Annotated in this window: 47 protein-coding genes and 1 pseudogene (1 of these 48 running past the window's edge); 20 read left to right on the top strand and 28 right to left on the bottom strand. The window is 72.7% G+C overall.

Annotated elements, in window-relative coordinates; genetic code table 11:
- The first annotated feature begins 25 nt into the window (after positions 1-25).
- On the top strand, positions 26-448 hold the full coding sequence (locus E0L36_RS11320; RefSeq protein WP_180928900.1) for an endonuclease VII domain-containing protein: 423 nt from the start codon (positions 26-28) through the stop codon (positions 446-448).
- Between the two features lie 270 nt (positions 449-718).
- On the opposite strand, the gene E0L36_RS11315 is transcribed toward E0L36_RS11320, so the two are convergent.
- The 5 genes from E0L36_RS11315 to E0L36_RS11295 all read right to left on the bottom strand — a co-directional run bounded on the left by E0L36_RS11315 (position 719) and on the right by E0L36_RS11295 (position 4,981).
- On the bottom strand, positions 719-1,618 hold the full coding sequence (locus E0L36_RS11315) for a hypothetical protein (protein ID WP_180928899.1): 900 nt from the start codon (positions 1,616-1,618) through the stop codon (positions 719-721).
- Positions 1,619-1,692: 74 nt separating this feature from the next.
- A complete protein-coding gene (locus tag E0L36_RS11310) occupies positions 1,693-1,905 on the bottom strand; it encodes a hypothetical protein (RefSeq protein ID WP_180928898.1) in 213 nt (70 codons plus the stop codon).
- A gap of 270 nt (positions 1,906-2,175) precedes the next feature.
- Positions 2,176-2,676, bottom strand: coding sequence for an HNH endonuclease signature motif containing protein (locus tag E0L36_RS28490; RefSeq protein WP_180928897.1), 501 nt, complete (start codon positions 2,674-2,676; stop codon positions 2,176-2,178).
- A gap of 1,669 nt (positions 2,677-4,345) precedes the next feature.
- Positions 4,346-4,558 carry a hypothetical protein gene (locus tag E0L36_RS11300; RefSeq protein WP_180928896.1) on the bottom strand — a complete coding sequence of 71 codons (213 nt, stop codon included), beginning with the start codon at positions 4,556-4,558 and terminating at the stop codon, positions 4,346-4,348.
- 12 nt (positions 4,559-4,570) lie between these two features.
- Entirely contained in the window at positions 4,571-4,981 is a 411-nt protein-coding gene (locus E0L36_RS11295; protein WP_180928895.1) for a hypothetical protein, read from the bottom strand.
- 262 nt (positions 4,982-5,243) lie between these two features.
- Between E0L36_RS11295 and E0L36_RS11290 the strand changes: the two genes are divergently transcribed.
- The 3 genes and pseudogenes from E0L36_RS11290 to E0L36_RS11280 form a co-directional block, all read left to right on the top strand.
- Positions 5,244-5,765 (top strand): hypothetical protein, encoded by a 522-nt coding sequence (locus E0L36_RS11290; RefSeq protein WP_180928894.1) that lies wholly within the window; start codon positions 5,244-5,246, stop codon positions 5,763-5,765.
- A 40-nt stretch (positions 5,766-5,805) separates the two neighbouring features.
- Positions 5,806-7,374, top strand: coding sequence for a recombinase family protein (locus E0L36_RS11285; protein ID WP_180928893.1), 1,569 nt, complete (start codon positions 5,806-5,808; stop codon positions 7,372-7,374).
- 27 nt (positions 7,375-7,401) lie between these two features.
- Positions 7,402-7,503: pseudogene (locus E0L36_RS11280) on the top strand (NrdH-redoxin); the annotation flags it as partial.
- A gap of 264 nt (positions 7,504-7,767) precedes the next feature.
- On the opposite strand, the gene nudC reads toward E0L36_RS11280, so the two are convergent.
- The 5 genes from nudC to E0L36_RS11255 form a co-directional block, all read right to left on the bottom strand.
- Positions 7,768-8,715 carry an NAD(+) diphosphatase gene (gene nudC, locus E0L36_RS11275; RefSeq protein WP_180928892.1) on the bottom strand — a complete coding sequence of 316 codons (948 nt, stop codon included), beginning with the start codon at positions 8,713-8,715 and terminating at the stop codon, positions 7,768-7,770.
- An 80-nt stretch (positions 8,716-8,795) separates the two neighbouring features.
- A complete protein-coding gene (locus E0L36_RS11270; protein ID WP_180928891.1) occupies positions 8,796-10,211 on the bottom strand; it encodes a M20/M25/M40 family metallo-hydrolase in 1,416 nt (471 codons plus the stop codon).
- A 43-nt stretch (positions 10,212-10,254) separates the two neighbouring features.
- Positions 10,255-13,740: an ATP-dependent DNA helicase gene (locus E0L36_RS11265; RefSeq protein ID WP_180928890.1), complete on the bottom strand. Its 3,486-nt coding sequence runs from the start codon at positions 13,738-13,740 to the stop codon at positions 10,255-10,257.
- A gap of 86 nt (positions 13,741-13,826) precedes the next feature.
- A complete protein-coding gene (locus tag E0L36_RS11260; RefSeq protein WP_374705523.1) occupies positions 13,827-17,507 on the bottom strand; it encodes an ATP-dependent helicase in 3,681 nt (1,226 codons plus the stop codon).
- Positions 17,508-17,708: 201 nt separating this feature from the next.
- Positions 17,709-18,125 (bottom strand): MGMT family protein, encoded by a 417-nt coding sequence (locus E0L36_RS11255; RefSeq protein ID WP_180928888.1) that lies wholly within the window; start codon positions 18,123-18,125, stop codon positions 17,709-17,711.
- Between the two features lie 380 nt (positions 18,126-18,505).
- Between E0L36_RS11255 and E0L36_RS11250 the strand changes: the two genes are divergently transcribed.
- Together E0L36_RS11250 and E0L36_RS11245 are read left to right on the top strand one after the other, a co-directional pair.
- The gene (locus E0L36_RS11250; RefSeq protein WP_180928887.1) at positions 18,506-21,439 is read left to right on the top strand and encodes a lysylphosphatidylglycerol synthase transmembrane domain-containing protein; all 2,934 of its coding nucleotides are present in this window, start codon (positions 18,506-18,508) and stop codon (positions 21,437-21,439) included.
- A gap of 75 nt (positions 21,440-21,514) precedes the next feature.
- The gene (locus tag E0L36_RS11245; protein WP_180928886.1) at positions 21,515-23,155 is read left to right on the top strand and encodes an alpha/beta hydrolase; all 1,641 of its coding nucleotides are present in this window, start codon (positions 21,515-21,517) and stop codon (positions 23,153-23,155) included.
- Between the two features lie 140 nt (positions 23,156-23,295).
- Here E0L36_RS11245 and moeZ read toward each other — a convergent pair whose 3' ends face one another.
- The 4 genes from moeZ to E0L36_RS11225 all read right to left on the bottom strand — a co-directional run bounded on the left by moeZ (position 23,296) and on the right by E0L36_RS11225 (position 29,419).
- Positions 23,296-24,474 (bottom strand): adenylyltransferase/sulfurtransferase MoeZ, encoded by a 1,179-nt coding sequence (gene moeZ / locus E0L36_RS11240; protein WP_180928885.1) that lies wholly within the window; start codon positions 24,472-24,474, stop codon positions 23,296-23,298.
- A gap of 519 nt (positions 24,475-24,993) precedes the next feature.
- On the bottom strand, positions 24,994-25,941 hold the full coding sequence (locus tag E0L36_RS11235) for an NAD(P)-dependent oxidoreductase (protein WP_180928884.1): 948 nt from the start codon (positions 25,939-25,941) through the stop codon (positions 24,994-24,996).
- Positions 25,942-26,846: 905 nt separating this feature from the next.
- A complete protein-coding gene (locus E0L36_RS11230) occupies positions 26,847-28,061 on the bottom strand; it encodes a DUF3152 domain-containing protein (protein WP_219636533.1) in 1,215 nt (404 codons plus the stop codon).
- Between the two features lie 296 nt (positions 28,062-28,357).
- Complete coding sequence (locus E0L36_RS11225; RefSeq protein WP_180928882.1) at positions 28,358-29,419, bottom strand: alpha/beta hydrolase; 1,062 nt, start codon at positions 29,417-29,419, stop codon at positions 28,358-28,360.
- A 126-nt stretch (positions 29,420-29,545) separates the two neighbouring features.
- Between E0L36_RS11225 and E0L36_RS11220 the strand changes: the two genes are divergently transcribed.
- From E0L36_RS11220 to E0L36_RS11205, 4 genes are all read left to right on the top strand, one after another.
- Positions 29,546-29,809, top strand: coding sequence for a hypothetical protein (locus E0L36_RS11220; RefSeq protein WP_180928881.1), 264 nt, complete (start codon positions 29,546-29,548; stop codon positions 29,807-29,809).
- A 236-nt stretch (positions 29,810-30,045) separates the two neighbouring features.
- The gene (locus tag E0L36_RS11215; protein WP_180928880.1) at positions 30,046-30,672 is read left to right on the top strand and encodes a TetR/AcrR family transcriptional regulator; all 627 of its coding nucleotides are present in this window, start codon (positions 30,046-30,048) and stop codon (positions 30,670-30,672) included.
- Between the two features lie 514 nt (positions 30,673-31,186).
- The gene (locus tag E0L36_RS11210; RefSeq protein ID WP_180928879.1) at positions 31,187-31,414 is read left to right on the top strand and encodes a DUF3107 domain-containing protein; all 228 of its coding nucleotides are present in this window, start codon (positions 31,187-31,189) and stop codon (positions 31,412-31,414) included.
- 213 nt (positions 31,415-31,627) lie between these two features.
- The gene (locus E0L36_RS11205; RefSeq protein ID WP_180928878.1) at positions 31,628-31,930 is read left to right on the top strand and encodes a hypothetical protein; all 303 of its coding nucleotides are present in this window, start codon (positions 31,628-31,630) and stop codon (positions 31,928-31,930) included.
- On the opposite strand, the gene E0L36_RS11200 is transcribed toward E0L36_RS11205, so the two are convergent.
- A complete protein-coding gene (locus tag E0L36_RS11200) occupies positions 31,881-32,633 on the bottom strand; it encodes a ferritin-like fold-containing protein (RefSeq protein WP_180928877.1) in 753 nt (250 codons plus the stop codon). The two genes, E0L36_RS11205 and E0L36_RS11200, sit on opposite strands and share 50 nt — an antisense overlap.
- A gap of 524 nt (positions 32,634-33,157) precedes the next feature.
- On the opposite strand from E0L36_RS11200, the gene E0L36_RS11195 reads away from it, so the two are divergent.
- Both E0L36_RS11195 and E0L36_RS11190 read left to right on the top strand, forming a co-directional pair.
- Positions 33,158-34,762 carry a DEAD/DEAH box helicase gene (locus E0L36_RS11195; RefSeq protein WP_258016140.1) on the top strand — a complete coding sequence of 535 codons (1,605 nt, stop codon included), beginning with the start codon at positions 33,158-33,160 and terminating at the stop codon, positions 34,760-34,762.
- Between the two features lie 419 nt (positions 34,763-35,181).
- The gene (locus E0L36_RS11190) at positions 35,182-36,144 is read left to right on the top strand and encodes an alpha/beta fold hydrolase (protein WP_180928876.1); all 963 of its coding nucleotides are present in this window, start codon (positions 35,182-35,184) and stop codon (positions 36,142-36,144) included.
- Here E0L36_RS11190 and E0L36_RS11185 read toward each other — a convergent pair.
- The 3 genes from E0L36_RS11185 to E0L36_RS11175 form a co-directional block, all read right to left on the bottom strand.
- Positions 36,122-36,979, bottom strand: coding sequence for a PHP domain-containing protein (locus tag E0L36_RS11185; protein ID WP_180928875.1), 858 nt, complete (start codon positions 36,977-36,979; stop codon positions 36,122-36,124). The genes E0L36_RS11190 and E0L36_RS11185 overlap by 23 nt on opposite strands.
- A 278-nt stretch (positions 36,980-37,257) precedes the next feature.
- Positions 37,258-37,896 (bottom strand): DUF6758 family protein, encoded by a 639-nt coding sequence (locus E0L36_RS11180; protein WP_180928874.1) that lies wholly within the window; start codon positions 37,894-37,896, stop codon positions 37,258-37,260.
- A 139-nt stretch (positions 37,897-38,035) separates the two neighbouring features.
- A complete protein-coding gene (locus E0L36_RS11175) occupies positions 38,036-38,683 on the bottom strand; it encodes a suppressor of fused domain protein (RefSeq protein WP_180928873.1) in 648 nt (215 codons plus the stop codon).
- An 804-nt stretch (positions 38,684-39,487) separates the two neighbouring features.
- Between E0L36_RS11175 and E0L36_RS11170 the strand changes: the two genes are divergently transcribed.
- Together E0L36_RS11170 and E0L36_RS11165 are read left to right on the top strand one after the other, a co-directional pair.
- Positions 39,488-40,606 carry a magnesium and cobalt transport protein CorA gene (locus E0L36_RS11170; protein WP_180928872.1) on the top strand — a complete coding sequence of 373 codons (1,119 nt, stop codon included), beginning with the start codon at positions 39,488-39,490 and terminating at the stop codon, positions 40,604-40,606.
- Positions 40,607-40,628: 22 nt separating this feature from the next.
- Complete coding sequence (locus E0L36_RS11165) at positions 40,629-41,159, top strand: hypothetical protein (RefSeq protein WP_180928871.1); 531 nt, start codon at positions 40,629-40,631, stop codon at positions 41,157-41,159.
- 95 nt (positions 41,160-41,254) lie between these two features.
- Here the strand turns inward: E0L36_RS11165 and E0L36_RS11160 are convergent, their stop codons facing one another.
- The gene (locus E0L36_RS11160) at positions 41,255-42,016 is read right to left on the bottom strand and encodes a hypothetical protein (RefSeq protein ID WP_308416726.1); all 762 of its coding nucleotides are present in this window, start codon (positions 42,014-42,016) and stop codon (positions 41,255-41,257) included.
- Between the two features lie 170 nt (positions 42,017-42,186).
- Here E0L36_RS11160 and E0L36_RS11155 point away from each other — a divergent pair, with 170 nt between their 5' ends.
- From E0L36_RS11155 to E0L36_RS11145, 3 genes are read left to right on the top strand one after another with little or no spacing between them, the layout of a single operon-like run.
- A complete protein-coding gene (locus tag E0L36_RS11155; protein ID WP_180928870.1) occupies positions 42,187-43,611 on the top strand; it encodes a magnesium transporter MgtE N-terminal domain-containing protein in 1,425 nt (474 codons plus the stop codon).
- Positions 43,604-44,308 carry a DUF1003 domain-containing protein gene (locus E0L36_RS11150; protein ID WP_180928869.1) on the top strand — a complete coding sequence of 235 codons (705 nt, stop codon included), beginning with the start codon at positions 43,604-43,606 and terminating at the stop codon, positions 44,306-44,308. Before E0L36_RS11155 ends, E0L36_RS11150 begins: the two co-directional genes overlap by 8 nt.
- A gap of 56 nt (positions 44,309-44,364) precedes the next feature.
- Positions 44,365-45,519, top strand: coding sequence for an Mrp/NBP35 family ATP-binding protein (locus tag E0L36_RS11145; RefSeq protein WP_180928868.1), 1,155 nt, complete (start codon positions 44,365-44,367; stop codon positions 45,517-45,519).
- Positions 45,520-45,968: 449 nt separating this feature from the next.
- Here E0L36_RS11145 and E0L36_RS11140 read toward each other — a convergent pair whose 3' ends face one another.
- From E0L36_RS11140 to sigE, 5 genes are all read right to left on the bottom strand, one after another.
- Entirely contained in the window at positions 45,969-46,622 is a 654-nt protein-coding gene (locus E0L36_RS11140) for a hypothetical protein (RefSeq protein ID WP_180928867.1), read from the bottom strand.
- 354 nt (positions 46,623-46,976) lie between these two features.
- The gene (locus E0L36_RS11135; protein WP_180928866.1) at positions 46,977-47,501 is read right to left on the bottom strand and encodes a sec-independent translocase; all 525 of its coding nucleotides are present in this window, start codon (positions 47,499-47,501) and stop codon (positions 46,977-46,979) included.
- Between the two features lie 82 nt (positions 47,502-47,583).
- On the bottom strand, positions 47,584-49,161 hold the full coding sequence (locus E0L36_RS11130; RefSeq protein WP_374705522.1) for a S1C family serine protease: 1,578 nt from the start codon (positions 49,159-49,161) through the stop codon (positions 47,584-47,586).
- 693 nt (positions 49,162-49,854) lie between these two features.
- Entirely contained in the window at positions 49,855-50,940 is a 1,086-nt protein-coding gene (locus E0L36_RS11125) for an anti-sigma factor (protein ID WP_374705521.1), read from the bottom strand.
- On the bottom strand, positions 50,937-51,713 hold the full coding sequence (gene sigE, locus E0L36_RS11120) for an RNA polymerase sigma factor SigE (protein ID WP_180928864.1): 777 nt from the start codon (positions 51,711-51,713) through the stop codon (positions 50,937-50,939). Before sigE ends, E0L36_RS11125 begins: the two co-directional genes overlap by 4 nt.
- A gap of 209 nt (positions 51,714-51,922) precedes the next feature.
- Here sigE and E0L36_RS11115 point away from each other — a divergent pair, with 209 nt between their 5' ends.
- Positions 51,923-52,621: an O-methyltransferase gene (locus tag E0L36_RS11115; RefSeq protein WP_180929930.1), complete on the top strand. Its 699-nt coding sequence runs from the start codon at positions 51,923-51,925 to the stop codon at positions 52,619-52,621.
- A gap of 196 nt (positions 52,622-52,817) precedes the next feature.
- Here the strand turns inward: E0L36_RS11115 and E0L36_RS11110 are convergent, their stop codons facing one another.
- The gene (locus E0L36_RS11110; RefSeq protein WP_016907584.1) at positions 52,818-52,985 is read right to left on the bottom strand and encodes a DUF3117 domain-containing protein; all 168 of its coding nucleotides are present in this window, start codon (positions 52,983-52,985) and stop codon (positions 52,818-52,820) included.
- 311 nt (positions 52,986-53,296) lie between these two features.
- On the opposite strand from E0L36_RS11110, the gene E0L36_RS11105 reads away from it, so the two are divergent.
- Entirely contained in the window at positions 53,297-54,085 is a 789-nt protein-coding gene (locus tag E0L36_RS11105; protein WP_180928863.1) for an enoyl-CoA hydratase-related protein, read from the top strand.
- Here E0L36_RS11105 and E0L36_RS11100 read toward each other — a convergent pair.
- Positions 54,072-54,671: a DNA-3-methyladenine glycosylase I gene (locus tag E0L36_RS11100; RefSeq protein WP_308416725.1), complete on the bottom strand. Its 600-nt coding sequence runs from the start codon at positions 54,669-54,671 to the stop codon at positions 54,072-54,074. The two genes, E0L36_RS11105 and E0L36_RS11100, sit on opposite strands and share 14 nt — an antisense overlap.
- Positions 54,668-55,165, bottom strand: coding sequence for a DivIVA domain-containing protein (locus E0L36_RS11095; RefSeq protein WP_180928862.1), 498 nt, complete (start codon positions 55,163-55,165; stop codon positions 54,668-54,670). The genes E0L36_RS11100 and E0L36_RS11095 overlap by 4 nt, the downstream gene beginning before the upstream one ends.
- Positions 55,166-55,469: 304 nt before the next feature.
- On the opposite strand from E0L36_RS11095, the gene folP reads away from it, so the two are divergent.
- On the top strand, positions 55,470-56,339 hold the full coding sequence (gene folP / locus E0L36_RS11090; RefSeq protein WP_180928861.1) for a dihydropteroate synthase: 870 nt from the start codon (positions 55,470-55,472) through the stop codon (positions 56,337-56,339).
- 167 nt (positions 56,340-56,506) lie between these two features.
- Here the strand turns inward: folP and E0L36_RS11085 are convergent, their stop codons facing one another.
- Positions 56,507-56,600 carry the end of a TIGR00730 family Rossman fold protein gene (locus E0L36_RS11085; protein WP_180928860.1) on the bottom strand. 674 nt of this gene lie beyond the right edge of the window, so only the last 94 of its 768 coding nucleotides appear in the window; its start codon lies beyond the right edge, outside the window — the gene reads right to left on this strand; its stop codon occupies positions 56,507-56,509.

Below are 56,600 nucleotides of genomic sequence, written 5' to 3'. Positions count from 1 at the left end.
CGAGAGGAACGGTGTAAGGGCGGGAATGCTGGAGATCAAGGGCACGGCCAAGTGTGCCTGTTGTGGGGGAATGAATGAGCGAAGGTTTGTGGTCAGTGGGAACGAGACCGTATGGGCCTTCAGATGCGATAGCCCGAAGTGCAATGAGGATCAACAGGAGATAGCCAAGAGGGTTCGCAAGTACGGACTCTCCTATGACGAGTACGCGGAAATACACCTGTACCAGCGGGGGAGGTGCCCAATCTGCACCGAACCTATCGGCAAGTTCCGTCCCGGAATCGTCATAGACCACGATCACACATGCTGCCCCGGACGGAAGTCGTGTGGACGTTGCGTCAGAGGCATCCTCCACCACCAATGCAACATCGCACTAGGAATGCTGCGAGACGACCCAGACAACGCAGAGAGGGCAGCCGACTATCTGAGGGAAGAGTTCCCCTGGCAGTAAGCACCTGAGACGAGAAAAAGGCCCCTAGACAATCTCCCTTTCGGAGACCAGCCAGGGGCTTTCTCTTATGCAGTCGATATCCAGTTAGAGGCAGAGCCAGCGCTAGCCCCACCCAACATGGTTGGGCAGCTCCCCACACAGAGCCTTTCGCTCAAACGAGAGGCAGCCACCTAACCAACTTCCTTCATAGCTTCGGGTATCACCCGCAGAGCAGAAGCAGGGCATAGACCTTCCGCCGTAACCCTGCCGCCACATCAACCCGAAAGCTCATTAAAAGGTCTTCCCACGGTTCTTGGGGAAGTTCGGGTGACGCTCTCCCTCAAGGTCATCCTTGAGAACGAACGTGGTCCGAGTGTGCCGGGCACCCTCTGTGCCAACACAGGAAACGCGACGGCCACCAGTATTCACCCGAAGACCACACGCCGGGCATTCATGAGTCCCGGCATTCCGGGTGACCTCCAGGCCGACTTCCTCGGCAAGAGGATTCTCCGGGTTGTAAACCATGTGCTCAAACTCGGGAAGCATGAGAGCGCCTTCCCACTGGTTGTAGAGACCCAGGGCACGCATTGACTCTACGGTGATACGACCATCACCGGTGGCCTGCCATCCACCAAGTCCGTCACGAGTTCCGGAGCCAAAGCCAATACCACTAACGGAACTCTTGCGACCACCAGTCACGGCCCAACAGAATCGGTTGACCGCCGATCCCATTTCAGCACGCGCAGACTGAGCCTTTCGCATAGCCTCCGCGTACTCCGTCTCAGCCTTGCTAGCCTGAGTGAAAGCCTGGTCCACCAGCTCCCCGAGCATCGGGCGCATGGTCGCAATAAGTTCCTTGTCGGCCTCTGCAATCAGCTCTTCCAGGGCCTTAATCCGAGGATGGTACTCGGCAGCCTTCTCCTGGAACGGGATCAGGTACTCGTCAAGAGACTTGAAATCCTTACCGGCCTTAAGCGCTTCCTTCATCTCACGGGCCCACTGGGCCTCTGCATACTCCAGTGCGGGAGTGAACCAACCAGGGTTCGCATGGTTGTAGTGATTTCGCTTACGCGGTTCATAGTCGGCGTTCTCGGCCTTGAACTGGGCAAGCTGTCGAACCAGGTCGTCACGACGCTTGAGTACCTTCTGAGCGTCACTGGGAAGATTGAATCCCTGGGGGATCTCGAACATGAAAACTCCTTCAATAGGAAGGGCCCTCGCAGTGGAGGGCCCCTAAGTCAGTCTCGGTTGTCTAGGTTGGGATCTCAGATAAGACCAAGCATCTGAGAGAACTGCCCATTAGCGTGAGCCTCGTTGATTTCGGCCGGGCTCATTTCCAGAAGGTCATCACGGGTGAGCTGTGGCAGGGTGGCAGGCTCCTGGGACTCAATGTTCGGCACCTGGGCACGGGCCATCTCTCCGGCCTTACGCGCGTACTCAATTGGGTCAAGGTCAGCAGGGATATCGAAAGCAGTCATTAGCGATTCTCCTTCGCATAGGCGAGTAGTTCAAAGAGGTAATCCAACGAAGCCTGGGGCATTTGATCGCTGGGGTTCTCACGGCTATCAAAGAAAACGTTGATTACAAACAGGCGTCGAGACAGGCCGGGATGTGTGCGTTCACTGAGAACACCATCCTGGACGTACTTATGTACCTTCCTCATCCAAGAGCAAGCCTTACAGCAGTGGGAACCAGTAGTCCGACTGAACTGGCATCCCTTACGGGGACAACGGCCGCTATGAGCACGGTTACTTGGCATTGGGTTCCTTCCGCCTAGCTCGATACGCACGAGTACGGACACGGGCACTCTCACGCATACATATGCGGCATTCCCGGTCGCCTCGGGAACGCCTGTAGGTGTTCTCTTCGTTGTACTCGTGTCCGGCAGGGCAATGCGTCTTTGCAAGCTGCTTAGCGGCGTAGGTCTTCCCCGCCTCACCACGAGAGGTATTCACCTGCTGAGTCACGGCCTCAAGATGCCTGGGGTTAACACAAGTTGTATGGCAACATCCACGAGCCTTCACATGATCAATCACAAGGCCATCCGGAATGGGACCAACAAAGAACATGTAAGACAGTCGGTGGGCTAGAACCAGCTTTCCCTGGTAGTAAATCAACCCGTACCCGTTCTCAGGCTTGTTCGTGGTGGCCTGCCAGCACCAGCAATCAGACTCGGGGTCGTGCTCTATCTTGCTGAGCAAACGGCGCAGGGCCTTCACGTCATAGTCGTCATCAAGTTCTACTCGCATAATCCGTCCTCCAGAACGGTTCCCGAAAACAAAGAAGGCCGCCCAACCTGGACGACCTAGGTTCTATTGGTTTGTCAGATGGCTTCGTTGGCAGCGAAGGGCATCAGCTCTCGCTTCTCTGAGAAGCGGCGGTAATACGCCCTCCATTCACCCGCTGTCTGAGGCTTAGGACGTTCACCAGTACGGCGGTAGCAACGTGCTGCAATCCGGTCGCCGATCACTTCGCAACTCTTGGAGCAGAACAGCGAACCGGTCCGCCTTTCGTTGGGCTTATCGCACCGTGCGCACATTGAGACCACATTCATGGCGGACCTTCCTTCCGTAGTTCACTCGATTTTTTGGGCACAAAGGAATGAACCCAGCCGGTAAGGGCTGGGTCCAGACACACCGAGACGATTCAGAGGAGCGAATCGATTCGTGACTCGTGAGTCCCGAAGTGAGACCAAGTAGGTAAGAAGCGGTTTAAACCCTTCTTGCTCTCATAAAAGAGGTGAGGTCCGCACTCGGGGGTGCGAGGCAGGGAACTGCCGAAAGTGTGGGCCAAGTCACCTGGCCGGCTCAGGGGTTGAGCCCACGTCAGGAGCCACCCGAAAAGCCTGGATGCGTACACCGGATCAGGGGGCCGAGAAACGGCCCAGAGGCCGCTAGGACGGCCCAGGAGGATCAGCGGGTACGGAGAAGACCCGAGACGGCATCAGGGCCGCCCCACGGCCACACAGAGGCGGGCCCGTGAATCAACTGAACTTACTGAACTAACTACCCCGGCCCTCTGAGGCCGGACAGGTGTCCACAGGACCAGAAGCCACAGACGCCGTTCTGACGGCCTCTCGTGACCGCAGACGACCGGACCACCCAACAAGGCGTCAGACGGCCACACAGGGACTCTCAGAGGGCAACGGGCAGCCCACGGCGGCGGGGGACAACTGGCACCAGGTACGAACCCCTGGTGTGGACAACCAGTTGTCCCGTGTCACTGCCAGCCCCAAGGCTGGCTAGTTCCACTGTCCGGACTGTCGTCCTCTCTGCCTTCGCTGTGTTCAGTCCTCTACCTGGTGAAGGAAAAAGACAAGGGGCCCCGTAGGGCCCCTGACTCTCTACCAAAAATTTCCTTCTTCATCAGGAACAGGGTTAGGTATTACTAGGTCCTTACTAGGACTCTTACTAGGTAGTCCCCCGATGTTCAGGGCAGCCAAAGTAGTGTTCTTCGGGGTAGTCGTAGTAGTGATGTTCGGGGTAGTCACTACCTGAACTTCGGGGCAGTCAGTTGGGGTGGTGGTCTTTGCACTTACGAGGTTCCCCCGGTTCCCTCGCTTGGTGCGGGGCTTCGCAGTGCACCGATCAGAAGGCTTATCCCGCCCCGCACAGCACGACGGAAGAACGATCCGGAAGCGCCAGGGGCGTGCACGGGGAGCGTCTTCAACGATGAGCCAGCCTGCCGTCACAGCTTCATTGACCCAGTCGTCAACGTCGCTTCCTCGGGTCTTGCCCATGTGGTGAGCAACGGTCGTCTTACTCATGTTGATACCGCCGAACCCCTTGTTCCGGCGGAACGAGTCATCATCCCAGTCGGAAAACTCCATCATCACTGCCAGCATCGCGCCGGTACGGGAGTTGATTGCCTTACACCCGTGAACTCGAAGCCGAAACCACCGAGCCTCCGTGGCACTGCTCACGCTTCCTCATCCTCCATTCGCTCACTGTGGATATTCGTAATGGCGAGATCCAACAACTTCTCTGCCTGCTCCTGGGTCATCTCAAGTGCCCCAGTGCACATGTCGATAGCGTCGGCTGCCTTCATCCGCCCCAGGTCCACTGTCAGGGCGAGATGGAAGACAACATCACCGGCCAGTTCTTCCAGGGCCTTCGCAGTCTCGTCAGTCATTTCCCAATCTCCTTAGATGTACTGCCAGTCACCATTGGGGAGGGCTTCAATCCCGATTGCCATAAGCCGTTCGGGATGGCTCCACCTGATCGGCTCCCCAGTTCGCTTGTGGAGGCACCCTTCACCGGGATTGGCCAGGCAACCCGTGCAGCCATTCGCCTTGGCCTTATCGTTGGCCGCTTCCTTGTCTCGCAGCTTGCTAATCCGACGCCGGTCTATCTGAGTCAGTGCGCGGAGGACTTCTACGGCGTCCATCTGCTCTACGAGTGGTGCAAGGAGTTCCGCCAGGTGCTTTTGGTTGGCCTGTACGGGGCGGCACCCGTGGCCGCATCCACATGCCCATTCGACGTAGATGAATGCTTGTACCGCATTCGCAGTCATGATGGGTTCTTCACATACGTTGCTGTAGTTGCTGTAACGCATCTCGTCTAACGCTCCTGATCTGTCCGACCCGTGTCGGCCTGACAACTTCAAGATTGCCCCGAAGTTCGGGGTAGAGCAAACCCAGACGTGCCATTTCTGGGTACATGAGTAAACCTGAATAAACTTCTGACCTGGGGTTCCTCCGAGCCGGCCACCCCCTGCTTGTGGAACGGGTCACATGGTTTATTCAGCCCAGCACCACCAGGCACACCACTCATGCAGAGTTGACAGACCTAGGTGACTTCGGTCTACCTTGGGTCGCATGACAGACGAGGGATTCGAGATCAGACAGCGTGTGGGGTCCTGGGTGCTCGCGGCCTGGTGGCCAACCGGTCACTACCAGGGCGGGCCACAGCGGCTCGCCATCGAGCCAGCACCCGACGCAGACCCGAGGGACAAGGCGCGTGGGGTTACCACAACCGTTCTCCGAAGGATGGAGCCAGAGCTAAGCCGGATCGCGGAGAAGGCGCAGGAGCTACACGAAAGCGCCCACGGCATCGCTCTGAAACTAGACCAGGGGGCAGAAGCAGTAAGGGCTGTGCTGGCTTCTGAGGGCATCTCGGACCGGTACTTGGCCCTGTTGTCCGCCCTCTACGTGAGTGCGTCTGAGGCAGGCACTCCGGCCCCCGTTCGCTGGCTGGCTGAGGCGTTGGAAAAGAACTTGAACACCATCAAGGACCACATGAAGCGCGCACGCCGAGACGGATTCCTGGAGACAACCGCCGACAGGAAGGCCGGGGGCGTGGTTACCGAGAAGGCCAGGCAAGTTCTGGAGTCGGAGTAGCTGCGAATCCACGAAAAGAAGGGGAGTTAGACCGATAGGCATGTTGAACCGAGCATTGGGCGTGGTGCGCCTCTCCGTGGCCAACACGGGCCAGACCGGAGACGACACTCAAAAGAAACTCATAGGCAAGCGTGTGGACGCTGACAGCCTGGAACTCGTGGGATGGGCAGTGGACATCGACGTGTCCGCCTCCCTCTCTCCCTGGCTCCGTCCCTCGCTCGGAGACTGGCTAAACAACAGGCGAGACCAATTCGATGTTCTCTATGTGAAGAGCATGGACCGAATAGTTCGATCGGTTCGGGACCTGTGCGACATCATCGACTGGTGCACCAAGCACGGGAAGTCTCTGATCTGTGTTGAACAGAGCTTTGATCTCACCAGCGAAATGGGCCAGGCCGTCGCCAAGATCCTGGCTGTGGTCGCTGAGATTGAACTGAACATCATCAAGAGCCGTGTCCGGGCCTCTCGTGAGGCTATGCGGAAGGCTGGCCGTTGGCCTGGTGGGCTCGTCCCGTTCGGTCGTGTGGCGGCCAAGGATGGCGACGGCTACACGCTGGCCATCTGCCCCGAGTATGGGCCGGTGTTGCTGGAAATGATCCGGCTGTTCATGGCGTGCAAGTCGTTCTCCGTCGTTGCTGACTGGCTGAACACCGGTGGCGTTCCCACAGTCCAGGACATTGCTCGTATGCGTGCAGCCAAGGGCGAGTCCACTACCCGGCTCAACGAGGAGAAGGCCAAGGCACGGGGCACCAAGTGGAACCCGACCAGTGTTCAGGCCGTACTCACTTCCCGGAGCCTGTTGGGCGAGTACGTACGGGCAGACGGCACAGTCGTACGAAACGAGGACGGCACGCCCGTCATGCGCTCTGAGCCCGTGCTGACCGACTCGGAATGGCTGGCTCTCCAAGAGGTTGTGACCCTGGTGAAGTACACCAAGGGTCCGTCCGAGACCTCCCCGGTGCGCGGCATCCTGTTCTGCGACGGCTCCGACTATGAGCACCCGCTCTACTGGGCCAAGGGCGGGAAGAAGAACAACAAGCGCCCCCGCATCCGGTGCCAGGGAAGCAAGCCCAAGGGACGCAAGCCGTGCCCCGGCCACAGCTTCATGGCTGAGGAACTGTACGAACTCATAGGAGCCACGCTCAAACTCCAGCTTGGCTCTCTGCCAGTCCGGGAGCGTCGGACCGTTCAGGACGACTCCAGGGCCGTACAGGTGGCCGTGTTGGACGCCCAGCTTGAACAGCTCACCAAGGAACTCCAGGCAGGCAAGCTGACCGCTGCCGAGTACGGCCAGCACATGGCCAAGGTGGCTACGGAGCGGGAAGCGATCACCAGCCAGCCTGCGGCCAGGCCACGGGAACAGTGGGTGGAGACCGGCCAGACCTACGCGGAGTGGTGGGACTCCTCCACCCGAGAGGAACGGCGAGAGAAGCTGCTCACGTGGGGGGTGAAGGTCTTCGCTGGCCCCTCTGGGGTGAGGTTCGAGTACGGGGAGAACTTCCCGGCCGCACCGTTCCAGGTCGCCCAGGTGGGCTTCGGCAACCCGCCCGCTGAGGCGGTGTCCATCTCGGATTTCCTCTCGGGGGCTGAGGTAGCACTAGCCGCATGACCTGGAGAAACGATGGAGGCAAAACCCAAAACCGTCCCGACGCTGCGGGTGGTGCCGTCCGGCGGGGGTGACGAGGTGGTGCTGACCAACCCGAGCCTCGCACAGGTCAAGCAGGCGCTCGCGGTCTGAGGCGAGCCCGGGACACCGCCCCCGCGCGGCCTTCGGTGGCCGTGCGGGGGCTTTCCGCTGTCGTGGGGGCTTCGCCGCCGGGGCGCTGAGGCCCGGACGCCGGGTCTTCCGCACCCCGGGGACCGCGGGCCCGGCCCGGGCGGACCCCACGAGGAGAGGCCCCAAGCGAGGCCGCGAGGAGGGGGCGGGATCACGGGCCCGGCGTGTGGCGGTGAGGGGCCCGGCCCAGCCTGGGCGGGTCCGGGCCGGGAGACGGTCGGCGGGTCAGGAGCGCGGGTCGGGCAGCGGGGCGCCGTACCACCGCTCGACGAGCCGCGAGGCGATGGAGATACCCGAAGGGGGCAGCACCTCGCCGGAGTTGATGGCGAGGCGGAGGTCCTCGCGGGAGAACCAGCGGGCGTCCTCGATCTCGTCGCCGTCCACCTGGATCCGGGGGGAGGTGGCGTGCGCCATGAATCCCAGCATCAGGCTGGAGGGGAAGGGCCAGGGCTGGCTGCCGACGTAGTCGACCGAGCCGACTGTCACTCCGGCTTCCTCGGCGACCTCGCGCACCACGGCCGCCTCCAGGGACTCGCCGGGCTCGACGAACCCCGCGAGGGTGGAGAACCGGCCCTCGGGCCAGTGCACCTGGCGGCCGAGGAGGGCCCGGTCCTGGTCGTCGGTGACCAGCATGATCACGGCGGGGTCGGTGCGCGGGTAGTGCTCGGCCCCGCAGGGCGGGCAGCGGCGGACGTGTCCGGCGGCGGCGATCACCGTGCGTTCGCCGCAGCGGGAGCAGAAGCGGTGGGTGCGTTGCCAGTTCTCCAGGCCGATGGCGTGGGTGAGCAGTTCGCAGTCCCGTTCGGAGAGCAGCACCCCGGCCTCGCGGAGTCCGGCGGGGCGCGCCACGTCGTCCATCCGGCCGGGCAGGCTGTCCTTCTGGAGCGCGAAGTAGCGCACCCCGTCGTCGTCGACGCCGAGGAAGTAGCGGTGGGCTTCGGTGATCGGTGCCTCGAAGGAGGGCATCATCACCAGCTCGGTCCGTCCGTCGCCGGTGTCCTCGATGAGGGCCTTGCCCTCGGAGACCACGAAGACCCGCGTGGTCGGGTGGCTCCAGGCCGCCGCCAGCCAGGCTTCGTCGAGCCGCTGGTTCGCCGCGCGGTCGATGCCGCCGGTGCCGGTCAGCGTGATCGGGCAGTCCGGCGCGCTCGTTCGGTCAGGCGTGGTCGTCACGTCGTTCTCCTGCTCCCCCCGATGTCGGAGCCCCGTCGGAAGTGCGGGGCACGGGCTGCTCGTTGGTGGCGGGTTTCCGGTCAGTTGTGGCGTCGGGGCCACTCGCGGGCGAGTTCCTCCCAGAGGTAGGCGGCGGTCTCGGCGCCCTTCATCAGCAGGTCGGGCTCCACCTTCTCGTTGGGCGCGTGCCAGCCGTCGGACGGGATGGACACTCCGAGGAACAGGACCGGGGCGTCGAGGGCGTCCCGCAGGTCGGCCGCGGGACCGGAGCCGCCCTCCCGGGTGTAGCGAACGGGCTGTTCGAAGGCGCGCCCCATGGAGCCCGCGAGGGCGCGCAGCGCGGGGTGGTCGAGCGGGGTCAGGCAGGGGCGGGTGGAGCCGGAGAAGGTGATCCGGTGCCGGATGCCGGGTGGCAGGGTACGCGCCGTCCAGTCGCGCAGGGACTGTTCGATGCGGGCGGCGTCCTGGCCGGCGACGGTGCGGAAGGAGAGCTTCAGCAGGGCGCTGGCGGGGATGATGGTTTTCCCACCGGGGCCCTGGTAGCCGCTGGCGATGCCGTTGACCTCGGCGGTGGGGCGAGCCCACACGCGTTCCAGGGTGGTGTGGCCGCGCTCTCCGTGGGTGGCGTGCGAGTGCGCGCCGCGCAGCCAGGCGTCCTCGTCGAAGGGGAGTCCGGCCAGGAGAGTCCGTTCTTCGGGGGTCAGCTCGACGACGTCGTCGTAGAACCCCGGGAGGGTGACGCGATGGTCCGCGTCGTGCAGGGCGGCGGCGAGGCGGGCGGCCTCGGTGGCCGGGTTGGGCACCGCGCCGCCGAAGGAGCCGGAGTGTATGTCCTGGTCGGGGCCGTGCAGCTGGATCTCGCACTCGACGAGGCCGCGCATTCCGGTGCAGACGGTGGGGGTGTCGGGGCCCCACATTCCGGTGTCCGAGACGATGACGGCGTCGCAGGCGAGGCGGTCGGCGTGGTGGCGCAGCAGTGCGGGGAAGTGGGGGGAGCCCGCTTCCTCCTCGCCCTCGATGAGCAGTTTGAGGTGGGTGGCGGGGCGGCCGCGGCCGGTGGTGGCGAGGTGGGCGCGCAGGCCGAGGGTGTGGAAGAGGACCTGTCCCTTGTCGTCGGCGGCGCCGCGCGCGTACAGGCGTCCGTCGCGGAGGGTGGGTTCGAAGGGGTCGGTGTGCCAGCCGTCGGCGGGGGCGGCGGGCTGCACGTCGTGGTGGCCGTAGATGAGCACGGTGGGGGCCGCGGGGTCGTCGGCGGGCCATTCGGCGAAGACGGCGGGGGCGCCGTCGGTCTCCCAGACCTCGGTGGTGGGGAAGCCGGTGTCGCGCAGGGTGGCGGCGAGCCAGTCGGCGCTGCGGCGTACGTCGGGGGCGCGTTCCGGGTCGATGGAGACGGACGGGATGCGCAGCCAGGCGGAGAGGTCTTCGAGGAAGGCGGATCGGTGCTCGGCGACGTAGGCCCGGACGGCGTTGTCCGGCGCTACCACGGTGGTGCTCATGGGAGGAAAGCCTATCGGGCCACGGGCGGGGGGTGTGCCGCGGTCAGTGGCCCAGGAGCAGCGCTTCGAGGGCGGCGCGGTCGGGTAGTTCGGCTGGTTCCTCCAGGCGGCCCTCGCGGACGTGCAGGAAGACGGCGCGGACGGCGGTGAGGGGGACGCCGCGCTGTTCGGCCCAGGCGAGGCGGTAGATGGCGAGCTGGAGCGGGTCGACGCGGCCGCTGCGGCCGGTCTTCCAGTCGACGACCTCGTAGCGGGTGGGGCCGTCGGTCTCGGTGCGGTACACGGCGTCGATACGGCCGCGGACGACGCGTCCGGCGAGGTGGAGCTGGAAGGGCGCTTCGACGCGGAGGGGGGCGCGGTGGGCGTAGGGGGTGCGTTCGAAGGCGGCCTTCAGTTCGGCCAGCTCGTCGGTGACGCCGCCGCCGTCCGTGCCGGGGGTGCCGTCCGGGGCGGCGGTGGTCGTGGGGGTGGTGGGGGTGGTGACGGGGGGAGTGTTGGTGTCCAGCGGGTCGGGTCCGGGGGCCGTCTCGGGGTCGGTGTGCCGGGTGTCCTCGTCGGGGCCCGGGGGTTCGGGGATGAGCAGGGGGAGCCGCAGTTCCTCGAACCGGGCTTCCACCCAGCTGTGGAACCGGCTGCCGCGGCGTGCGGACTCGGGTCGCGGTGGGCGGGGCATGGGGCGGGCGAGTTCGCGGGCGAAGGCGTCCGGGTCCTCGGCCATGCGCATCAGCTGGGTGGCGGTGAGGGTCGCGGGCAGGGGTACGTCGCGGACGGTGGCCCGGGAGCGGCGCAGTTCCTCGGTGAGCGCGTCGAGGTCGTTGTCCCAGGAGGCGGTGAGGCGCCGCTCCTCGGGCGTGAGCTGGTTCTCGGGCGGGGGTGGGCCGTCGGGGGTGCCGGGCGGTTCCGGTTCGGCGGCCTCGGGCGTCTCGTGCGGGGCGGCCGCGTCGCTGAGGGTGGTGTCGGGGGTGGTGTCGGGGGTGGTGTCGGGGGTGGTGTCGGGGGTGGGGGGCGCGGGTGGGTGTGCCAGGTGCCGCCGGGTGCGTGCGGCGGCGGCGCGGCGGCGGTCGAGGGCGTCGGGGTCGAGCGGGAGGGGCCAGGCGTGTTCCGCGCGGGCGGTCGTCAGCGCGGGGTTGGCGGCGTCCTTCTCGGGGGGTTCCGCCCAGTGTTCGACCTCGCCGTACGCGGGGTGCTGGGCGCAGTGGTTCCGCAGGGCGTCCAGGAACGTGGAGGGGCCGCGCGGCTTCTTCTGGCTGGGGCCCCACCAGTGGCCGGAGCCGAGGAGGAGGGTGCGGGGGCGGGTGAAGGTGACGTAGCCCAGGCGGAGTTCCTCGGTGGCCTGGTGCGCGCGGAGCGCGGTGTCGTACGCGGTGAGGCCGGGCGAGGTCCAGTCGGGCGCCGGGGGCAGGGTGGCGGCGTCGCCCCGGAGGGGGTGCGGGAGGACCTTCGGCTGGCTGAGCCAGGACTCGCGGGCCTGTTCGCTGGGGAACTGCTTGGCGACGAGTCCGGGTACCGCGACCACGTCCCACTCCAGGCCCTTGGCCTTGTGGGCGGTGAGGACCTTGATGGTGTCGTCTCCGCCGGGCAGGGAGCTGTCGAGGCCCTTGTCGTAGCGTTCGGCGGCGCGCAGGAAGGCGAGGAACGCGAGGAGGGTGGCGTCGGCGTCGGTGGCGGCGAAGCGGGCGGCGGTGTCCAGGAAGGTGCCGAGGGTCTCGCGGCGGCGGGCGGCGAGGGCTCGTGGTGAGGCGGCCAGTTCCACCTCCAGCCCGGTGACGGAGAGGACGCGGTGCAGGACGTCCATCAGCGGGTCGCTCAGCGAACGGCGCAGTTCGCGTATCTCGGCGGCGAGGCGGGCGAAGCGGCGCCGCGCCTCGGGGGAGAACGGCAGGTCGTCCTCGTGTCCGTCGGTTTCCAGGAAGGTGTCGAGGGCGTCGGCGAGGGAGCTGATCTCGGCGGGGTCGACGCCTTCGACGGCGGCGGTGAGCCGCCGGTCGGGGTCGTCGCCGTGGGGGTCGTGCTGGTGGCGGACGAGGAGTCGCGCGCGCCGCCCGAGGAGGGCGAGGTCTCGGGGGCCGACGCGCCAGCGGGGTCCGGTGAGCAGCCGGACGAGGGCGGCGTTGGCGGTGGGGTCCTGGAGGACCTGGCAGGTGGCGACGAGGTCGGCTATCTCCGGGAGGTGGAGCAGTCCGGAGACTCCGACGACCTCGACGGGGAGGTCCCGGGCGACGAGCGCGGCCTGGATCGCGGGGAAGTCGGTGGCGCCGCGGCACAGCACGGCGATCTCGCCGGGGGGTGTGCCGGTGTGGACGAGGTGGGCGAGGGAGTCGGCGAGCCAGTCGAGTTCCTCGCGGTGGGTGTCGAGGAGGGCGCAGCGAACGCGTCCGTCGTGTTCGGCGCCGGGGGCGGGGCGGAGCGCTTCGACGCCCTCGTGGCGGTTGCGCAGGTCCTCGGCGAGGGTGTTGGCGAGGTGGAGGAGGCGGCCTCCGCTGCGCCGGTTCTCGCTGAGCGCGCGGCGGGGGGCGGGGTCGCCGTCGGCCTGGGGGAAGTGGTGGGGGAAGTCGTCGAGGTTGGCGACGGAGGCGCCGCGCCAGCCGTAGATGGCCTGGCAGGGGTCGCCGACGGCGGTGACGGTGTGGCCGGTGCCGTGTCCGAAGAGCCCGGCGAGCAGGACGCGTTGGGCGACGGAGGTGTCCTGGTACTCGTCGAGGAGGACGACGGGGTACTGGGCGCGGAGGATCCGGCCGACCTCCGGTACGTCGCGGGCGAGGGTGGCGGCCAGCGCGATCTGGTCGGCGAAGTCGAGGAGGTCGCGCTCGCGTTTCCGGGCGCGGTACTCCTCGACGAGGGTGAGGAGTTCGGCGCGGCCGAGGACGGTGGTGGGGACGCGGCGCAGCTGGGCGTTGCTGAGGCGGGCGTGTCGCAGGCTCTCGTGGAGGGCGGTGTCGTGGGCGCGGAGCGCGTCGGGGGTGACGAGGTGTTCGGCGAGTTCGGCGTCGAGTGCGAGGACGTCCTCGACGAGGGCGGCGACGCTGCTTGTGAGGGCTTCGAAGGGGCCGGTCGCGGAGCCGGTGACGGAGGCGGCGAGCTGGAAGCGGGAGGCGTCGGCGAGGAGGCGGGAGGTGGGTTCGACGCCGATGCGCAGTCCGTGTTCGCTGAGCAGGCGTCCGGCGAAGGCGTGGTAGGTGGAGATGGCCGGTTCGCCCTGGGCCTGTTCCGCGGGGTGGCCGCCGGGTGGTGGGGGGGTGGGTTCGGTGGCGGTGACTCCGGCGCGGGCCAGGGCTTTCCGTACGCGGTCGGTGAGTTCGCCGGCGGCCTTGTTGGTGAAGGTGAGGCCGAGGACCTGTTCTGGGGGGACCTCTCCGGTGCCGACGAGCCAGACGACGCGGGCGGCCATCACGGTCGTCTTTCCCGAGCCCGCTCCGGCGACGATCGCCTGGGGGCCGCGTGGGGCGGCGGCGCAGGCGAGCTGCTCGGGGGTGAAGGGGATGCCGAGCAGCTCTCTGAGCTGCCGGGGGTCGGTGAGGTGTGCGGCCACTCGGGGAACGGTAACGCCTGGCGCGGACACCGCGCTCGCCCCTCCCCTGGCGGGCCGGGGGCGGCGGTGCCGGGCCGGGTGGCGCGTCACTCGACGGTGTGGCGTCCTTCGGGCAGCGCGGAGCAGGAGCCGCGGAAGGCGCAGTGCGCGCAGTGGGTGCCGGGGCTGGGGGTGAACCGCTCCTCCAGTACCCGTCCGGCGGCCGTGGCCAGCAGGGTGCTCACCCAGTCTTCCGGGGGGTCCGTGTCGCGCTCCGCCGTGGTGGGCCCCTCGTCCGTCCCGGCGGGTTCGGGTGTGGGGGGTGGGTCCTGCCGCTGGACGGTGGGGAGCGCGTCGCCGCCGTCGCGCTGGGCGGCGCCGAGCCGCAGGTGGACGAGTTCGGCGCCGCCGGGCACGGGCCGCTGTCCGTCGAAGAGGTCGTCGGCGGCTCCCTCGCGGACGGCGAGCTGGTAGACGGCGAGCTGGGGGTGGCGCTCGACCTCGCCACGGGTGGGTTTGCCGCGGCCGGTCTTGAAGTCCACGACGTAGGCCCGGCCGTCGCCGTCGCCCTCGACGCGGTCCATGCTGCCGCGGACGCGCACCGCGTACGGTCCGGCGTCCAGCGTGACGTCGAAGCCGTGCTCGCTGCCGACCGGGGCGCGTCCGGCGTCGCGTTCCTGGACGTGCCAGCGCAGGAACCGTTCTAGTGCCGCGCGGGCCTGTTCCTTCTCCTGCCGGGACTTCCAGGGGGCGTCGAAGGCGAGCCCGTCCCAGACGGAGTCCAGCCGCTCCATCAGGACGGGCAGGTCGGCCGGGGTTCCTCCCACGGCGACCTCGTCGGCCAGGACGTGCAGCACGTTGCCGAAGCCCTGCGCGGCGGTGGCGGGCCGGTCCGCCTGCACCTCGCGGCCGAGGAACCACTGGAGGGAGCAGACGTTGACGAGCTGGTCGAGGGCGCTGCCGGAGAGCGCGACGGGCTCCCGTGGGTCGCGTAGGGGTACGGCGGACCGGGTGGGTTCCAGCAGGCCCCACCAGCGGTCCGGGTGCGCGGCGGGTACCAGGGCGTGGCCCTCGTCGTCGCGGAGGGCGGCGAGCCGGGCGAGCCGCTGGGCCGCGGCGTCCCGCAGGGCGGGCGAGGCGTCGGGGTCGACGGTGGTGGCGCGGAGTTCCGCGACGAGCGCGGCCACCGACAGGGGGCGGCGGGGGCGGCTCTGCACGGCGCGCGGTTCCACTCCGAGTTCGTCGAGGAAGCGGGAGGGCTGGTCGCCGTCGTCGGCGGGGGCGCGTACGGCGGTGACGACCAGACGTTCGCGGGCGCGGGTCGCGGCGACGTAGAACAGGCGGCGTTCCTCGGTCAGCAGGGCGCCGGTGGGCAGGGGTTCGGCGAGGCCGTCCCGGCCGATGCGGTCGGCTTCCAGCAGCGAGCCCCGGCGGCGCAGGTCGGGCCAGAGGCCCTCCTGCACCCCGGTGACCACGACGAGCCGCCATTCCAGGCCCTTGGCGCGGTGTGCCGTCATCAGCCGGACGGCGTCCGGCCGGACGGCGCGTCCCGCGAGGGTGTCGGCCGCGATGTCCTGTGCCTCGACGTCCGCCAGGAAGTTCAGCGCGCCCCGGCCGCCGACCCGGGCCTCGGCGCGGGCGGCGGCGGCGAAGAGCGCGCAGACCGCGTCGAGGTCGCGGTCGGCGTTGCGGCCCGCGGCGCCGCCGCGCAGCGCGGCCCGCTCCAGCCGGGCGGGCCACGGGGTGCCGTCCCACAGCTGCCACAGGGCCTCCTCGGCGGTGCCGCCGCCCGCGAGTCCCTCGCGGGCCTTGCGCAGAAGCTGGCCGAGTCGCTGCGCTCCGCGCGCGTACGAGGGGTCGTGGGCGACGAGCCGTTCGGGTTCGGCGAGCGCCTCGGCGAGCAGGTCTCCGGAGGGGCGGGGGACGCGGGCGCCCGCGGCGCGTTCCTCCTCGCGCAGGGCCCGGCCGAGTCGCCGCAGGTCGGCGGCGTCCATCCCGCCTAGTGGGGAGGAGAGCAGGGCCAGCGCCGTCTCGGTGTCCAGCCCGGCGCCCGCCGCCGGGCTCGGTCCGGTCTCCCCTGCCGGGTCGCCCCCGTCGCCCGCGCCGGGGGTGTCGGACGTGCCGGGGGCCTCGGGGACGCTGGGGACGCCGTCCGGCTCCGCGCTCTCGGCCGTGGCTGGAACCGGGCGGGTGCCCGCGCCGGGGTCCGGTGGCTCGTCGGTGTCCTGGTTCGCCGCCGGACCGGGGGCGGTGGCCGGTGTGGCGGACCGGGCGCTGTCGGCCAGCGCGCCGTGGGCGGCCGCGCGGAGCGCGCTGAGCAGGGGGGCCACGGCGGGTTCGAGGCGCAGCGGCACCTCGTCCCCGTCGGTGTCGAGGGGGACTCCGGCGGTGGTGAGGGCGCGGCGGACGGACGGGATGCTGCGGCCGCCGGCCCGTACCAGGACGGCCATCTCCCTCCACGGGACGCCCTCTTCGAGGTGGGCCCGGCGCAACAGGTCGGCGACGGTGTCGAGTTCACCTCCGACGGTGGGGCTGGTGAGCACCTCCACCCGGCCGCCGTCCCGTTCCGGGCGCAGCGCGCGGTGGGCGCGGACCGCTTCGGCGGGGAGGCGGGTGAGTGGCATGCGGCGGGTGAGTTCGCGGGTGGCGGTGAGCAGCGCGGCGGCGGAGCGGCGGTTGGTGCGCAGCACGGTGACGGGCGCGGGCTCGCCGGTGGGCTGCCGGAAGGTGTCCGGGAAGGTGAGGATGCCGTTCACGTCGGCTCCCCGGAAGGTGTAGATCGACTGGTCGGGGTCGCCGAAGGCGACGAGGGTGCCGCCGTTCCCGGCGAGGGCGTGCAGCAGCCGCACCTGGGCGGGGTCGGTGTCCTGGTACTCGTCGACGTAGACGGCGTCGTAGGACTGCCGGAGGCGGGTGGCGACCTCGTCGCGCTCGACGTGGAGGACGGCGCGGTGTACCAGTTCGGCGTAGTCGAGCACGCCGTGTGCGTCGAGCACGTCGAGGTACTCGGCGAGGAAGTCGGCGGCGGCGCCCCAGTCGGGGCGGCGGGTGCGGCGCGCGAAGTCGCCGAGCGCCTCCGGGCTGAGGCCGATCTCGCGGCAGCGGGCGAGTACCGCGCGGACCTCGTCGGCGAAGCCGCGGGTGGTGAGGCAGGCGCGGAGTTCGTCGGGCCAGCGGACGCGGTCGCGGCCCGCGTGTTCGAGGTCTATCTGGCCTTCGAGGAGTTCGCGGATGTAGAGGTCCTGCTCGGGGCCGGTGAGCAGGCGGACGGGGTCGGCGAGGGGGTCGGCGTCCCGCTGGGCGCGGAGCAGCGCGTAGCAGTAGGCGTGGAAGGTGGTGGCCTGCGGAGCGCGCGCGACGGCGGGGGCGGGGGGCCGCGGGCCGGGTGGGGCGTCGGGATCCGGCCGTTCCGGCCGTGCCGGTTCTCCCGGCCACCGTCCGGCGGCACACTCCGGTGGGGTGCCGTCCGCCGCCAGCCGGGCGGCCATCCCGTCGCGTAGCGCGACGGCCGCCTTCCGGCTGAAGGTGAGGACCAGGATCCGTTCGGGGTCGACGCCGGCGTGGACCCTGCGGGCGACGGCCTCGACGAGGGTCGTGGTCTTGCCGGTTCCCGGTCCGGCCAGCACGAGAAGAGGGCCTTTCGCGTGGTCAACCACAGTGCGTTGTGCTGCGTCCATGGCAGGGAGATCGACCGGCCCCGGGCGACCGCGCACCAGCCGGTACGCGCCGGGGCCCACGGTGGTGGGCGGCTGGTGCGCCGCGGAGGGCAAGGGGGAACTCACGTGCATCGCCTACAGGAAGGTCTGTGCCGGGAGGTACAGACGCTACGCCAGCCGGCGCACGGGGCACAGGGCCCCCGCTGGGGTCCGGTGGGAGGGCGTCGGGGAGCGGGGTGGGAGGGTCGGGTCACTCCGGTTACTCCCAACGCCCGGTCCGGTTCATCCCGGCCCGGGCCGTGGCGGAAGGTGGATGCTGTGAGCGGCCGTCGGTCATTGCGGTGCGTCGCCGGACGGGTCCCAGCGGGCCCCGCGCAGGTCGACGCGGGGGAGGTGTCCCTGGGTGGCCGGGCCGGTGGCGCGCAGCGGGGTGCCCTCCTCCCGGTAGTGGTCCAGGGCCCGCAGTTCCAGGCCGGGCAGCAGCGTCCCGTTCGCGCGGATCACCCGCCACCAGGGTGCCGCGCCGCCGTAGAGCGCCATGACGCGTCCCACCTGGCGGGGGCCGCCGCGGGGGGTGGTGCCGTGGTCGTGGTCCTCCTCGCGGAGCCAGGCGGCGACGTCCCCGTAGGTGAGGACCCGGCCGGGCGGGATGCGCTCGGCGAGGTCCAGCACGCGTTCGGCGTACTCCGGGAGTTCGGGCGGAACGGCTGGTTCCGGGGACTGCCGGGGGTCACCGGTGGGTTCTGTCACCTTCGCTGCTCCTGTGGGTCCTGTGGGTCCTGTGGGTCTCGTCGGCCCGGCGGGGCTCGTGGATCCCGCTGGGCTTGTCGGCCCCGCGGTTCGTGCTGGTTCCGCCGGGCTCGGCGGTCCCGGAGGTCGCCGGGGGGCTCCGGCCGCTCCGCCGGTCGGCCGCTCCGCTCCCCCCGGGCACGACGCTCCGGACGCCTCCGCCGGATCCCGGTGCCGTCCCCGGGCCGGGTTCCGGCCGCCCTGGGCGGTCCGTGGTGCACCGCGCGCCGCCATGCTGCCGCATCCGGTGCGCGTACCGCGGCCGGGGGCACCCGGGCGTTCCGCCCCCTCATGTCCCCGTACGTGGACCCCTCGTGCCACCATCTTCCCGGCGGTGACGAGTGATACGAGACCAGGACGAGCAGGAATCCGAGCAGCGGCAGGGTACGCGGGCTCCCGACGGGGCGCGCCCGGCCGCTCCCGGCGCTGCCGACACGTCCGCGGCCCCCGCCGGTCCCGCGTCCGGGAACGGCGGCGCGCCGGACACCGCCGGACAGCCCTCCGGGGAGGCCGCCCCCGCCGGTTCCGGAGGCGCGGCGCGTTCCGGGGGCCCGGTGGCCGCTGAGGGCCCCGGGGACGTCCGCGCTGAGGGCTCCGGGGGCGCGGCGGGGCCCGAGCGGGAGGTGGCGCTCGACGGCGACTCCCCCGTCGAACGGGTGGAGAGCGACGAGCCGCTGCTCTCCGCGCGGGTGCACCGCCCGTCGGACCTGCTGCGCATGGGTCTGGGCCTGCTGGCCATCGCCGCGGTGCTGATCATCGCGAACTACGCGCACGGGACGACGGCCGGGCTGGAGGAGGACATCGACAAGGGCGCCCGCCAGGCGCCCACCCTCCTCGTCAAGCTGGCCGGGCTCGGCTCCTCGATCGCGGTACTGCTGGTACCGGTGGCGTTCGCCATCGAGCGGCTGATCAAACGGGACGGGCTGCGCATCGCGGACGGCGTTCTGGCGGCGGTGCTGGCGCACGGCGCGGCACTCGCCACCGACCTGTGGGTGGCGCGGGCGGCCCCGGACTCGGTGCGGGAGGCCCTGGTCACCGCGAGCGACTCGGGCGCGACCACCCCGGTGCACAGCTATCTCGCGCCGGTCATCGCCTACATGACGGCGGTGGGCATGGCCCGCCGCCCGCACTGGCGGGTGCTGCTGTGGGCGGTGCTGCTGCTCAACGCCTTCGCGGTGCTGATCTCGGACTACACCACCGCCTTCTCGATCATCGTCACGATGCTGATCGGCTGGACCGTGGCCTACGGGACGCTGTACGCGGTGGGCACCCCGAACGTCCGGCCCACCGGGCAGACGCTCCTGGCCGGGCTGCGGCGGGTCGGCTTCCGGCCGGTCAGCGCGCTGCGCGTGGAGGACCCGCCCGAGCAGGAGGCGCGGGACCACAACGACCGGGGCCGCCGCTACCGGGTGACGCTGGAGGACGGGCCCCCGCTGGAGGTCACCGTCGTCGACCGGGAGCAGCAGGCGCACGGCTTCTTCTACCGGGTCTGGCGCCAGCTGGCGCTGCGCGGGATCACCCAGCGGCGGAGTCTCCAGTCGCTGCGGCAGGCGCTGGAGCAGGAGGCGCTGCTGGCGTACGCGGCGATCGCGGCGGGCGCTAACGCGCCCCGGCTGATCGCCACCTCGGAGCTGGGCCCGGACGCGGTGATGCTGGTCTACGAGTACCGGGGTGGCCGCAGCCTGGACGCGCTCCCGGACGACGAGATCACCGACGAGCTGATGCGCACCTCCTGGCACCAGGTCAGGGCGCTCCAGTCGCGGCGGATCGCGCACCGGCGGCTGGTCGGGGACGCGCTGCTGGTGGACCACACCGGAGCGGTGCTGCTGACCGACCTGCGCGGCGGGGAGATCGCCGCGGGCGACGTGGTGCTGCGGATGGACATCGCGCAGCTGCTCACCACGTTCGGCCTGCGGGTGGGCGCGGAGCGCGCGGTCTCGGCGGCGGTGGACGTGCTGGGGCCGGACGCGGTCGCGGACAGCCTGCCGCTGCTCCAGCCGATCGCGCTGAGCCGCAGCACCCGGCACACCCTGCGGCGGCTGTCCAAGGAGCGGGCCCAGCGGGAGCGCGAGGCGGTGCTGGAGGCGTCGCGGGCGAACAAGGAGGCGAAGGAGGCGGCGGCCCGGCACGACGGTGACCCGGCGGGTACCGAGCCGGTGTACGCGGAGCGCTCCGTGGACGCGGAGGGGCACGCGGTCCAAGGTGTGCGCCGTTCGCTGCGGACGAAGCACGCCGAGAAGAAGGCGATCGACGAGGCGCTGGAGGACGCGCGGGAGGAGGATCTGCTGGCGCAGATCCGCGGGCAGGTGCTGCTGATCCGGCCGCAGGCGCCGATAGAGCCCGCCCGGCTGGAGCGCATCCGCCCGCGGACGCTGGTCAGTTTTATCGCGGGCACGCTGGCGGCGTACTTCCTGCTGACCCAGCTGAGCCAGGTCCAGTTCGACCAGGTGATCGGGAAGGCGAACTGGGCGTGGGTCGGCGGGGCGCTGGCGTTCTCCTGCATGACGTACGTGTTCGCCGCGGTCTCGCTGCTCGGTTTCGTCCCGGAGAAGGTGCCCTTCCCCCGTACCGTCGCGGCGCAGGTGGCGGCCTCGTTCGTGAAGCTCGTGGCGCCCGCCGCGATCGGCGGTGTGGCGCTGAACGCGCGCTATCTCCAGCGCTCGGGGGTGCGGCCGGGGCACGCGGTGGCGAGTGTGGGCGCCTCCCAGCTGTTCGGGCTGGGCAGTCACGTCCTGCTGCTGCTCCTCTTCGGGTACATCACGGGCACCGAGCAGGGCCCCACCCTCTCGCCGTCCCGCACGGTCATCGCCGGGCTGCTGACGGCGGCCGTACTGGTGCTGATCGTCACGGCGGTGCCCGCGCTGCGGCGGTTCGTCTCCGACCGGGTGCGGTCGCTCTTCGCGGGGGTGGTCCCCCGGATGCTCGACGTGGTGCAGCGGCCGCAGAAGCTGCTGGCGGGCGTGCTCGGCATGCTGATGCTCACGCTGGCGTTCGTGATGTGCCTGGACGCCTGTGTGCGGGCCTTCGGTCACGAGACGAGCTACGCCAACCTCGCGGTCGTGTTCCTCACCGCGAACGCGCTGGGGTCGGCGGCGCCGACGCCGGGCGGGCTGGGCGCGGTGGAGGCGGCGCTGATCGCCGCGCTGATCGCCTTCGGGGTGCCGAAGGAGGTCGCGACCCCGGCCGTGCTGCTGTTCCGGCTGCTGACGCTGTGGCTGCCGGTGCTGCCGGGCTGGCTGACCTTCACCCACCTCACCCGCAAGGGCGCCCTGTAGCCGGACCGGCCGCCGGTGCACCCGCCGTGCGGGACCGGACGCCACCGGACGGACACGAGACACGAGGAGCCACAGATGCCGATCCGCGGGGGACGCCACACCGCCACCCGGTTCGCCGTGCTGCTGACCGCCGTCGCGCTGCTCGCCACCGGCTGCTCCGGGGACTCCGGCGAGGGCGGCGGGGCGGCCCGGAAGGACGAGAAGGGCGGCGACAGCGGGAACGGCGGGAACGCCTCGGGGCCGGGCGGCCACTGGCCGGGTCCGGGCGCCGACGGCGACCGGCGGATCGCCTGGCGGTCCTGCCCGGCGCCGAGCAGCAAGCAGTTCGCGGGGGGACGGCGGCCGGCGAAGCTGGCGGACGGCACCTCCTGGCAGTGCGGCACCCTACGCGTCCCGCTGGACCACTCCCAGCCGAAGGGCGCGACGATCGGGCTGGCCGTCATCCGCGCCCAGGCGCCCGCGAAGGTGCGGGGCACCGACGCGCACCAGGGCTCCCTGGTCTTCAACTTCGGTGGCCCGGGCGGCTCCGGCGCCGCCACGCTGCCGCTGGCCGCCGACTCCTTCGAGGCGCTGCGCGCCGGTTACGACCTCGTCAGTTTCGACCCGCGGGGCGTCGGCGAGAGTTCCGGCCTGCGCTGTCTGGACGACCGGGCCATGGACCGCCAGGCCACCGTGGACGCCAGCCCGGACAGCGCGGCGGAGGAGCGCGCGCTGCTGCGTTCCGCCCAGCGCCGCGCCGCGGCCTGTGAGAAGCGGGCGGGCGCCCGGCTGCCGCACCTCACCACCGAGAACACCGCGCGCGACATGGACGCGCTGCGCGGCGCGCTCGGCGAGGAGAGGCTGCACTACTTCGGCATGTCCTACGGCACCAAGCTGGGCGCGGTCTACGCCGGGCTGTTCCCGAAGCGGGTGGGCCGCGTGGTGCTGGACGCGCCCGTCGATCCGGGCAACTCGGTGCGGGCGTCGGCGCTCGGCCAGGCCAAGGGCTTCCAGCTGGCCTGGGAGAACTTCCTGCGCGACTGCGGCGGACGGGACTCCTGCCCCGTCCCCGCCGAACCCGGCCCGGGCTCCGCGCGGCTCGCCACGCTGCTGCGGGAGGCGGACACGAAGCCGCTGCCGACCGCGAGCGGGCGGAAGCTCACCGAGGAGCACCTGCTCACCGGCGTCGCCGCCGCCCTCTACTCGCAGAAGACCTGGTCGCTGCTGCGGACGGCGCTGCGGCAGGCCGGGGACGGGCGCGGTGACCTGCTGCTGGCGCTGGCCGACAGCTACACGGGACGGGACCAGAAGGGCCGCTACACCTCGCAGCGCGACGCGAACCTCGCGATCTCCTGCGCGGACAGCGCGTCTCGCGCCTCGGTACGGGAGGTACGTGCCTGGGAGCCGGAGTTCCGGAAGGCGTCGCGGGTGTTCGGACCGCAGCTCGTCTGGGGGCTGACCGGCTGCGAGGGCTGGCCGGCGCGCGGCGAGCGGGACACCACCGAGCTGGCGGCGAAGCCCGGAGCCCCGATCGTCGTGCTGGCGACCCGCGGCGATCCGGCCACCCCGTACGAGGGGGCACGCGGCCTCACGAAGCGGCTGGGCGACGGGCGTCTCCTCACCTACGAGGGCGAGGGACACGGCGCCTACGAGGGCGGTGACCGCTGTGTGCGCTCCGCCGTCGACCGGTACCTGCTCCGGGGCCGGGCCCCGGAGGACGGCGAGCGCTGCGGCTGACCGCGCGCGGGAGAGCGTCCCGTGACGGCGCGGCGGCGCGGACAGCGCTCGTGAACGAGGCCGGAACGACGCCCGGGGGCCGCGGCGCTGCCGCGTCGCGGCCCCCGGGGGGCGTGGGCTCGGCGGACCGGGCCGTGGGATCAGTAGACGGGCTTGTCCGGCTCGATCTGGTTCACCCAGCCGATGACTCCGCCGCCGACGTGGACCGCGTCGGCGAACCCGGCGTCCTTCAGCACCGCCAGCACTTCCGCGGAGCGGACACCCGTCTTGCAATGCAAGACGATCTTCCTGTCCTGCGGCAGGTCGCCCAGCGCCTCACCCATCAGGAACTCGTTCTTCGGTACCAGCCGGGCGCCCGGGATGGAGACGATCTCGTACTCGTTGGGCTCCCGGACGTCGATCACCTCAAGGTTCTCGCCCTCGTCCATCCACTGCTTGAGCTGCTTCGGGGTGATGGTCGAGCCGGCCGCGGCCTCCTGGGCCTCCTCCGAGACCACACCGCAGAACGCCTCGTAGTCGATCAGCTCGGTGACCGTCGGGCTCTCGCCGCAGACCGCGCAGTTGGGGTCCTTGCGGACCTTGACCTGCCGGTACGTCATCTCCAGGGCGTCGTAGATCATCAGGCGGCCGACCAGCGGATCACCGATCCCGGCCAGCAGCTTGATGGCCTCCGTCACCTGGATCGACCCGACCGAGGAGCACAGCACGCCGAGCACCCCGCCCTCCGCGCAGCTCGGCACCATGCCGGGCGGCGGGGGCTCCGGGTAGAGGCAGCGGTAGCAGGGGCCGTGCGCGCTCCAGAAGACGGACGCCTGACCGTCGAAGCGGTAGATGGAGCCCCAGACGTACGGCTTGCCCAGCAGCACGCAGGCGTCGTTGACCAGGTAGCGGGTGGCGAAGTTGTCCGTGCCGTCCACGATCAGGTCGTACTGCGCGAACATCTCCATGACGTTCGAGGAGTCCAGCCGCTCCTCGTGCAGGACGACCGTGGTGTGCGGGTTGATGCCCAGCACCGTGTCCCGGGCCGACTCCCCCTTGGGGCGGCCGATGTCCGCCTGCGAGTGGATGATCTGCCGCTGGAGGTTCGACTCGTCGACCTCGTCGAACTCCACGATGCCCAGGGTCCCGACACCGGCCGCCGCCATGTACATCAGGGCGGGTGAGCCGAGCCCGCCCGCGCCCACACACAGCACCTTCGCGTTCTTGAGTCGTTTCTGCCCGTCCATCCCGACGTCCGGGATGATCAGGTGGCGCGAGTACCTGCGGACCTCGTCGACGGTGAGCTCGTCAGCTGGCTCGACCAGGGGTGGCAGTGACACGGAGACTCCGATGGTCGGTGGGACGGAGGGGAGACGCCCCCGCCGAGGCGGGGCCGGTCCACTCGTAACACTGTCATGCCCGGTCTCATTCCGAGACGCCGGTTTCGATACGCGAGACAGCGTCGTCCCAGTACCCGGGCGAGGCCCGAGACCCGACACCGTTCCGCCCACCGTCCGGGCCCACCGGACCACGACTCCACAGCCCCGCGATCCCAGGCCTCCGCCGCCCCGTGGGGCCCACGATCACCCGGCCCCCGCCCGGGACGGGGCCAACGGGCGCCCCGGAACGGCGTCCCGCCCGCTCCCGTCGCCGGGCGACCGGCCGGGACGCCCTCCACCGGCGGCCACGAACCGGACTCGGCGGGGGCCCGGCGTGGACTTCCTCACACCCGCCCCGGGCGCCTTCCCCGGCGGCACCGCCACCCGGCCGGTCCCCGACGGACAGGGATCCCGGGGCCGGGACCCCGCCGCCGTCGCGGGGCGCACGCCGCGTCCCACCGCCGACCGCCGACCCGGCCGTCAGATCCGGCAGGCTGCCTCCATCCAGATGTCCGCGAGCGACTCCTCCAGCCCGATCCGCGGACGCCAGCCCAGCCGGTCGCGGGCCGTGCGCACGTCCGCCTGCTGCCAGCTGCCGCAGCCGTCCGCGTACGGCTGGGCCGGGTGCCCGGCGGTGGCCGGGGGCGGGTGCCCGTCGGTCGCCGTACCGTGCCCGGCGGGCACCCCGACCACCGAACCGGTGTACCCGGCGGCGCGGGCCAGCACCCCCGCCGCGTCCCGGAGCCGCACCGCGCGGCCGGTGCCGATGTTGACCACGCCCTGCGCGGCCGACAGCGAGGCCGCGTGCACGGCCCGCGCGATGTCCCGCACGTCCACCAGATCGCGCTGCACCCCGAGCCCGGCGAGCCGCAGTTCGCCGTCGCCCTGCTGCATCGCCCGGCGCATCAGCTCCGCGAGACGGCCGAGGGGCGAGCCCGCCGGGGTGCCGGGGCCCACGGGTGAGAAGACCCGCAGCACCACCGCGTCCAGCCCCGACTCCACGACGAGTTCGGTCGCGGCGAGCTTGCTCACCCCGTACGGCCCACCGGGGCGCGGCACCGCGTCCTCCCCGGTGGAGGAACCCGCGGGCGCCGGGCCGTACTCCGAGGCGCAGCCCACGTGCACCAGCCGGGCCCCGCAGGCGCTGCGGCGCAGCGACTCGCAGACGGTCGCCGCCGACACGGTGTTGTGGCGGATGAGGTCGCGCGCCCCACCCCGGGTCGCCCCGGCGCAGTTGACGACGACGCCGGGGTGCACCGCGTCCAGGAATCGGGTCAGCGCCCCCGGGCTGCCGTGGGACAGGTCGAAGCGGACGTCCGCCTCGTCACCCCGGCCGAGGGCGGTCAACTGGACGGCGGGATCCGCGAGCAGCCGGTCGGCGACGTACCGGCCGAGGTATCCGCTCGCTCCGAGAAGCAGGACTCTCATCGGGTGACCCGCCCTTCGCTGACGGTGCGGTGAGACGGCTGAGCGCTGGTCATGGAGTGTTGCTCCTTGTCGGTGTCGCACGGCCCGCGGCGGGGCCGGATGTGCACGGCGCGGTCGCCCGGGCCGCGGGGGGCACCGGTTCCGGCGCGGGGTGCCGCGGCTGCGCGTACCGGCCGGCTCCGGGGGGTGGAGGGGTGCCGGGGCGCGCGTCCGCCGGGCCCACCGACCGCGGCGAAACGGTCCTTCTGGCCCCGGCGGTGGTGCGGTACTCCCGTCCGTTCCGGCTGGTCCCGCCTCTCCGCCGCCGCCCGGCCCGGGGGCGCTCCGCGCCCACACCCGCCGTCGCGCCTCGTCAGTGGACAGACGTGCACAGCCGCATCCCGTTCCTCCTCCGGAAAGAGCCACCGACTGACAGGGCTTCGCGGGCGGAGGCCGACGGCTGACAGGAATTCAGTGGCTGACGCGGAAGACGGTATGCGGGGGACCCGCGCATGTGAGGGATGGTTATCCGTCGCACCACCAGAAGGGATGAACTCTCGTGACCTATCGGCCAGTTGTGCGTTGCGTCAGGCGCGGGTGGGACGGCCGCGCGAGGGTGCTGGAACCGTCCGGACCTCTTCCAGACGCCCCGTCAGACCCGATGACCGAAGCGGGCGCACCACGGGAAACGCGGAGACGCGAGGACCACGGGAGCCACGGCGAACCCGGAGACCCCGGAACCCCGGAGGACGGAGCGGGCGGGGAAGCGGGGCGCGTGCCGGAAGCGCGGGCGTCGCGAGAGGCACCCAGCAACACCGAAGCCCGGCGCGGCGCGGGGAGCGCGCGCACCGGGCGGAGACGGGGACGCACCACCCACGGCGCGACCCCGGGCGCCGGGCGGGCGGCCGTGCGGGGTCAGCTACCGGTCAACCCCGGGGGTAGGGCCAGGCGTTGGGACGGCAGGTCGCGCCGTCCGTGGTGAGGAACTTGGTCTGCTGCATCATCACCGGCGCGATCGCGCCCTGTCGCGAGCAGCCGACGTGGCCCCGGCCCAGGCGGTGCCCCACCTCGTGGTTGATGAGCATCTGCCGGTAGGCGTGGATACGGTCGGCGCCGAAGGTCTTGGCGCCGCGCGCCCACCGGTACGCGTTGATCATGATGCGCTCGGTGGCGGCGGAGTCGCAGGAGACGTTGTCCTCCAGGGTGTCCAGCTGGGACTTCCGGCACCACACCGCGGTCGTCTTGGGGCTCGCCAGCGTGATGACGAAGTCCACCTCGCCCGAGGAGACCCGCTCGAAGCTGCGCTCCCCCGCGTGCGCCCAACTGCGGTCGTCGTTCAGGGTCTTGTGCACCGCCTTGGCGAACAGCTCGGCCTCCAGCGGCAGGCCCTTCTCCACGTCGACGCGGTACCGCACCCGGGTGCCGCGCCCCGGGCCGTCGTCGTGACCGCGCACCGTGGCGAAGGCCCCGGAGCCCGCGAAGTCGGGGGCGAGCGGGTACCGCTTGGCCATCTTGTCCGCGTAGGAGAGCGGCTTCGCGTCAGGCTTCGGCGTCTGCGAGGGCGCGCCCCGGCCGTCGCTCCGGGACGCCTGCTCCTGCTCCCCGGCCCGGCCGCTGCCGGAGGGGGACTCCGAACCCCCGTGCCCCCGGTCGCCTCCGGCCACCTGGCCCGCGACCACCACCGCCAGGACGGTGGTGACGGCGGCGGCGGCCACGCCCGTGTAGGTGCGTCCCCTGCCGCCCTTGCCCCCGGGGGGCGGGATCGGTGCCAGCGGGGCCAGCGGCTCGCCGTCGTCCGGCGGGCCCGTCCCCTGGCCGCCGGCCGGGGGACGGCCCGCGCCGCGCTGCCCCGGGACCCGGCCGCCCGGCAGCAGCCCCTTGTGCTCGGGGCGGCCGGACGCCGGGGAGGCGGAGAAGTTCCGCTCGTCGAAGGCGTCGACGTAGTCCTGGCGGGGGCCGCTCCGCTGCGGGCGGGGCGCGGGTGGGCCCTGGCCGGTGCCCCGCGCGCCCCAGCCGCCGCCGGGCTCACGCTGCTGTGGGTGACCGCCACGCGCCGCGGCCGGACCGGGCGCCCCTCCGGGCCACGGGCCACGGGTGCCCCGCGGCGGGGTTCCGGGCCCGCCGGACGGCGGGGCCGCCATCGGCGTACCGGAGGGCGGGGTGACGGCGGGACCGGCGGGTGGGGCGGAGGCCCGCGGCACGCCGTGCGGCGGGGTCACCGCGGGGCCGGGACGGCCGACGCGTGGGACACCGCCGGGCGGGGTCACCGCGGCACGGGGGACGCCGTGGGGTGGGGTACCGACGGGCTGCCCCTGGTGGTGGGGGCGGGGCGCCGGACCGCGTGTACTCGGCCCCTCCGCGCGGGGGGTTTCCTCGGGCGCGGGCGGGTCGGGGGTCTTCCCACTCGCGCCCTTGCCCTTGCGGCTATGGCGTCCCACTAGTCACCTTCCGTGGGGACAGCAGTTGCTGGTGCAGCCTCGCGGCCCGGCGCCCCGTCCGTCAACCGAACGGCTCCGGCGAGGAGTTCCCGCACGGCGGCCGCCACGACCTCGGGGTACTCCATCATCGAGACGTGCCCGGCGTCCGGGAGGGTCAGCATGCGGGAGTCGCGGAAGGCGCGGGCGGCCCGGCGGGCCATCCGGAACGCGACGAGCTGGTCCCGGCCGCCGTAGACGAGGAGGGTCGGTGCGAGCACCCGCTCGGCCTGCCGCCACAGCGAGTGCTGCCCACCGAGAGTGTAGGCGTTGACGATTCCGCGCGCGGAGCGTGACATCGCGTCCCAGAAGTACGGCCGCGCCAGGCACCGCTCGTACTCCCGTACCGCCTCGGCGAACTCCGTGGGCGTGACCCGCGAGGGGTCGCCCCAGCACAGCGCGAACACCTCGCCGGTGCGCCGCCGCGGGCTCCAGTCGTGGGTCAGGCGCAGGAAGAGCCGGGCGGCGCCGGGGACGGCGAGCAGCGCGGTGGGCAGCGCCGTCGGCTGCGGCCGCAGCTCCGGAAGGGCGGGCGAGACCAGCGTCAGGCTGTGCACGAGGTCTGGGCGGGCCGCCGCGACGCGGGTGGTCACCGCGCCGCCCAGGGAGTGCCCGAAGAGGTGAACGGGGCCGCGGTCCCGGGCGTCGAGATAGCGGATGACGGCCCGCGCGTGACCGTTGACCGAGTAGTCGCCGCTGTCCGGAGGCGGGGAGTCGCCGAAGCCGGGGAGGTCGATCGCCTCGCCGTCGACGGTGTCGGTCAGCTCCCGCGCGAGCGCCGTCCAGTTCTGCGCGGAGCCCCCCATCCCGTGTACGTAGAGCGCGGGCGGCAACCCGGGACGGGCGGGAGCGTGGTGCCGCACCTCCAGGGTCAGCCCCGGGAGGGAGTGGCTCCACCGCTCCTCCCCGTGTCCCGGGCCGTCCGGTGCGCCGGGGCCGTCCGGGTCGTCCGGGTTCGGTCCCCGCGGAGCGGGGGCCTGGTGGGGTGCCGCCGGGCGGTACCCGGGTTGCTCAGTGGACGACATGGGGGCAATGTTACGAGAGGATCACGCACGCGTTCACGTGTTCGCCATCACAGCACCACACCGTCACGGCACCACGGCGATCGGCGCGCACGGGCCGCCCGGGATCCGCGCAGAGGGGAGAGAGACATGCCTGCCGAGCACACCGGGCGCACCGAGCCCGTCGATCCGACGGACCCGGAGACCCTGGCCGACCCGTACGAGGACGAGTTCGACCGGTACGAGGAGGAGCCCGATCTGGAGGCGCCCCGGGAGGACACGGCGGAGCAGCACGCCGAGCTGCTGCGGCAGCACGACACCCCGATCACCGGCCGGGGCGTCGGGGAGGCCGACCCGGCGGACGCGGCCGAGCAGGCGCGGGTCGTGGAGGACCCGGAGGAGGAGTACCGCTGACGGCTCCGCCCGTGGGACCACCGGACCGGGTGAGGGGATCACGTGGGATACGGCACGGTCCACGGCGGCCGGTCCGGGAGGGGCCGCGGCCGTTCGTGCCGCGGGCGCCGCGGCCTACCCGTCGCGCCCCCGGGTCGCCCGGCGGCGAAAATCTCCGGCCGCGAGGCCCACACTCCGGTTACTGAAAAGTACGATGGCGGACAGCGCAGACGCGCATCGAATACATGGGAGGCGGCGTGACAGCCATCGAGCAGACCGAGGGGGCGCGCCCGCGCGGCACGCGCCTGCCGCGCCGGGCCCGACGCAACCAGTTGCTGGGCGCGGCCCAGGAGGTCTTCGTGGCGCAGGGGTACCACGCGGCCGCCATGGACGACATCGCCGACCGGGCGGGCGTCAGCAAGCCGGTGCTGTACCAGCACTTTCCGGGGAAGCTCGACCTGTACCTCGCCCTGCTCGACCAGCACTGCGAGGCCCTGCTGGACGCCGTGCGGGCGGCGCTCGCCTCCACGACGGACAACAAGCAGCGGGTCGCCGCGACCATGGACGCCTACTTCGGGTTCGTGCAGGACCAGGGCGGCGCGTTCCGGCTGGTCTTCGAGTCCGACCTGACCAACGAGCCGGCCGTGCGGGAGCGGGTGGACAAGGTCAGCCTGGACTGCGCCGAGGCGGTCAGCGAGGTGATCAGTGAGGACACCAAGCTCCCGGCCGACCAGGCGATGCTGCTGGCGGTGGGGCTGTGCGGGATGGCGCAGATCACCGCGCGCTACTGGCTGAGCGCCGGGCAGCGGGTGCCGCGCGAGGCCGCGGCCAAGTTGATCGCCTCCCTCTCCTGGCGCGGGATCGCGGGTTTCCCGATGCAGTGAGCGCCGTGCGCTCCCGCCGGGGCCCTCGTGGTTCCCCGGTCCCGCGCGGCTCCCCGGCTGGCGTCTCCGCGCCGCCGCCCGGCGTTCGTGCCGTGCCACGTCCGTTCCGTGTCCGCTCGGTGTCCGCTACGTGTCCGTCTCCGCGGCACGTTCGTGCCGTGGCGTCCCCGGGGTGTTCCGGACCGGAGTGACGGGCCGCGGTCGCCGCGCGCGGGCGCCCCACCGGCGGTGCGCCAACGCGCCCCGGCGCACGGCCATGTGCCGCTGGGACTCGTCCCGGCGGGCGCACCGTGGGCGCGCGCCGGTCCCGCGCGGCTCCCCGGTCCTCGCCGTACGGGTCGGGTGGGTTCCGGTACCGGCGGTGCCCGGCCCGTCGGGTGTTCGCTCCGGGCGTGCGGGCGGATCTCCGCGGGGGCCGGGAGCCGGGCTAGTGTTGCCCCGTACAGCGCGGATGGCCGCGCATCCGCCCCGGGCTAGGCCACGGGGTTCCCGAGACCGTCGGAGGGACATAGCCGTGGAGGTCAAGATCGGCGTGCAGCACGCGCCGCGCGAGATCGTCATCGAGAGCAAGCAGACTCCGGACGAGGTCGAGAGCGCGGTCGCGACGGCTCTGGAGGGCGGTTCCGGACCGCTCAGCCTGGTCGACGAGCACGGCCGCAGGATTCTGGTGCCGGCGGATCGCGTCGCGTACGTCGAGATCGGTGAACAGACCACCCGCAAGGTGGGTTTCGGCACTCTCTGAGGACACTCCGCGCGATCCCGGACGCCCGCACGGCGAGACGGACACCGCGCGGAACGCGCCCAACGGCGGCTGCGGCACCGGGCGTCGGGGAACTTCCCCGGCGCCGCGAATCGGTACCGGAGCCGCCGTTTCACGCGCGCCTTCCCCGGGGAGTACCGGAACGACCGTTTTGCGCTTGCCGGTTCCGTGCCGACCGCACCCGAGGAGGTCCCCATGGTCTGGGAGACACTGGGCTCCGCGCTCGTTGGACTCGCCATCGCCTACGCCGCGGCCAGGCGGTTCCCGGGGAGGCTCGGTGACCAGCGTCTGGTGCTGGCCACCGGCCCCGTGGCGGGACTTCTCGGCGGGCTGATCTGCCGGGTGGTGCTCGGCCCCGGCCACCTTCCGGTCGCGCTGCTCGCGGCCGTCGGTGTCGCGGCGGCGATGGTCTCGCTGCTGTTCGGGGACGACTCCCGGCCGGGTGCCGTCAGGCGGCCAGGCCCAGCGCGGCCATCCGCTTCGTATGGCCCTCGGTGATCCGGGAGAACATCTTCCCCACCTCCGCCAGGTCGAAGCCGTCGGCGATCCCGCCGACCAGCATCATGGAGAGCGCGTCACGCTCCGCCACCACCCGCTGCGCCTGGGACAGCGCCTCCCCCATGAGGCGGCGGGCCCAGAGCGCCAGCCGGCCGCCCACCCGCGGGTCGTCCTCGATGGCGGCCCGCACCTTCTCCACCGCGAAGTTCGAGTGCCCCGTGTCGTCGAGCACCGCCAGCACCAGTGCCCGGGTGTCCGAGTCCAGCCGGACGGCGACCTCCCGGTAGAAGTCGGAGGCGATCGAGTCGCCGACATACGCCTTGATCAGCCCCTCCAGCCAGTCCGCCGGGGCGGTCTGGCGGTGGAACTCGTCCAGCGCTCCCGCGAACGGCTCCATCGCCCGGGTGGGGTCCTCGTCGATCCGCGCGAGGCGTTCCCGGAGCCGCTCGAAGTGGTGGAACTCGGCGGAGGCCATGGACGCCAGCTCGGCCTTGTCGGCGAGCGAGGGCGCCAGTTTGGCGTCCTCGGCCAGCCGCTCGAAGGCGGCAAGCTCCCCGTACGCGAGCGCGCCCAGAAGGTCGACGACCGCCGCCCGGTAGGTCGGGTCGGCGGAGGCCTGTGCCCAGTCCTGGGTGGCGGTCCCGGTGGGCGTCGTGCTCTGCCCGGCGTCGTCGGTGCCGGGTGTCTTCTCAGGCGTATCCATACCGCGCACGATAGCCCCCGCCACCAGCCGGGGAGGCGGCCGGAGCGGACCCGGGGCGACCTCATATGGCTCGTACACAACAATCGCCTCGGTACATATGCGCGGATCCGGGGTACAGTGCTATTGGGTCCGCCGCGAGGTGGGCCCCGCTTGAGTACTACGCAGGAACATCTACGCATGAACGCGGATGCCCGGTCGGTGGCCCGATCGGCTCCGGCCTGACAGCCCTCCACGCGGCTCGTGCTCCCCGCACGGATCGCGCCCAGAGGGGCCGCTCGCGCGAGTAGGCGCTTGAGCGAGAGTACGCGGCCCCGCACCGACGGCGGGCCGACCACAGCCGCCGCCTTGGTGCGGTGCGGACCACTCCTCGCTCCCTCTGAGGGGTTCGCCCCCTCGCCGCTGCCGCGCGTCACACAGAAGAGGCAAGCATCCTGTCCACCACGTTTAGAGAACTCGGAATCCTTTCCGAGACGGCCGAGGCGTTGGAAGCCGTCGGCATCACGTCCCCTTTCCCCATCCAGGAGATGACCCTTCCCGTCGCCCTCGCGGGCACGGACGTCATCGGCCAGGCGAAGACCGGTACCGGCAAGACGCTGGGCTTCGGCCTGCCGCTCCTGGAGTCCGTCACCGTCCCGGCGGACGTCGAGGCCGGCCGGGCACGGCCCGAGGACCTGAGTGACGCGCCGCAGGCGCTCGTCGTCGTTCCCACCCGGGAGCTGTGCCAGCAGGTCACCAACGACCTGCTGACGGCCGGGAAGGTGCGGAACGTCCGTGTCCTGGCCATCTACGGCGGCCGGGCCTACGAGCCCCAGGTCGAGGCGCTACGGAAGGGCGTCGACGTGGTCGTCGGCACCCCCGGGCGGCTGCTGGACCTGGCGGGCCAGAAGAAGCTGCGGCTCTCCCAGATCAGGGCGCTGGTGCTGGACGAGGCCGACGAGATGCTGGACCTCGGCTTCCTGCCGGACGTCGAGAAGATCGTGCAGATGCTGCCCGCGCGGCGGCAGACCATGCTGTTCTCGGCGACCATGCCCGGCCAGGTGATCTCGCTGGCCCGGCGGTACATGAGCCAGCCCACACACATCCGCGCGACGGCCCCCGACGACGAGGGCCAGACGGTCGCCAACACGGAGCAGCACGTCTTCCGCGCGCACTCCATGGACAAGCCCGAGATGGTCTCCCGCATCCTCCAGGCCGAGGGCCGCGGGCTGACGATGATCTTCTGCCGCACCAAGCGCACCGCCGCCGACGTGGCCGAGCAACTCGGGCGGCGGGGCTTCGCCTCCGGCGCGGTCCACGGCGACCTGGGCCAGGGCGCCCGGGAGCAGGCGCTGCGCGCCTTCCGGAACGGCAAGGTGGACGTGCTGGTCTGCACCGACGTGGCGGCGCGCGGTATCGACGTCGACGGTGTGACGCATGTCATCAACTACCAGACGCCGGACGACGAGAAGACCTACCTGCACCGCATCGGCCGGACCGGCCGGGCGGGCGCCTCGGGTACCGCCGTCACCCTGGTCGACTGGGACGACATCCCGCGCTGGCAGCTGATCAACAAGGCGCTGGGGCTGGACTTCCACGACCCGGCGGAGACCTACTCCACCTCGCCGCACCTGTACCAGGCGCTGAGTATCCCCGAGGGCACGAAGGGCATACTGCCGCGCGGCGAGCGGACCCGGGCCGGACTGTCGGCCGAGGAGGTCGAGGACCTCGGGGAGACCGGCGGGCGCGGCCACGGCGGCAGGTCGGCGGGCGGCGGCCGGTCGGAGAAGACCGAGCGTCCGGCGCGGACCAGGCCGCAGCGTCAGCGGCGCCGCACCCGGGCCGGGGTGAACGTCACCGAGCGGGACGGCTCGTCGGCCGGGCGGGAGCAGGACGAGCGGGCTTCGGCCAGCGGGCCGGAGGACGCCGCGGCCAAGGCGCCGCACACCCCGCGCCGCCGCCGGCGGCGTTCGCGGGCCGGATCGGCCGCGTCGGCGGGGACCGAGTCGGGCTCCGCGAGCACGGCGTCGGCCAGCGCCTCCGGGGCGAGCGCTCCCGCATCGGCCGGGGAGGCCCCGTCCTCGTCCTCCCGGCCGCGCAGGCGCCGCACCCGGGGCGGGAGGAGCGGCACGTCGGAGTCGGCGGACAGCTGATCCGTGCCGGAGGCACACCACCGGTGTGACCCGGTGGTGTTCACCGCCTCCGGCGTGATCCGCGCCCGGCGGGAGCCACCGGGCACGGCTCCGGGGAGCGCACGCGAGGGAGCGTGCGCTCGTCTCTTTTCGGCCGGGCGGTACGGCGCCCGGCACCCCGGACGGGCCGGGCGGACGCTCCGCCCTCCCCTCCCCCGTGGTCCCTCCACCATGGAGGGCGGTCCCGCGTCGCGGGACCGCGCCCCATGGCTCCGGGCCCCAACTCCCGCCCCCGGCCCGGGTGTACGCCGGTGTTCCGGCGGTCTCCGCCGGAACGGCGCGGCCCCTCGGTGGCGGCCGCGTGGGGGCGGCGGACACCCCGCCCACCTGGCCTGCCGGGGAGTTCTCCCGGCGGCGGCAGGGCGGGTAGCGTCCGGAACATGAGCAAGCCGCCGTTCCTCGACGCGCCGACCGGTCTGCGCGCCTACCGTCTGGGCACCGCCCGCGGGGAGTTCGCCGCGCACGAGCTGGGCACCGCCCGGCGGGGCAGCGTGCTGCTCGTGCCGGGCTTCACCGGCAGCAAGGAGGACTTCATCGCCCTGCTGGCGCCGCTGGCCGAGGCGGGCTACCGGGTGCTGGCGGTGGACGGCCGGGGCCAGTACCAGTCGCCGGGCCCCCGGGACGAGCGCGCCTACGCCCCCGCCGAACTGGCCCTGGACGTACTGGAGATGGCGCGGACGCTGGCCGCTCCGGCGCCGTCCGGTCCCGGTGGGCCGGTCCCGCCGCTCCATCTCGTCGGGCACTCGCTCGGTGGCCTGATCGCCCGGCGCGCGGTGCTGCGGGACCCGGGTCGCTTCGCCTCGCTGACGTTGATGAGCAGTGGGCCCGCCGGGGTCGCGCCGGGTCAGCGGGAGCGGCTGCGGATGCTGCGGGAGGCGCTGCCGACGCTGGACATGCCCGCGATCTGGGAGGCGATGCGTGCCCTCGATCCGCCGGACGCGGAGGACCCGCTGACGCCGCCCGCCATCACCGACTTCCTCCGGGAGCGCTGGCTGGCGACGGTCCCCGAGCAACTCTCCGCCACCGCACAGCAGTTGATGGACGAACCGGACCGGGTGGCGGAACTGGCCACCGCCGGGCCGCCGCTGCACGTCGTCTCAGGGGAGGTGGACGACAATTGGCCGGTGCCCTGGCTGGACGAGATGGCCGTACGGCTGGGGGCGCGGCGCACTACGGTGCCCGGCGCGGGACACTCACCGAACGCCGAGCGCCCCGCCGAGACCGCCGCCGCGCTGCTGGACTTCTGGGCGCGGGACGCGGAGCGGCCCACCGGACGGGGTGCGCCCGCCTCGGCCCGCGCGGCCCGCGCCCGGGGTGGTGTCAGCGAACCGTCAGACCGGTGAGGGGTTCGGCTCCGCTGCTGCGGGCGACGATCTCCGCGTAGACCTCGGGGTCGGTGGTGTTCTCGCCGAGCCGGCAGGTCTTGCGCGTGCCGTGGTAGTCGCTGGACCCGGTGGTCAGGATGCCCAACTCGGTGGCGAGGCCCCGCAGTCGGCGGCGGGTGTCCGCGTCGTGGTCCATGTGGTCCACCTCGACGCCGTCGAGTCCGGCGGCGGCCAGTTCCGCGATCGCGCTCTCCGGCAGGCACCGGCCCCGTTTGGCGGCCAGCGGGTGCGCGAGGACGGCGACCCCGCCAGCCCCCTTGATCAGGCGCAGCGCGTCGAACGGGTCGAGTTCGTGCTTGCCGACGTAGGCGCGGCCGTCGCCCCCGATCCACTCGCTGGTGAAGGCGTCCGAGACGGTCGCGATGACGCCCGCCTCGACCATCGCGGTGGCGATGTGCGGGCGCCCCACCGCGCCGTCCCCCGCGATCTGCGCGACCCGCTCCCAGGTGACGGGCACCTCCAGCTCCCGCAGCCGGCGCACGATGGCCTGGGCGCGGGGGATCCGGTCGTCCCGGACGAGTTCCCGCTCCCGGGCCAGCTCGGGCTCCTCGGGGTCGAAGAGGTAGGCGAGCATGTGCAGGCTCACGCCGCCGAGGCGGCAGGAGAGTTCGGCGCCGGTGACCAGGGTGAGTTCGGGCGGCAGCGCCCTCAGCGCCGCCACGTGCCCGGCGACGGTGTCGTGGTCGGTCAGCGCCACGACGTCGAGTCCCTCGGCCGCCGCCGCGCGTACCAGCTCGGCGGGGGTGTCGGTACCGTCCGAGGCGGTGGAGTGGGTGTGCAGGTCGATGCGCACGACGGGACTCCAACGGGCTGACGGGGCGGCGGACGGAAGGCGCACGGCGGTGCGGGCGCGGTCCAGGATAGCTGTCCCCCGGTCGGCGGTTCCGCATGCGCGGAGTGAGGGGCGCACGGCCGACACGGGGGCGCGCCGTACCGGCCGGGAACCCGTGGAGTACGGCGTCGTCGCAGGTCAGAGCGTGCGGCGCACAGGCTGGGCGGGTGCGCCGGGACCGCCCGGTCGCCCTTCCGCGCCCGGACCGGCGGTGTGGCGGTGCCCGTTGGGAGGGGGCCTCAGCCGAGCAGGCGGGGCGAGAGCGCGCCGCAGGGCAGCAGGTCGACCTCGGCGCCCGCGTCTCGCAGGTCGGTCAGCACGAGTTCGTCGTAGAGCAGCAGTCCGGACATCTCCGGCCAGACGATCGCCCACAGCCAGAGCCCGCAGGCCTCCCCCGCGAACACCGCGCGGTCGTCCGGGGACCCGGCGACGTGCCAGAGCGGGGTGGGTCGCCCGGCGGCCAGCACCTTGACGTTCGGCGGCCGCCCGCCGCAGATCTGCGGCCCCGGGTCGGGGCCGGGGATGCCGGCGTACCTGGCTCCGAGACCGACGCCCAACTCCTCGGCCACCAGGAGCAGTTCACCCGTCCCCCCGAGGGGGCTCGGACCGGAGCAGGCGACGGCGGTGGCTCGGCCACCGCTGCGGTCGTCGCCCGCGCTGGCGACGCCGGTGAACAGCCAGCCGACCGGCAGCGGCCAGAGCATCCACACGGGCACCCTGGTCCGGCCGACGGCCACGGCGAGCGCCTCGACGCTGGGCGGGATGACCGGCTGGAGCGGATGCACCGTGCCGTGCAGATCGCACTGCCAGGAGTCGGCGAAAAGGCCGGGCGCCCGGACCCGGCCACCGCACTTCGGGCAACTGGGTTCGCCCCTCATGAGGATCCACGGTGCTACCCGGCTCCCCTCGCGTCAAGGACGATCACCCGCGCGGAGGTTGGGCGCATCGGAGCGCGGGGTGGAGCGGCGGAGGCGACCCGGGGCACCGCGGCGCCCCCACCTTCGGCGGAGGCGTCAGTCAGCCGAGGGGGACGGAGGCGCGCAGCGGGTCGCGCAGGTCCGTACCGTGCCGCAACCAGCGCTCCTCCAGCGCGGCGGCGCCGTGCACCCGCTTCCACGCCGCCTCGTTGGGCGTCATGGGCAGCAGTGGCATGAACCGCACCGGCTCCCGCGGCTCGGGCAGCTCCACGTCGGCGACGAGCCCGCCGGGCTCCGCCACCAGCACGGAGGTGTACGGGGCGCCCGGCCACAGCGGTTCGCCCAGGTCCAGCGAGGCGCCGGGGGCCACCACCACGCCCTCGACCTGCGGGCTGGCGGCCAGCACGGCGAGCGGCCGGAGCGCCTTGTCGGTGTCGGCGAGCCCGGCGCGCACCGAGAGGACGAGTTCGGCGCGTGGGCCGCGCTCGGGGTCGGCCAGCGCGGCTGCGGGGTCGGTCATCGGGGCGGCCGACATCCCGAGCGTCACGTACCGCACCACCACCCGTCCGGGTTCCGGTTCCCGTTCCGGTTCGTTCTCCCGCTCCGGTTCCCGTTCGGGTTCGACGTGGTCGAGGAAGCGGAGCACCTCGACGCGGTCGGCGCCGAGGAAGGTCACGGCGGCCCGGGCGTCCGGCTCGCCGAGCGCCTCGCGCAGCCGCCGTTCGACAAGGGGGAGGACGTCAGCCATGGCGCGAGCATAGGCGCGAGCACGGGTGGGCGGGACGTCCGCCCGGTCGAGCAGGTCAGGCCGGTGCGGTGAACGCGGCACGGGCGCGGCACGGGAGCGGGACGGGAGCGGGGAGGGGGATTCGGGTCGACAGGTCGATGGGTCGATCTTCGCCGGTTGGCCGCTGGCCGGTCGCCAGGTCGACGGGTCGCCGCTGGTCGTCCGGGGGCGCGCGGTCCGGCGTCCGGCCGGGCGCGGTGCGGCAGTTCACGGGCTGGCCGGAAAGCACACCGTGGGGCGTACCGGGTGCTACCGTTGACGACTGGTCAGCGTTCGTGGCAGGCATCCCTCGCAGGGACCGAACGGAGGAGGTGGGGCTGGCATGGATCCGAGTCGACCGTGCAGTACCAGTCGCTCTTCCGTATCGACGACGCGGCACCGCCGCTGAGACTCCGCCGCCGTTCTCCCGACAGTCCGTCGCACGACGGCTGAACTCCGCCCGGTCGGCACCGGGTTCGTGTTCCGTGGAAATCCCGCGGCGCACGCGCTCGTGGAAGCCCGGGTTCCAGGACTCCACCGCGCCCCACCCGTCCGGCCGGTGCTCTCCGCGGGATTCGGGGTCCGGTGACTCGGCCCGGGGGTTCGGGACTCCCGGTGCGCGCACGGAAGAGCGGGCTGGTCATCCGATCTGTCAACCAGCTCTCGTCGTCCCCGGCCCTCGCGCGGTGCCCGCTTTGCGGACCTCCTGCTGACAGCGTGGAGTAGGTCCCCATTCCGGGCAGCGCTGCGCCCGCCGCGGACGGCATGGCATACCGGGAGGTACCCATGTCGATGATCAAGGAACTGCGCGCGGTGGTGCGGCCCTCGCTCCGCAAGCGCCCGCACCTCAGCGAGCACGGCGCGTCCCCCGCGTACGACAGCGCCATCGTGGACTGCGCCGTCTACCGCGGCGGGCGCCGCGTCGGCGACCAGCTCACGCCCGTGCAGGCGCTGCGCGCGGTGCGCACCGAACCGGGAGCGGGGTTCGTCTGGATCGGGCTGCACGAGCCGACGGAGCGCGAGTTCTCCGGCATCGCCCAGGAGTTCGGGCTGCACCCGCTCGCCGTGGAGGACGCGGTCCACGCCCACCAGCGCCCCAAGCTGGAGCGGTACGACGAGAGCCTGTTCACCGTCCTGAAGACGCTGCACTACGTCGAGTCCGCCGAGGCGTACTCCGCCGGGCGTGGGGAGACGGGCGTGGTGGAGACCGGCGAGGTGATGTGCTTCACCGGGCCCGACTACATCATCACGGTGCGGCACGGTGGGCAGGGCTCGCTGCGCGCGCTCCGGCACCGGCTGGAGGACGACCCGGAGCTGCTGGCGAAGGGCCCGTCCGCGGTGCTGCACGCCATCGCGGACCAGACGGTCGACGGCTACCTCGCGGTGGCCGACGCCATGCAGGACGACATCGACGACGTCGAGATCCAGGTCTTCTCGGAGTCCGCGGGCAACGGCAAGCGCGGGGCGGACGCCGGGCGGATCTACCAGCTCAAGCGGGAGGTCCTGGAGTTCAAGCGGGCCGTCGCCCCGCTGCTGCGTCCGCTGCACCTGCTGAGCGAGCGGCCCATGCGGCTGGTCGACTCGGACGTGCAGAAGTACTTCCGGGACGTCGCCGACCACCTCGACCGGGTCAACGAGCAGGTGCTCGGCTTCGACGACCTGCTCAACTCGATCCTCCAGGCGAACCTCGCGCAGGCCACGGTGGCGCAGAACGAGGACATGCGGAAGATCACCTCCTGGGCCGCGATCTTCGCGGTGCCGACGATGATCGCCGGGATCTACGGCATGAACTTCGACTACATGCCGGAGTTGCAGTGGAAGTACGGCTACCCGGCCGTCATGGGACTGATCGTCGGCATCTGCTACTCGATCCACCGTGGGTTCAAGCGGAACGGCTGGCTGTGAGACCCGGCGATAGCCTGCCTCCATGACGCAGACACCGCTCGATCGGGCCCTCGTCGAGGAAGCCGCCAGGAAGTCGGGGTTCGTCTGGGTACGCGGCCCGGTGGGCCCGCCCCGCGCGCTGTGGCACGTCTGGCACGCGGGCGCGGTGCACCTGGTGGGTGGCGGCCCGGTGGAACAGCCGCTGGACGGCCTCGGACTGACCGACGGCGGCGGCGCGACGGTCACCGTGCGCGGCAAGGAGAAGGGGGCCCGGCTGGTGGTGTGGCCCGCCCGTGTGACGGAACTCGCCCCGGAGGGCGAGGAGTGGCGCGCGGCCGTCGCGGAGCTGCGCGGCAAGCGGCTGAACGCGCGGGACGCCGGGACGATCGCGGAGCGCTGGGCGCGGGAGTGCCGGGTGCTGCGGCTGGAGCCCGCGGGGGAGCCGAGTCAGCGGCCGGGGTCGATGCCGGACGCCTCGCTCGCCGCCGCCCCGCTGCCCAGCGAGGCGACCACCCGGCGCCCCACTCCGAAGCCGCTCCCCCGGCTGCTGTTCCGGCGCCGAAGCCGTGGCTGAGCCGCGTCGCGCACGCGCCCGGCGGGCATCCCGGCGCCCGGCCCCGGGTCCGCGACGGCTCCCGGTCCGCGACGGCCGCGGGGCGGCCGGGGCGGTCAGTCGGCCGTGATCTGCTTCCCGTAGTCGACGGTGTGTTCCTTCTTCGGCGCGCGCAGGGTGAACTTCTTGTTCCAGTCGGTGAGTTCGACCTTGCCCCGGCCCCCGGCCCGCTCGACCTGGAGGGGATAGGGGGTGCCGTTCAGCGAGACGTGCACGCTGCCGCCGCTGGCCCCCTCCCCCGCGGTCACCCGCAGCGTCTCCAGACCGCCGACCTCGCCTCGCTCGTCCGCGGCCCGCTTGCCGTCCATCGCCAGCAGGCCGTCCAGCAGGACGCGCTTATCGGTGAAGCCGCGCAGTTGTTTGTAGGCCGGGTCGCCGCGCGGGACCTTGACGTACTTGCCGTCCAGCTTGCCGGCGGCGCGGAGGTCGGCCTCGGTGGGCTTCGCGCCGCTCTTCGCCTGCCGGGCCCAGAAGTCGCCGCCCGCCTTCAGGTACAGGTCCTGCCCGACCCGGAGCAGCTCGAAGGTGCCGCCGCCCTTGGTGGACACCTGGCCCATGCCGCCGTTCCCCGTCAGCCGCATCTCCAGCCGGTGGGTGCCCCCCTTGCTCTCGACGTTGCCGGTCAGGCGCACCGCGCTGGCGGACTCCGCGGCCTTGCGGGCCTTCATCTCGGCCTTGGCCGGGGACAGCTTCCCGAGCCCGTTGGTGCCCTCGTCCGGGTCCTCCTCCTGCCCGCACCCGGTGAGCAGGGCGGTGAGGCCCAGGCACACGGTCCCCGCCAGTGTCGCGGTCCGACCCGCGCGAGCCCTTCCAGTCACGTCGACTTCCTCCTGAGCTAGGGGCAGGCCCGCACCCTACCCGTGGGGGCTCGGTCCGGTGGAAGGTAACCGTCCGGCCCAGCTCACGGGGCGCTCCCCGAGGCCGGCAGGCTAGCCTGAACCCGGCATACGTGACATTCCCCCCAGACTGCCGTGTGAGGGAGGCGCTGATGGCGGCCGGAGCGCTCCGGGTCTTCGTCTCCCACCTCTCGGGCGTCGCGGTGTTCGACCCCGCGGGCGACCAGGTCGGGCGGGTCCGGGACGTCGTCGCGCTGCTCAGCGGTGAGCCCCGGCCGCCCAGCGTGCTGGGGCTGGTCGTCGAAGTCGTCAGCAGGCGGCGGGTGTTCGTGCCGATGACGCGGGTGACCGGCATCGAGTCCGGCCAGGTCATCATCACCGGCGTCCTCAACATGCGCCGCTTCGAGCAGCGGTCGGCCGAGACGCTGGTGCTCGGCGAGCTGCTGGACCGGAACGTCACGCTGATCGAGACCGGGGAGCGCGTCACCGTGCTGGACGTGCGGCTCCAGCAGCTCCCGGCCCGCCGCGACTGGCAGATCGACAAGGTCTTCGTCCGCCGGGGCCGCCCGGGCGGACTCCGGCGGCGCGGCGAGACGCTGACCGTCGAGTGGTCGGCCGTCACCGGCTTCGCCCGGGAGGAGCGGGACCAGGGGGCGACCCACCTGCTGGCCGCCTTCGAGCAGCTGCGCCCCGCCGACCTCGCGAACGTGCTGCACCACCTCTCCGCCAAGCGCCGGGCCGAGGTCGCCGCCGCGCTCCACGACGACCAGCTGGCCAGCGTGCTGGAGGAGCTGCCCGAGGACGACCAGATCGAGATCCTCGGCCAGCTCCAGGACGAGCGGGCCGCCGGGGTGCTGGAGGCGATGGCCCCGGACGACGCGGCCGACCTGCTCTCCGAGCTGCCCGAGCCCGACATGGAGCGGCTGCTGGAGATGATGCGGCCCCAGGACGCCGCTCCCGTGCGGCGGCTGCTGACGTACGAGGAGAGCACCGCGGGCGGGCTGATGACGACCGAGCCGATCGTGCTGCGCCCGGACGCGACGGTCGCGGACGCGCTGGCGCGGATCCGCCAGCGGGAGCTGCCCGCCCCGCTGGCGGCCCAGGTGTTCGTCTGCCGCCCACCCGACGAGACCCCCACCGGCCGGTACCTCGGCGTCGTGCACTTCCAGCGGCTGCTGCGCGACCCGCCGTTCACCCTCGTCGCCTCGATCGTGGACGCGGATCTGCGCCCCCTGCCGCCGAACACCCCGCTGCCCGCTCTGACCAGCTATCTCGCCGCGTACAACATCGTCGCGGCGCCCGTCGTCGACGAGGGTGGGCATCTGCTCGGCGCGGTCACGGTGGACGACGTCCTCGACCACCTGCTGCCCGAGGACTGGCGGGAGGCGGCCGCGCACGAGCCGCACGGTCCGCACGGGCCCCACCCCACGGACGCCACCCGGCTGCTGGACCCCCGGTCCGCGACGCTCACGGGGCGGCGGGGCGAGGTCCCCGACGGCGCGGGAGCGGCGGACGGCGGGCCGGGCGGTGCCGGGGAGCGGCGCGCGAGCCCCGAAGGGAACGGCGGGCATGGCTGAACGGAACGGCGAGCGGGAGCGCGAGGAGCGGACCCGGGAGGTGCCCGGCGCCCAGCGCCCGCGGATCCGGCTGGATCTGCCCCAGGTGCGGCGCCGCAGCCTGCTTCCGGAGTACGACCCGGACGCCTTCGGGCGGCTGTCGGAGAAGATCGCGCGGTTCCTCGGTACCGGGCGGTTCATCGTGTGGATGACGGTGGTCATCGCGCTCTGGGTGCTGTGGAACGTCGCGCTGCCCCGGGCCGCGCGCTTCGACGAGTACCCGTTCATCTTCCTGACCCTGGCACTCTCCCTCCAGGCGTCCTACGCGGCGCCGCTGATCCTGCTCGCGCAGAACCGGCAGGACGACCGTGACCGCGTCAATCTGGAGCAGGACCGGAAGCAGAACGAACGCAGCATCGCCGACACGGAGTTCCTCACCCGCGAGATCGCCGCCCTGCGGATGGGCCTGGGCGAGGTGGCGACCCGGGACTGGATCAGGTCGGAGCTCCAGGTGCTGATGCGGGAGCTGGAGCGGGACACCTGGGAGGAGCGGGAGGCGGAGCGGCGCCACCGTCCACCGCCCGGAGAGCCCAGAGAGCCCGGAGAGCCCGGAGCGCCGCCCTCGGAACCCGGCGGCCCGGCGGGGCCTGACGGCACCGGTGGCTCCGGCGGCGCGGACGGGCCCCGGGCGACGGGCGGCCGCGCGCCGGAGGCGTGACCGAGACCGCCACCCGCGGCTTCGGGGCCCCGGCCGCGGCGCCGTACCATTTCCGCATGGCTACCGACACCGCTCCCGCCCCGACCGAAGACGCGGTACGCACCGCGCTCGCGACGGTGAACGACCCGGAGATCCACCGGCCGATCACCGACCTGGGGATGGTCAAATCAGTGGACATCGCCCCGGGTGGCAGGGTCGATGTGGGCATCTACCTGACGGTGTCCGGCTGCCCCCTGCGGGAGACGATCACCTCCAACGTCACCGAGGCCGTGCGGGGCGTTCCGGGCGTCACCGAGGTCGGCGTCGAACTGGACGTCATGAACGACGAGCAGCGCAAGGCGCTGCGGGACTCGCTGCGCGGCGGGGCGGCGGAGCGGGAGATCCCGTTCGCCCAGCCCGGCTCGCTGACCCGGGTCTACTGCGTCGCCTCCGGCAAGGGCGGGGTCGGCAAGTCCTCGGTGACGGTCAACCTGGCCGCCGCGCTGGCCGACGACGGCCTGAAGGTCGGCGTGGTGGACGCGGACATCTACGGCCACTCGGTGCCCCGGATGCTCGGCGCGGACGGCAAGCCGACCCAGGTCGAGGACATGATCATGCCGCCCTCGGCGAACGGCGTGAAGGTCATCTCGATCGGGATGTTCACCCCGGGCAACTCGCCCGTCGTCTGGCGCGGCCCGATGCTGCACCGGGCTCTCCAGCAGTTCCTCGCCGACGTCTACTGGGGCGACCTCGACGTGCTCCTGCTCGACCTGCCGCCCGGCACCGGCGATATCGCGATCTCCGTCGCGCAGCTGGTGCCGAACGCCGAGATCCTGGTGGTGACGACCCCGCAGCAGGCCGCCGCCGAGGTGGCCGAGCGGGCCGGTTCGATCGCCGTCCAGACGCACCAGAAGATCGTCGGCGTCATCGAGAACATGTCCGGCCTCCCCTGCCCGCACTGCGACGAGATGATCGACGTCTTCGGCACCGGCGGCGGCGCGATGGTGGCCGAGGGCCTGACCCGGACCACCGGGGCGGAGGTGCCGGTGCTCGGCGCCATCCCGATCGACCCGCGGGTGCGTGAGGGCGGGGACGAGGGCAAGCCGGTGGTCCTCAGCGACCCGGACTCGGCCGCCGGATCGGCGCTGCGCGCGATGGCCGGCAAGCTCGGCGGGCGTCAGCGCGGACTCTCCGGTCTCTCCCTCGGCCTCACCCCGAGCAACAAGTTCTGATCCGAGGGCCCGGCGCCCCCGTCACCGGACCGGCCTCCCGGCCGCCGGTGCGGGGGCGCCGTCCGTCACCGATCACCCGGGAAGACCGGAAGCACCGCGTCCGGGAAGACCGGACGCCGGGGCGGCCCACCCCTCCCGGGCGGCATCCCCCCGGGGAGTGCCCGGGCAGCTGACGAGCCGCGGACGGCCGGTAGGCGGCCGGAGGGGAAGGGGCCGGGAGGAGCCCGGAAGAACCCGGGAGCCCGGGAGAACGGGGAGAGGGGCGCCCCAGGCGGTAGGCGTGCGGCGCCCCGGTGAGCGTTCCGCGCGGCGGGCGCCCGGACGGGCGGCCCGGCTCGCGGACGCGTGAGCCACGGTGGTCGGTGGATCGGCGGTACGCGACCGGTCGTGTCGGAACCGCTGGGGTCGGTGCGGGCGTGGCCCGGGCCCGGGCACCGGCCGGTGGGCGGTCAGCCCTCGTAGCTCGCGATGTCCTTGACGACCGAGAAGCCCAGGCCGTAGGCGCTCATCCCCCGTCCGTAGGCGCCCAGGTGGACTCCGTCCCGCGCGGATCCAGCGAGGACCCAGCCGTAGGCCGACTCCCGGTAGTGGAAGTCCCTCGGCACCCCGTCGACCGGCAGCGACAGCGTCGACCAGCCAGCTCCCCCCAGGTCGTCGGCCAGCTCCCAGGCCACCACCGTCTGCTGGTCCAGCCAGTCCTGCCGGAGCGCCCGCTCCATCTCCAGCGGCCAGGAGCAGGACAGCAGGCCGGATCCGGCCAGCCATGCGGCCGTCGAGACCGAGGTGGCCTCCAGTACGCCGGTTCCGTCCGCGCTACGGCGCACCGGACGGCTGGCGACCGTCACCACCACGGCGAAGCGCTGCCCCTCCTGGCTGGTCTCGGCCCGGAGGGAGGGCTCCTCCCCGTGTCCGGTGGAACCGTGCTCCACCGTGCCGTCGGCGCCCGCGCCGACCCGCATCAGCCAGCGCGGCCCGGTGAACGCCTCGTCCAGCCCGTACCACGGAAAGGCGGCCAGCAGAAACTCGTCAACCGCCCGCCGCGCACCGGTATCCCCCTGTGCGCCGGGCCCGGGTTGCCCCGCTACCCGACTCGTCGTCTCCATCTGTGTGACGCCTCCTCACATGCCCTGTGCCACGGGCAGTCCGCCCCCCTAGGACGGCGACCCCGGACACAGGGAGGATAGCTACCCGGATGGGCCGTGTCGGGCATGACCGGAGATCGGGCGGCGTCACGAGACGTGAGATGAGACTCAGTCGGCCCAGCGGAAGCGGGCGTCTCGCGGAGGCCGCACCGCGCGCCCCCGCGCGGTCGCGAGCGGAGGAGGCGAAGGGGCGAAGGGGGAACGCGGTCCGCGTCGGCACCCGGCCGGGCACCAGCACGCATCAGCCAGCGGGGACCAGGCCGCCGCGGAGGGGCCGCGGCCGCGACCCGGACGCTTCGCGGACGGGTAAGCCGGTTACGTCGCGTCGGCGTCGAACGGCGGCGGGGTGTTCTTCGAGAGCGTCACCGGCTCGCCCGAGGCGGGCTCCGCGCCGTTCGCGGACGGCCGCTCCTTGCTGAGGTCGGCCTTCGCGCCGGTGCCGGGCTCCTTGCTCAGGCTGTGCCGCTGGCCGGAGCCGTTCGCGCCGGACCCGGAGGCGGGCTCGTCCGCGGACTCGGTGCCGTTCACCGCGTCGGTGACCTCGGCGAGATCCTTGCGCAGGTCGAAACTGCTCTGAATCTCCTTCAGCCCCAGCTCGTCGTTGTCCAGCAGGTGCTTCTTGGCGAACGTCTTGGGGTTGAGGTCCTCGAATTCGAAGTCCTTGAACTCCGGGCCGAGTTCGGACCGGATGTCGTTCTTGGCACTGTCGGAGAACTCCCGCACCTTGCGGATGAGATTGGCCGTGTCCTGGATCACCTTGGGCAGTTTCTCCGGCCCGAAAATGAGCACCGCGAGAATGATGAGCACCAACAGCTCAAGGGGTCCTATATCGAAGAACACCGCTCAGCTCCCTCAGTACGTCCTCGGCCGGTACGGCCCGGTGTCACGGTACCCGGAGACCACCACGGGGCGGGAGCCCGTCTCACCGACCGTCCGTCGCCGATTCCAGCGTCATCCGGGCGGACCGCTCCTTTCCGTCCCGCAACAGCCTGAGCCGCACCTTCTCTCCCGGAGCGCGGCTTCCGATCTTGACGATCAGCTCCTGTCCGGTGTGCACCGGCTCGTCGTCCACCGCGGTGACGACGTCGCCCTCCCGGAGACCCGCGCGGTCGGCGGGACTGCCGCGACGTACCGCGGGGCCGTCCTGCGCGTCCCCGATCCGGGCGCCGTCCCCGGAGTACTCCAGGTCGAGGCTGACGCCGATCACCGGGTGGCTGGCCCGCCCGTCGTTGATCAGCTCCTCGGCCACCCGCTTGGCCTGGTTGACCGGGATGGCGAAGCCGAGCCCTATGCTGCCGCCGCTGCCGCCCTCGGGGCCGCCGCCACCGCCCCCGGCCGCCTTGATCGCGCTGTTCACACCGACGACCCGGCCCTCGCTGTTCATCAGCGGCCCGCCCGAGTTGCCGGGGTTGATCGGGGCGTCGGTCTGGAGCGCGTTGACGTAGCTCGTCTCGCTCTTCCCGCCTCCGGCGGTGATGGGGCGGCCCTTGGCGCTGATGATTCCGGAGGTGACCGTGCCGTCCAGGTCGAAGGGCGAGCCGATCGCCACGACCGGGTCGCCGACACGGACGGAGTCCGAGTTGCCCAGCGGCAGCGGCTGGAGGCCGTTCACCCTGCCGACCTTCACCACCGCGACGTCGTAGCCGCCGTCCTTGCCGACGACCTCGGCCTCGACCGTGTCCCCGCCACGGAAGGTGACCCGCACCGGCTCGTCCGGGCCGACCCCGTCCACCACGTGCGCGTTGGTCAGGATGTGCCCGCGCTCGTCCAGCACGAAGCCGGTACCGGTGCTGTCGCCCTCCCCCGCCTCGGCGTGGAGCGTCACCACACCGGGCAGCGCCCGCTGCGCGATCCCGGCGATGCTGCCCGGCGCGCGCCGCGAGGCGTCACCGTCCTCCCCGGACTGCGGCAGGTCGATACCGCCCAGCCCGCCGTTGCGCTCCGCGTACACCCCGAGGGCGCCACCGGAACCCCCGGCGAGCAGCGCGATCACCAGCGCCCCGACCACCACGCGCCCCCGGCCACGGGGCGCGGCCGGGGCCTCCGGGGCGAGCGCCCCCGGTCCGGCGGGGTTCGCGGCCCACGGGTCGTACCGCAGCCAGGGCGAGGCCGTCTGCCGCTGGGGGGCGCCCGGCCCGATGACCACGCCGTGCGGCGGAGTGCCGCCGGGAGCCGGGGCCGGTGCCGGTGGCGACGCCGGTGCCGGTGCGGACGGTGACGGCGGGAGCCCGCCGCCCGTGCCGGGGGGCAGCACGGTGCCGTGCGGCGGGGTGCCGCCAGCCGGGGGCAGCTGCACCGGCGGTGCGGGCGCCCAGGGTCCTGGGCGGCCGTAGGGCGGGGTGGCGTACGGGTCCTCGCCGTGCAGCGGGGCGGTGGGCACCGTCTCCGCCTCGGCGCCGCTCGCGGTGGACCCGGGGTCCCCGCGCGGGCCCTCCTCTCGGGCGGTCTCCCTCTGGGCCACCTCCCCGGGGACGGGCTCCTTCCCGGAGGTTTCCGTCACGGGAGTTTCCGTCCCGGTCTCCGGTGCCGGAGAACTCCCGGCGTCGGGGCGGGGCTCCCGCGCGGAGGCCGCGGAGGGCGCCTGCGGGGCGGCGGCGGTTGAGGGTTCGGCGGCTCGCTCCGCTTCCCCCGCTCCAGACGCCGTGGGCGGTACGGGATCGGGGGCGCTGGAGTCCCGACGGGCCCGGGGCAGCGCCGCCGTGGCCGGTTCGGCGGTGCGTGGGTCGTCCTCGGCCGCCGGGCCCCGTGGGGCCGGGGCGGTGTCCGCCTCCGGCTCGGAAGCGGCCCCGTCCCTCGGTACGGCCCGGCGGTCGGACGCGGTAGCGGCCGCACTCTCCGCGGCGGCTCCGCCGTCGGGGTCGTGGCCTTCCGGGACACCGCCGCTCCCGGGCCCGCCCCCCTCGGGGGTGCCAGCGCCGTGCGGAGTGTCCTCGCCAGCGGGGAGGTCCGGGGTAGCCACCGGCTCCGGTCCGCCCCCGGTGGGGTGTCCGGTTCCGGCAGCCCCGGGCTCCTCCGGTGACCGGCTGTCGGCGAAGCGTCGTGGACGGCTCCACCACTTCGCCCTCGGTCCGGAGCCCTTCGCCTCTTCCATGCTCTCCCCAGAGATCGCCAACGCGGGCTGCCCGCCGCCCGCAGAGGGATTCAACCAGCTACGGGGAATCCCGTGCAGCGGGGTGGCGCCGCCCGCCGAGGGTCACTTCCGCGCCCCACCGCCGGGAGCCACCGGGTTGGGCTCCGGCGCCCAGGACACGGAGGTGGCCATCGGCGTGGGACCGGAGACCCCGGGCACCGCCTCCTCGGCGGGCGGCGGCGCCTGCTCGGCCGGAGGTTCGACCGGGATCCGCGCTCCGGTGGGGAGCACCGGAGCGTTGACGAGCAGCGGTGTGTACGGCGCCCGGGGCGTCTCCAGCCCCGGGCCCCACCGCGGCGCCGGGCCGGTCAGCTGGAACCGGTCGACCAGCAGCGGGGAGGTGCGCGGGGCGGGGCCGGTGAGCGCCGTGGGTACGGGGGTCGCGTCGGCCGGGCTGGAACCGCCGTCCCGCGCGGGGACGCTGAGCTGCCCGGCGCGCACCGGGGCGTCCGGCAGCGCGACGGAACCCGGCGCGCTCATCGCCCCGAGGTCGTGCCGGGAGGTCTCCGAGGCGGGCGCACGCCGGACGCTGTCCCGCGCCGTCAGCCCCGCACCACCGGCCGACGCGCTGCGCACCGGGCTGGCGGAGGCCCCTCCGCCGCTCGACGAGCCGCCGCTGGCAGCGGAGTTGAGCGCCCCGCCCATGGCGAGCGCCGCCAGGGAGAACGCTCCCGCGGCGGCGAAGGCGAAGCGACGGCCGCGCGAGGCGGCCCGCTCGGCCTCGTGTATCCGGAATCCGCGCTCCGGGGAGAGCGGCGAGGACTTCCCGCCGGAGCGCCTGGGTGAGAGGTGGTCGAAGTCCCAGGGGGAGCGTCTGCCGCCCGCGCCGGGAGGGGTCTCTCCCCCCCTGCGGCCGGGGCCGCCCTCCGGGGGGACGGGGGCGGCGGGCAGCCCCTGGAGCCGGGCCATGAGGGTGTCCGACGGAGGAGGCGGCGCGGTGTCCGCGAAGACGTTCTTCAGCCGCCGCTGGGCGTCGGCCTCCGCCTTGCAGCTCCAGCAGGTGGCCAGGTGGGCGAGGACCCGCTCCCGGGCGTCGTGTCCCAGCTCGCCGTCCACCAGGGCGGCGAGACGGTCACCGAGGTGCTGTTCGACGGCCGCTGGCTCAGTGTCCGGGTTCGCCGGGCGCTGGCCCCGGCCCAGTCCGCTCACTCAGCACCGACCTCCTCGGTCCGGGCGGCGGGGATCACCGCACTCAGCGCGCGCGCCTGCGCTTCCGCGCGGACCTCGGGCGACCGGTGCCGCAGCGCCTTGCGCAGGTGGGAGCGGCCCCGGTGGATCCGGCTGCGGACGGTGCCGAGCTTGACGCCGAGGGTGGCCGCGATCTCCTCGTACGACAGGCCCTCGATGTCGCACAGCACCACGGCGGCACGGAACTCCGGCGCGAGGGTGGCCAGCGCCTGCTGGACGTCCGCGTCGAAGTGGGTGTCGTTGAAGTGCTGCTGGGGGGTGGGCTCCCGGCTGGGCAGGCGCTCGGCGGCGTCGTCCGCCAGCGCGTCGAACCGGATGCGCTGCTTACGGCGGACGGTGTCCAGGAAGAGATTGGTGGTGATGCGGTGCAGCCAGCCCTCGAAGGTGCCCGGGGTGTAGGTCGACAGGGAGCGGAAGACCCGGACGAAGACCTCCTGGGTGAGGTCCTCCGCGTCGTGCTGGTTGCCGGTGAGGCGGTAGGCGAGGCGGTAGACCCGCGCGCTGTGGGTGCTGACGATCTCCTCCCAGGTGGGAGGGGTCCACGCCTGGATATCCGCTTCGGTGTCGAAGGTCGCCGTGGTCGCGGAGTCGGCGGTGTGGACCTGGTCAGCGTTGTTGGTCACGGATTTCGGCTCGCCGGCGGCGCCGCGGAGTCGCCGGAGCAATCCGCCGTCGCGCACCGTGGCCGCACCTCCCCTGTCGGCTCTGGTGGTGTCCAGTGGAGCCCCTACCATAGCCACATCTCCCGTTAGCTCTGGATAAGCAGTTTTGACCGGCTTTCACCGGGACGCCCGCCCCCTGGCGGCGGCTGGGCGCTGACCCACCACCGCGGAGGACCGACGGGCGACCGGCGCTGACCGGCCCGGCGTGCCCCGCTACGGCGCACTTCCCTTCCCGCCCCCTTTCAACGCGCGGTCCCATCAGCGGGTTCCCGGACCAACGGATACAGTCACGATGGCGTGGACGACGGGGACGGGAGAGGGCCATTACGGGCAACCGGCAGACGAGCTGGGCGTTCGCCGACGCGTACGGCGACGAGCTCGTCGAGAGCGCCGAGAGTGAAGCGCTCCGCTGGGCCCGGGCGCGGGCCCAGGAGGCGGGGCTGCGTCCGGTCTCCCCGGGTTCCGGCGCCACCCTGCGGCTGCTGGCCGCCGCCAGCGGCGCCAAGGCGATCGCCGAGATCGGCACCGGCACCGGCGTCTCCGGTATCCACCTGCTGCACGGCATGCGGCCGGACGGCGTGCTGACCACGGTCGACGTGGACGCCGAGCGGCAGCAGTTCGCCCGGCAGGCGTTCCGCGCGGCGGGCTTCGCCGGGAACCGGGCCCGCATCATCCCCGGCCGCGCCCTGGACGTACTGCCGCGCCTCGCGGACGGCGGCTACGACCTGGTCTTCTGCGACGGCGACCGGCGGGAGTACGGCGCCTACCTCGCGGAGTCGCTGCGGCTCCTGCGGCAGGGCGGGCTGATCTGCTTCGAGGGGGTCTTCGCGGACGGGCACACCGTCGAGTCGGCCCCACCGCCGCTGGAGGTGCGGGAGTTGCGGGAGCTGCTGCGCACCGTCCGGGAGAGCACCGCGCTGGTGCCCTCGCTGCTCCCGGTGGGCGACGGGCTGCTCTGCGCGGTCAAGCGCGAGGCGTGACCCCGCACTCGCACACCCGGCCGACCGGTTCAGGACACCGTCACGGCCGCGACAGATGGGGCGTGACTCTTCTCACGGCCGGTCCGCCCCAGGGCGGGCCGGGTCAGGCCCGGGGCGCGCGGGCGCGGCGGGCATAGGCGCTGCCCCGGGCGCGACAGCGCACCGGGGCAGTGGAAGGCCGCCAGAGGCGATTCGCTCAGCCGCAGACCTTCTCCAGCTCTTCGCCGAGCGCGGTCGCCTCGTCCGGGGTCAGCTCGACGACGAGTCGCCCACCGCCTTCGAGCGGAACGCGCATGACGATGCCCCGCCCCTCCTTGGTCACCTCGAGCGGGCCGTCGCCCGTCCGCGGCTTCATGGCCGCCATGCTCGTTCCCCTTCCTGAAACCAGCTCATCGCAGCCGACAACCCAGGTGTCACCGGCATCGAACACATTGCTTCCTGCTCATTATCCCGCATGCCACGACCCGATGACCAACTTCCATCGGCATCTCTTCCGGCACCGCTGTGCACAAAACCGTGCAATACGGGGATCCGCCCGTGATTCCGCGCGGCCTTCCGGCCCTCTGCGCCCCTTCGGAGGTGGCCACGGTTTGACATGGCTCACATTCCCGCCGGTCTCCCGGGGGCGGTGCGGCCCCTCTGTCGGTCCACGATGATCTAGGCCATGCTGGGCGCATGTCGGACACCGTGCACTACACCGTGGCCGGGGGGCTCGCGACGATCACCCTCAACCGGCCGGACGCGATGAACGCGCTCGACGACGAGTTGAAGTCCGCCCTGCGCGACACCCTGCACGCGGCGGAGGCGGACGAGTCCGTCCGCGCCGTGCTGCTGACCGGCAACGGGCGGGCGTTCTGCGTGGGTCAGGACCTCAAGGAGCACACGGAGAGCCTGCGCGAGCGGGGAGGCGCCGCGCTCGACACCGTCGAGGAGCACTACAACCCGATCGTGCGGGCGATCGCCGGGATGCCGAAGCCGGTCGTGGCCGGGGTCAACGGGGTCGCCGCCGGGGCGGGGGCCGGGTTCGCCTTCGCCGCCGACTACCGCGTCATGGCGGACACCGCCGCCTTCAACACCTCCTTCCTGGGCGTCGGGCTCTCCACCGACTCGGGCGTCTCCTGGACCCTGCCCCGGCTCGTCGGCCCGGGCCGCGCCACCGACCTGCTGCTCTTCCCCCGCGCCGTACGGGCGCCGGAGGCACTGGAGCTGGGGCTGACCAACCGCGTGGTGCCCGCCGCCGAGCTGGCCGCCGAGGCGGAGTCGGTGGCCCGGCGGCTGGCGGAGGGGCCGACCGTCGCGCTCGCCGCCCTCAAGGAGGCCCTCGCCTACGGGGCGTCGCACTCGCTGGCGGACTCGCTGGAGCGGGAGGCCGTCCTCCAGACCCGGGCGGGCGCCTCGGCCGACCACCAGCACGCGGTGGAGTCCTTCGTCCGCAAGGAGACGCCGCGGTTCACCGGGCGCTGAGATCCCGTACCCAGCAGTCGGCGAGGTGGTCGTTGACCAGGCCGCAGGCCTGCATCAGCGCGTAGGCCGTGGTGGGCCCGACGAAACTGAGGCCGCGCCGCTTGAGTTCCCGGGCCAGCGCCGTCGACTCGGGGGTGACGGCGGGCACCTCCTCGGGCGTGCGCGGCGCCGGGGACGCGGGCTCGGGGGCGTACGACCAGATCAGCTCGGTGAGTTCACCGGGCCGCCAGTCGGCGGCGGCGCGGGCGTTGGCGAGGGTCGCGCGGATCTTCGCGCGGTTGCGGATGATGCCCGGATCGGCGAGCAGCCGCGCCTCGTCCTCCTCGGTGAACGCGGCGACCTCGGCGATCCGGAAGCCCGCGAAGGCGGCCCGGAACCCCTCGCGGCGGCGGAGGATCGTCAGCCAGGACAGCCCGGACTGGAAGGCCTCCAGACTGATCCGTTCGAAGAGCGCGTCGTCGCCGCGGACCGGGCGGCCCCACTCGGTGTCGTGGTACGCCGCGTAGTCCTCGGCCGAGGTTCCCCAGGGGCAGCGCGGCTTGCCGTCCGGCCCGGGCACCGCTCCGCGCGGGGTGGACGGGTTCACGGGCGCCCCTCCCCCGGCCGCTCGTCGGCGTGCCCGGTCTCCGGAGCGCCGCCGGAGGTGCCGGTTCCGCCCGGGTGGCCGGGGCCTTCCGGGGCCGGGGCCCCGGTGGGGGGTTCGGCGCCCGGGACGGCCGGGCGCGCGGGCACCGCGTACCCCGCCGGAACGGTGCCGCTGAGCGCCACGGCCTGCGCGCCGGCCAGCGTGGACTCCAGTTCCGCGATGCGCGCGTCGCGCTCCGCGAGTTCGGCTCCGAGACGGTCGAGCGCGTCGTCCACCAGGCGCATGTGGTAGCCCCGGACGGCGACGGGGAACCGCAGCTCCTCCACGTCCGCCCGGCCCACCGGACGGTGGTCGGGCAGCGGCTGGTCGAGCAGTTCGGGCTCGGCGTCGGCCAGTCCGCCCACCGCCCGCCCCTCGCCCTCTCCGCTGCCCACGACGGCCAGGGTGACCGCGGCGACGACGACCACCAGCGAAATCAGCAGGAACCAGAACAACGGCCTTCTCCATGATCCGTACTGCGCTTCCGTGCAACCCCGATCGTGTCACGGCGGGCGGACGCCCCGGGCCGCGGCGTTCGGGCCCACCGGCGCCCGGCCCGCGCCCGGCCCCCACGTCCCGCCAGGCGCGCCCGCCCCGTGCCCGGCCGGCGGCGGTGGGACCGATGCCGTACGGACGGCTGGTGCGGGCGCCGGACACGGGGAAGCCGTGCTGGTCCGCGGGACGTGTCCTAGGGTTCAGCGGACGGGGTGGCACCCGAGGAGCGGACGGGCGAGCGCCCGGGACGGAAGGAGAGGGCCGATGCTGCGCCTGGGCGCACGGGAGTTCCGGAAGGACCAGCCGGTCATCATGGCCATCGTCAACCGGACACCGGACTCCTTCTACGACCGGGGGGCCACGTTCCGCGACGAGCCCGCGCTGGACCGGGTGGAGCAGGCCATCGCCGAGGGCGCGGCCGTGATCGACGTGGGTGGGGTCAAGGCGGGGCCGGGCGAGGAGGTCAGCACCGCGGAGGAGGTCCGCCGCACCGCCGGGTTCATCGCCGAGGTCCGGCGGCGCTATCCGTCCGTGGTGATCAGCGTGGACACCTGGCGGCACGAGGTGGCCGAGGCCGCCTGCGAGGCCGGGGCGGATCTGCTGAACGACGCCTGGGGCGGGGTCGATCCGCGGCTGGCGGAGGTCGCCGCGCGGCACGGCGCCGGGCTGGTGTGCACGCACGCGGGCGGCGCGCGCCCCCGCACCCGGCCGCACCGGGTGCGCTACGACGGCCCGGGCGGCGTGATGGAGGACATCCTGCGGGTCACCCTGGGGCTGGCCGAGCGGGCGGTGTCGCTGGGGGTACGCCCGGACGGGATCATGATCGATCCGGGCCACGACTTCGGCAAGAACACCCGGCACTCGCTGGAGGCCACCCGCCGGCTGGGCGAGATGGCCGAGACGGGCTGGCCGGTGCTGGTCTCCCTGTCGAACAAGGACTTCGTCGGCGAGACACTCGACCGGCCGGTGAAGGAGCGGCTGCTCGGCACCCTGGCGACAACCGCCGTCTCCGCCTGGCTCGGCGCCCAGGTCTACCGGGTGCACGAGGTCGCGGAGACCCGGCAGGTCCTGGACATGGTGGCGAGCATCGCGGGCCACCGCCCCCCGGCCGCCACCCGGCGCGGTCTGGCCTGACCCGACCCTGCGCCCCGCCCGGGACGGCACGCTCCCGGGCTTCCGGGCTTCCGGCGACCTGACCGCCCGCCCGCGCGGCGGCTTCCGGCGGGGCACCGCCCGCCGGGGCCCGGCCCGGGTGGGCCGTCCACCGGCGGGGGCGCGGGACGTGGGACGCGCGGGGCGGCTCAGGCCCCGGTTTCCTTGGTGACCAGCGCGACGGCCTCGTCGATGTCGTCGGTGACGTGGAACAGCTCCAGGTCGTGCGCCGCGGCCTTGCCC

This window comes from Streptomyces sp. AJS327 (assembly GCF_013450295.1).
In the GTDB taxonomy this organism is placed as follows: domain Bacteria; phylum Actinomycetota; class Actinomycetes; order Streptomycetales; family Streptomycetaceae; genus Streptomyces.
Note: the sequence above shows the minus strand (reverse complement) of the source record. Positions and strands in the feature narration are given on the sequence as shown.

What these genes read in the sequence shown, in the direction of transcription:
- E0L36_RS11320 (WP_180928900.1), top strand. Translation starts at nt 26, where the DNA reads ATGCTGGAGATCAAGGGCACGGCCAAGTGTGCCTGTTGTGGGGGAATG.
- E0L36_RS11315 (WP_180928899.1), bottom strand. Translation starts at nt 1,618, where the DNA reads ATGTTCGAGATCCCCCAGGGATTCAATCTTCCCAGTGACGCTCAGAAG.
- E0L36_RS11310 (WP_180928898.1), bottom strand. Translation starts at nt 1,905, where the DNA reads ATGACTGCTTTCGATATCCCTGCTGACCTTGACCCAATTGAGTACGCG.
- E0L36_RS28490 (WP_180928897.1), bottom strand. Translation starts at nt 2,676, where the DNA reads ATGCGAGTAGAACTTGATGACGACTATGACGTGAAGGCCCTGCGCCGT.
- E0L36_RS11300 (WP_180928896.1), bottom strand. Translation starts at nt 4,558, where the DNA reads ATGACTGACGAGACTGCGAAGGCCCTGGAAGAACTGGCCGGTGATGTT.
- E0L36_RS11295 (WP_180928895.1), bottom strand. Translation starts at nt 4,981, where the DNA reads ATGCGTTACAGCAACTACAGCAACGTATGTGAAGAACCCATCATGACT.
- E0L36_RS11290 (WP_180928894.1), top strand. Translation starts at nt 5,244, where the DNA reads ATGACAGACGAGGGATTCGAGATCAGACAGCGTGTGGGGTCCTGGGTG.
- E0L36_RS11285 (WP_180928893.1), top strand. Translation starts at nt 5,806, where the DNA reads ATGTTGAACCGAGCATTGGGCGTGGTGCGCCTCTCCGTGGCCAACACG.
- E0L36_RS11270 (WP_180928891.1), bottom strand. Translation starts at nt 10,211, where the DNA reads ATGAGCACCACCGTGGTAGCGCCGGACAACGCCGTCCGGGCCTACGTC.
- E0L36_RS11260 (WP_374705523.1), bottom strand. Translation starts at nt 17,507, where the DNA reads ATGCACGTGAGTTCCCCCTTGCCCTCCGCGGCGCACCAGCCGCCCACC.
- E0L36_RS11245 (WP_180928886.1), top strand. Translation starts at nt 21,515, where the DNA reads ATGCCGATCCGCGGGGGACGCCACACCGCCACCCGGTTCGCCGTGCTG.
- E0L36_RS11235 (WP_180928884.1), bottom strand. Translation starts at nt 25,941, where the DNA reads ATGAGAGTCCTGCTTCTCGGAGCGAGCGGATACCTCGGCCGGTACGTC.
- E0L36_RS11230 (WP_219636533.1), bottom strand. Translation starts at nt 28,061, where the DNA reads ATGGCGGCCCCGCCGTCCGGCGGGCCCGGAACCCCGCCGCGGGGCACC.
- E0L36_RS11225 (WP_180928882.1), bottom strand. Translation starts at nt 29,419, where the DNA reads ATGTCGTCCACTGAGCAACCCGGGTACCGCCCGGCGGCACCCCACCAG.
- E0L36_RS11220 (WP_180928881.1), top strand. Translation starts at nt 29,546, where the DNA reads ATGCCTGCCGAGCACACCGGGCGCACCGAGCCCGTCGATCCGACGGAC.
- E0L36_RS11205 (WP_180928878.1), top strand. Translation starts at nt 31,628, where the DNA reads ATGGTCTGGGAGACACTGGGCTCCGCGCTCGTTGGACTCGCCATCGCC.
- E0L36_RS11200 (WP_180928877.1), bottom strand. Translation starts at nt 32,633, where the DNA reads ATGGATACGCCTGAGAAGACACCCGGCACCGACGACGCCGGGCAGAGC.
- E0L36_RS11195 (WP_258016140.1), top strand. Translation starts at nt 33,158, where the DNA reads ATGACCCTTCCCGTCGCCCTCGCGGGCACGGACGTCATCGGCCAGGCG.
- E0L36_RS11190 (WP_180928876.1), top strand. Translation starts at nt 35,182, where the DNA reads ATGAGCAAGCCGCCGTTCCTCGACGCGCCGACCGGTCTGCGCGCCTAC.
- E0L36_RS11180 (WP_180928874.1), bottom strand. Translation starts at nt 37,896, where the DNA reads ATGAGGGGCGAACCCAGTTGCCCGAAGTGCGGTGGCCGGGTCCGGGCG.
- E0L36_RS11175 (WP_180928873.1), bottom strand. Translation starts at nt 38,683, where the DNA reads ATGGCTGACGTCCTCCCCCTTGTCGAACGGCGGCTGCGCGAGGCGCTC.
- E0L36_RS11170 (WP_180928872.1), top strand. Translation starts at nt 39,488, where the DNA reads ATGTCGATGATCAAGGAACTGCGCGCGGTGGTGCGGCCCTCGCTCCGC.
- E0L36_RS11165 (WP_180928871.1), top strand. Translation starts at nt 40,629, where the DNA reads ATGACGCAGACACCGCTCGATCGGGCCCTCGTCGAGGAAGCCGCCAGG.
- E0L36_RS11155 (WP_180928870.1), top strand. Translation starts at nt 42,187, where the DNA reads ATGGCGGCCGGAGCGCTCCGGGTCTTCGTCTCCCACCTCTCGGGCGTC.
- E0L36_RS11150 (WP_180928869.1), top strand. Translation starts at nt 43,604, where the DNA reads ATGGCTGAACGGAACGGCGAGCGGGAGCGCGAGGAGCGGACCCGGGAG.
- E0L36_RS11145 (WP_180928868.1), top strand. Translation starts at nt 44,365, where the DNA reads ATGGCTACCGACACCGCTCCCGCCCCGACCGAAGACGCGGTACGCACC.
- E0L36_RS11140 (WP_180928867.1), bottom strand. Translation starts at nt 46,622, where the DNA reads ATGGAGACGACGAGTCGGGTAGCGGGGCAACCCGGGCCCGGCGCACAG.
- sigE (WP_180928864.1), bottom strand. Translation starts at nt 51,713, where the DNA reads ATGGTAGGGGCTCCACTGGACACCACCAGAGCCGACAGGGGAGGTGCG.
- E0L36_RS11110 (WP_016907584.1), bottom strand. Translation starts at nt 52,985, where the DNA reads ATGGCGGCCATGAAGCCGCGGACGGGCGACGGCCCGCTCGAGGTGACC.
- E0L36_RS11105 (WP_180928863.1), top strand. Translation starts at nt 53,297, where the DNA reads ATGTCGGACACCGTGCACTACACCGTGGCCGGGGGGCTCGCGACGATC.
- folP (WP_180928861.1), top strand. Translation starts at nt 55,470, where the DNA reads ATGCTGCGCCTGGGCGCACGGGAGTTCCGGAAGGACCAGCCGGTCATC.